The organism is Lentzea albida, from assembly GCF_900111005.1.
In the GTDB taxonomy this organism is placed as follows: domain Bacteria; phylum Actinomycetota; class Actinomycetes; order Mycobacteriales; family Pseudonocardiaceae; genus Lentzea; species Lentzea albida.
In genome coordinates, this window is record NZ_FOFV01000029.1 from 1 (window position 1) to 57,671 (window position 57,671).

Annotated in this window: 48 protein-coding genes, 1 pseudogene and 1 riboswitch (1 of these 50 running past the window's edge); of the genes and pseudogenes, 25 read left to right on the plus strand and 24 right to left on the minus strand. The window is 69.7% G+C overall.

Translation table 11 applies throughout. The features are described from left to right. Positions 1-118 precede the first annotated feature (118 nt). A complete protein-coding gene (locus BMY74_RS41580) occupies positions 119-1,117 on the plus strand; it encodes an IS481 family transposase (RefSeq protein WP_143091745.1) in 999 nt (332 codons plus the stop codon). On the opposite strand, the gene BMY74_RS41585 is transcribed toward BMY74_RS41580, so the two are convergent. The 6 genes from BMY74_RS41585 to BMY74_RS41610 form a co-directional block, all read right to left on the minus strand. After that, positions 1,114-3,840, minus strand: coding sequence for a type 1 periplasmic-binding domain-containing protein (locus BMY74_RS41585; protein WP_089927188.1), 2,727 nt, complete (start codon positions 3,838-3,840; stop codon positions 1,114-1,116). The genes BMY74_RS41580 and BMY74_RS41585 overlap by 4 nt on opposite strands. A 135-nt stretch (positions 3,841-3,975) precedes the next feature. Then, positions 3,976-5,127: an acyl-CoA dehydrogenase family protein gene (locus tag BMY74_RS41590; protein ID WP_089927191.1), complete on the minus strand. Its 1,152-nt coding sequence runs from the start codon at positions 5,125-5,127 to the stop codon at positions 3,976-3,978. Between the two features lie 5 nt (positions 5,128-5,132). Next, positions 5,133-7,046 carry an acetyl/propionyl/methylcrotonyl-CoA carboxylase subunit alpha gene (locus tag BMY74_RS41595; protein WP_089927349.1) on the minus strand — a complete coding sequence of 638 codons (1,914 nt, stop codon included), beginning with the start codon at positions 7,044-7,046 and terminating at the stop codon, positions 5,133-5,135. A 2-nt stretch (positions 7,047-7,048) separates the two neighbouring features. After that, entirely contained in the window at positions 7,049-8,641 is a 1,593-nt protein-coding gene (locus tag BMY74_RS41600; protein ID WP_089927193.1) for a carboxyl transferase domain-containing protein, read from the minus strand. A gap of 138 nt (positions 8,642-8,779) precedes the next feature. Further along, entirely contained in the window at positions 8,780-9,565 is a 786-nt protein-coding gene (locus BMY74_RS41605) for an SGNH/GDSL hydrolase family protein (RefSeq protein ID WP_089927196.1), read from the minus strand. A gap of 219 nt (positions 9,566-9,784) precedes the next feature. Beyond that, on the minus strand, positions 9,785-10,270 hold the full coding sequence (locus tag BMY74_RS41610; RefSeq protein WP_089927199.1) for a hypothetical protein: 486 nt from the start codon (positions 10,268-10,270) through the stop codon (positions 9,785-9,787). A 121-nt stretch (positions 10,271-10,391) separates the two neighbouring features. Here BMY74_RS41610 and BMY74_RS41615 point away from each other — a divergent pair, with 121 nt between their 5' ends. Further along, entirely contained in the window at positions 10,392-10,964 is a 573-nt protein-coding gene (locus tag BMY74_RS41615) for an SACE_7040 family transcriptional regulator (protein ID WP_089927202.1), read from the plus strand. 308 nt (positions 10,965-11,272) lie between these two features. Next, a pseudogene (locus BMY74_RS46930) lies at positions 11,273-11,506 on the plus strand (hypothetical protein); the annotation flags it as partial. A gap of 1,360 nt (positions 11,507-12,866) precedes the next feature. On the opposite strand, the gene BMY74_RS46935 reads toward BMY74_RS46930, so the two are convergent. Genes BMY74_RS46935 through BMY74_RS41640 form a run of 4 tightly spaced genes read right to left on the minus strand, consistent with a single transcriptional unit; the run spans position 12,867 to position 16,453 of the window. Beyond that, positions 12,867-13,928: an acyltransferase family protein gene (locus tag BMY74_RS46935; RefSeq protein WP_089927207.1), complete on the minus strand. Its 1,062-nt coding sequence runs from the start codon at positions 13,926-13,928 to the stop codon at positions 12,867-12,869. Next, positions 13,928-14,632, minus strand: a complete 705-nt coding sequence (locus BMY74_RS41630) for an alpha/beta hydrolase (RefSeq protein WP_089927210.1) — start codon at positions 14,630-14,632, stop codon at positions 13,928-13,930. The genes BMY74_RS46935 and BMY74_RS41630 overlap by 1 nt, the downstream gene beginning before the upstream one ends. A gap of 52 nt (positions 14,633-14,684) precedes the next feature. Further along, positions 14,685-15,338 (minus strand): response regulator, encoded by a 654-nt coding sequence (locus tag BMY74_RS41635; protein ID WP_089927212.1) that lies wholly within the window; start codon positions 15,336-15,338, stop codon positions 14,685-14,687. Beyond that, on the minus strand, positions 15,335-16,453 hold the full coding sequence (locus tag BMY74_RS41640) for a sensor histidine kinase (protein ID WP_089927215.1): 1,119 nt from the start codon (positions 16,451-16,453) through the stop codon (positions 15,335-15,337). The genes BMY74_RS41635 and BMY74_RS41640 overlap by 4 nt, the downstream gene beginning before the upstream one ends. A gap of 120 nt (positions 16,454-16,573) precedes the next feature. Between BMY74_RS41640 and BMY74_RS41645 the strand changes: the two genes are divergently transcribed. Further along, complete coding sequence (locus BMY74_RS41645) at positions 16,574-17,080, plus strand: hypothetical protein (protein ID WP_089927217.1); 507 nt, start codon at positions 16,574-16,576, stop codon at positions 17,078-17,080. Here the strand turns inward: BMY74_RS41645 and BMY74_RS41650 are convergent. Beyond that, on the minus strand, positions 17,052-18,167 hold the full coding sequence (locus BMY74_RS41650; RefSeq protein ID WP_089927219.1) for an erythromycin esterase family protein: 1,116 nt from the start codon (positions 18,165-18,167) through the stop codon (positions 17,052-17,054). The two genes, BMY74_RS41645 and BMY74_RS41650, sit on opposite strands and share 29 nt — an antisense overlap. 79 nt (positions 18,168-18,246) lie before the next feature. Between BMY74_RS41650 and BMY74_RS41655 the strand changes: the two genes are divergently transcribed. Beyond that, on the plus strand, positions 18,247-18,933 hold the full coding sequence (locus BMY74_RS41655; protein ID WP_245786690.1) for a MerR family DNA-binding transcriptional regulator: 687 nt from the start codon (positions 18,247-18,249) through the stop codon (positions 18,931-18,933). Here the strand turns inward: BMY74_RS41655 and metX are convergent. Together metX and BMY74_RS41665 are read right to left on the minus strand one after the other, a co-directional pair. Then, a complete protein-coding gene (metX, locus tag BMY74_RS41660) occupies positions 18,896-19,909 on the minus strand; it encodes a homoserine O-acetyltransferase MetX (protein ID WP_089927224.1) in 1,014 nt (337 codons plus the stop codon). The genes BMY74_RS41655 and metX overlap by 38 nt on opposite strands. Continuing rightward, positions 19,909-21,195, minus strand: a complete 1,287-nt coding sequence (locus BMY74_RS41665; RefSeq protein WP_089927228.1) for a bifunctional o-acetylhomoserine/o-acetylserine sulfhydrylase — start codon at positions 21,193-21,195, stop codon at positions 19,909-19,911. Before BMY74_RS41665 ends, metX begins: the two co-directional genes overlap by 1 nt. Before the next feature lie 196 nt (positions 21,196-21,391). On the opposite strand from BMY74_RS41665, the gene BMY74_RS41670 reads away from it, so the two are divergent. Further along, positions 21,392-22,399 (plus strand): Gfo/Idh/MocA family protein, encoded by a 1,008-nt coding sequence (locus tag BMY74_RS41670; RefSeq protein ID WP_089927231.1) that lies wholly within the window; start codon positions 21,392-21,394, stop codon positions 22,397-22,399. 585 nt (positions 22,400-22,984) lie between these two features. On the opposite strand, the gene BMY74_RS41675 is transcribed toward BMY74_RS41670, so the two are convergent. Beyond that, positions 22,985-23,662, minus strand: a complete 678-nt coding sequence (locus BMY74_RS41675) for an NUDIX hydrolase (RefSeq protein WP_218159942.1) — start codon at positions 23,660-23,662, stop codon at positions 22,985-22,987. Positions 23,663-23,720: 58 nt separating this feature from the next. On the opposite strand from BMY74_RS41675, the gene BMY74_RS41680 reads away from it, so the two are divergent. Together BMY74_RS41680 and BMY74_RS41685 are read left to right on the plus strand one after the other, a co-directional pair. Continuing rightward, entirely contained in the window at positions 23,721-24,668 is a 948-nt protein-coding gene (locus BMY74_RS41680) for an SPFH domain-containing protein (protein ID WP_089927237.1), read from the plus strand. A gap of 23 nt (positions 24,669-24,691) precedes the next feature. Continuing rightward, on the plus strand, positions 24,692-25,516 hold the full coding sequence (locus tag BMY74_RS41685; RefSeq protein ID WP_245786692.1) for a hypothetical protein: 825 nt from the start codon (positions 24,692-24,694) through the stop codon (positions 25,514-25,516). Here the strand turns inward: BMY74_RS41685 and BMY74_RS41690 are convergent. Further along, entirely contained in the window at positions 25,448-26,725 is a 1,278-nt protein-coding gene (locus BMY74_RS41690) for an MFS transporter (RefSeq protein ID WP_089927242.1), read from the minus strand. The genes BMY74_RS41685 and BMY74_RS41690 overlap by 69 nt on opposite strands. An 87-nt stretch (positions 26,726-26,812) precedes the next feature. Here BMY74_RS41690 and BMY74_RS41695 point away from each other — a divergent pair, with 87 nt between their 5' ends. The 3 genes from BMY74_RS41695 (at position 26,813) to BMY74_RS41705 (ending at position 30,134) form a co-directional block, all read left to right on the plus strand. After that, positions 26,813-27,682 (plus strand): SGNH/GDSL hydrolase family protein, encoded by an 870-nt coding sequence (locus BMY74_RS41695; RefSeq protein WP_089927244.1) that lies wholly within the window; start codon positions 26,813-26,815, stop codon positions 27,680-27,682. A gap of 87 nt (positions 27,683-27,769) precedes the next feature. Beyond that, positions 27,770-28,165 (plus strand): SSI family serine proteinase inhibitor, encoded by a 396-nt coding sequence (locus tag BMY74_RS41700; RefSeq protein ID WP_089927247.1) that lies wholly within the window; start codon positions 27,770-27,772, stop codon positions 28,163-28,165. Between the two features lie 91 nt (positions 28,166-28,256). Next, a complete protein-coding gene (locus BMY74_RS41705; protein WP_089927352.1) occupies positions 28,257-30,134 on the plus strand; it encodes an ABC1 kinase family protein in 1,878 nt (625 codons plus the stop codon). Here the strand turns inward: BMY74_RS41705 and BMY74_RS41710 are convergent. Next, a complete protein-coding gene (locus tag BMY74_RS41710) occupies positions 30,131-30,535 on the minus strand; it encodes a hypothetical protein (protein ID WP_143091943.1) in 405 nt (134 codons plus the stop codon). The genes BMY74_RS41705 and BMY74_RS41710 overlap by 4 nt on opposite strands. Positions 30,536-30,605: 70 nt before the next feature. Here BMY74_RS41710 and BMY74_RS41715 point away from each other — a divergent pair, with 70 nt between their 5' ends. The 4 genes from BMY74_RS41715 to BMY74_RS41730 all read left to right on the plus strand — a co-directional run bounded on the left by BMY74_RS41715 (position 30,606) and on the right by BMY74_RS41730 (position 34,423). Further along, the gene (locus BMY74_RS41715) at positions 30,606-31,256 is read left to right on the plus strand and encodes a TVP38/TMEM64 family protein (RefSeq protein ID WP_177230208.1); all 651 of its coding nucleotides are present in this window, start codon (positions 30,606-30,608) and stop codon (positions 31,254-31,256) included. A 489-nt stretch (positions 31,257-31,745) separates the two neighbouring features. After that, positions 31,746-33,335 (plus strand): TROVE domain-containing protein, encoded by a 1,590-nt coding sequence (locus tag BMY74_RS41720; protein ID WP_089927255.1) that lies wholly within the window; start codon positions 31,746-31,748, stop codon positions 33,333-33,335. A gap of 76 nt (positions 33,336-33,411) precedes the next feature. Then, positions 33,412-33,765 (plus strand): winged helix-turn-helix transcriptional regulator, encoded by a 354-nt coding sequence (locus BMY74_RS41725; RefSeq protein WP_089927257.1) that lies wholly within the window; start codon positions 33,412-33,414, stop codon positions 33,763-33,765. Between the two features lie 40 nt (positions 33,766-33,805). Continuing rightward, the gene (locus tag BMY74_RS41730; protein ID WP_089927260.1) at positions 33,806-34,423 is read left to right on the plus strand and encodes a hypothetical protein; all 618 of its coding nucleotides are present in this window, start codon (positions 33,806-33,808) and stop codon (positions 34,421-34,423) included. Here the strand turns inward: BMY74_RS41730 and BMY74_RS41735 are convergent. Both BMY74_RS41735 and gcvH read right to left on the minus strand, forming a co-directional pair. Next, positions 34,410-35,774 (minus strand): L-serine ammonia-lyase, encoded by a 1,365-nt coding sequence (locus tag BMY74_RS41735; protein WP_089927263.1) that lies wholly within the window; start codon positions 35,772-35,774, stop codon positions 34,410-34,412. The genes BMY74_RS41730 and BMY74_RS41735 overlap by 14 nt on opposite strands. A gap of 43 nt (positions 35,775-35,817) precedes the next feature. Continuing rightward, positions 35,818-36,201: a glycine cleavage system protein GcvH gene (gene gcvH / locus BMY74_RS41740; protein ID WP_089927266.1), complete on the minus strand. Its 384-nt coding sequence runs from the start codon at positions 36,199-36,201 to the stop codon at positions 35,818-35,820. A 64-nt stretch (positions 36,202-36,265) separates the two neighbouring features. Beyond that, positions 36,266-36,358, minus strand: a riboswitch (glycine riboswitch). Positions 36,359-36,582: 224 nt separating this feature from the next. On the opposite strand from gcvH, the gene ald reads away from it, so the two are divergent. After that, positions 36,583-37,695, plus strand: coding sequence for an alanine dehydrogenase (ald, locus tag BMY74_RS41745; protein ID WP_089927269.1), 1,113 nt, complete (start codon positions 36,583-36,585; stop codon positions 37,693-37,695). A 55-nt stretch (positions 37,696-37,750) separates the two neighbouring features. Here the strand turns inward: ald and BMY74_RS41750 are convergent, their stop codons facing one another. Both BMY74_RS41750 and BMY74_RS41755 read right to left on the minus strand, forming a co-directional pair. After that, entirely contained in the window at positions 37,751-38,431 is a 681-nt protein-coding gene (locus BMY74_RS41750; RefSeq protein WP_089927273.1) for a TetR/AcrR family transcriptional regulator, read from the minus strand. A gap of 10 nt (positions 38,432-38,441) precedes the next feature. Continuing rightward, a complete protein-coding gene (locus BMY74_RS41755; RefSeq protein ID WP_089927276.1) occupies positions 38,442-39,890 on the minus strand; it encodes an MFS transporter in 1,449 nt (482 codons plus the stop codon). 343 nt (positions 39,891-40,233) lie between these two features. On the opposite strand from BMY74_RS41755, the gene BMY74_RS41760 reads away from it, so the two are divergent. From BMY74_RS41760 to BMY74_RS41795, 8 genes are all read left to right on the plus strand, one after another. Then, positions 40,234-40,416, plus strand: coding sequence for a hypothetical protein (locus BMY74_RS41760; RefSeq protein WP_045312139.1), 183 nt, complete (start codon positions 40,234-40,236; stop codon positions 40,414-40,416). Next, positions 40,416-40,853 carry a hypothetical protein gene (locus BMY74_RS41765; protein WP_245786694.1) on the plus strand — a complete coding sequence of 146 codons (438 nt, stop codon included), beginning with the start codon at positions 40,416-40,418 and terminating at the stop codon, positions 40,851-40,853. Before BMY74_RS41760 ends, BMY74_RS41765 begins: the two co-directional genes overlap by 1 nt. A 22-nt stretch (positions 40,854-40,875) precedes the next feature. Beyond that, the gene (locus BMY74_RS41770; protein ID WP_089927279.1) at positions 40,876-41,832 is read left to right on the plus strand and encodes an ABC transporter ATP-binding protein; all 957 of its coding nucleotides are present in this window, start codon (positions 40,876-40,878) and stop codon (positions 41,830-41,832) included. Next, complete coding sequence (locus BMY74_RS41775; RefSeq protein ID WP_089927355.1) at positions 41,832-42,704, plus strand: ABC transporter permease subunit; 873 nt, start codon at positions 41,832-41,834, stop codon at positions 42,702-42,704. The genes BMY74_RS41770 and BMY74_RS41775 overlap by 1 nt, the downstream gene beginning before the upstream one ends. A gap of 889 nt (positions 42,705-43,593) precedes the next feature. Continuing rightward, positions 43,594-47,334 (plus strand): ABC transporter ATP-binding protein, encoded by a 3,741-nt coding sequence (locus BMY74_RS41780; protein ID WP_089927282.1) that lies wholly within the window; start codon positions 43,594-43,596, stop codon positions 47,332-47,334. Between the two features lie 130 nt (positions 47,335-47,464). Continuing rightward, a complete protein-coding gene (locus BMY74_RS41785) occupies positions 47,465-48,295 on the plus strand; it encodes an ATP-grasp domain-containing protein (protein ID WP_089927286.1) in 831 nt (276 codons plus the stop codon). Between the two features lie 293 nt (positions 48,296-48,588). Then, positions 48,589-52,284 (plus strand): multifunctional oxoglutarate decarboxylase/oxoglutarate dehydrogenase thiamine pyrophosphate-binding subunit/dihydrolipoyllysine-residue succinyltransferase subunit, encoded by a 3,696-nt coding sequence (locus BMY74_RS41790; protein WP_089927289.1) that lies wholly within the window; start codon positions 48,589-48,591, stop codon positions 52,282-52,284. Positions 52,285-52,365: 81 nt separating this feature from the next. After that, positions 52,366-52,545, plus strand: a complete 180-nt coding sequence (locus BMY74_RS41795; protein ID WP_089927292.1) for a DUF6104 family protein — start codon at positions 52,366-52,368, stop codon at positions 52,543-52,545. A gap of 96 nt (positions 52,546-52,641) precedes the next feature. Here the strand turns inward: BMY74_RS41795 and BMY74_RS41800 are convergent, their stop codons facing one another. Then, positions 52,642-53,634 carry an aldo/keto reductase gene (locus BMY74_RS41800; protein ID WP_089927358.1) on the minus strand — a complete coding sequence of 331 codons (993 nt, stop codon included), beginning with the start codon at positions 53,632-53,634 and terminating at the stop codon, positions 52,642-52,644. Positions 53,635-53,686: 52 nt separating this feature from the next. Further along, entirely contained in the window at positions 53,687-54,571 is an 885-nt protein-coding gene (locus BMY74_RS41805) for a hypothetical protein (protein ID WP_089927295.1), read from the minus strand. Positions 54,572-54,749: 178 nt separating this feature from the next. Between BMY74_RS41805 and BMY74_RS41810 the strand changes: the two genes are divergently transcribed. Then, the gene (locus BMY74_RS41810; protein WP_089927297.1) at positions 54,750-55,922 is read left to right on the plus strand and encodes a S8 family peptidase; all 1,173 of its coding nucleotides are present in this window, start codon (positions 54,750-54,752) and stop codon (positions 55,920-55,922) included. Positions 55,923-56,051: 129 nt separating this feature from the next. Here the strand turns inward: BMY74_RS41810 and BMY74_RS41815 are convergent, their stop codons facing one another. After that, on the minus strand, positions 56,052-56,933 hold the full coding sequence (locus BMY74_RS41815; RefSeq protein WP_143091944.1) for a hypothetical protein: 882 nt from the start codon (positions 56,931-56,933) through the stop codon (positions 56,052-56,054). Positions 56,934-56,997: 64 nt separating this feature from the next. Beyond that, positions 56,998-57,671, minus strand: the 3' portion of a protein-coding gene (gene hutI / locus BMY74_RS41820; protein WP_089927360.1) for an imidazolonepropionase. 460 nt of this gene lie beyond the right edge of the window; the window shows 674 of its 1,134 coding nt (coding positions 461-1,134); its start codon lies beyond the right edge, outside the window; it ends in the stop codon at positions 56,998-57,000.

A 57,671-nucleotide genomic window follows, 5' to 3' on the forward strand; every position in this document is an offset into this window, starting at 1 on the left:
CTAGGTGTGATGTCCAGGGACGTTGTTCCGGATGTGATGGCCTGTCGTGAAGACAGGTGAAGGCCTCCGGGTGTGAAGTGGAACTGCTGAGGAACCGCTTCACGGCCTGGAGGCCTTCGTGTCCCACCCTAACGCGACGCTGACCCCACGCACCCGGTTACGACTGGCACGTCTGATCGTCGAACAGAACTGGCGCCCGGCCGAGGCGGCGAAGATGTTCATGGTCGCCGAGAGAACCGCCCGGAAATGGGCCCAGCGCTACCGCGACGAAGGCCCGGCGGGCATGACCGACCGGAGTTCCCGCCCGCACCACAGCCCGGCCCGCACCACCGAACCTGTCGTGCGGCGAATCGTGACCCTGCGATGGAGGCATCGGCTGGGACCGGTCCAGATCGCGGGCCAGCCCGGAATCGCGGCCTCGACCGTGCACGCCGTCCTGGTCCGCTGCCGAATCAACCGCCTGTCCCACATCGACCGCGTCACCGCCGAACCGTTACGCCGCTACGAACACCCGCATCCCGGTTCGCTGATCCACGTCGACGTCACCAAGTTCGGCAACATCCCCGACGGCGGCGGACACCGCTTCGTCGGCCGCCAGCAAGGCAAACGCAACCGCGAGGCCACCGCCACCCGCACCGGCCGGCGCCACGCCCACTACCGGCCCGCCGTCGGCACCGCGGTCCTGCACACCGTGATCGACGACCACTCCCGCGTCGCCTACGCCGAAATCCACACCGACGAAACCGCGGCCACGGCCATCGCGGTCCTAAGACGAGCCGTCGCCTGGTTCACCGACCGCGGAGTGACCGTCGAGCGAGTCCTGTCCGACAACGGCGCCTGCTACAAGTCCCACGCCTGGCGAGACGCCTGCACCGAACTCGGCATCCGGCACAAACGCACGCGTCCTTACCGGCCCCAGACCAACGGCAAGATCGAACGCTTCCACCGCACACTCGCCGACGGCTGGGCCTACGCACGCCACTACACCTCAGAAACCCAACGCCGAACCGCCCTACCCGGCTGGATCCATTTCTACAATCACCACCGAGCCCACTCCGCCCCCGCAGGCCAGCCACCCATCACCCGGCTGACCAACCTCCCCGGACATCACACCTAGGCCGGGCAGCCGTTCGGCAACCTCGGCGAGTCCGGCCCGTACAGGTCACCGGTCAGGAACACGCACGTCGGCTGCTGGTCGAACTGGTAGATGTCGGCGATCTCCAGGATCGTGAAGTTCCGCGTCTCACCGACCCGCGACTCCTTGAAGTTCGTGCGCCCGGTGGCACCGAAGAACTCCAGCTCGCGCAGCTCACCACCGATCGCACCGCGGTGCGGGGTGTGCCCGGCGAGTCTCGCCTGGGCGTTGCGGACGGCGTCGAGGAAGAGCCCGGCCGCGTCGTAGGCGACGGCCATGTGCTCGCCAGGCCACGGCTTGGCGGGCTTGTCCTCCCTCGGCAGCGCGGAGTCCTGGACCTCACCCGCCAGCTTCTTGTACCCGGCGCAGAAGGCGTCGAGGGGCAGGCCGCCGCGCACCTTGTCGTCCGGCTTGCCGTCCACACAGGACTTCCCGGCGAGCACGACGAGCCCGGCCATGCTCACGTACGACACGCGCATGCCGGCCAGCGCGTCGCGCTTGCGGCTGGCCTCCTGCGCGATGAACCGGATGATCGCGTCGTCGGCGAGGATGCGCGGCAGGCGCTTCTTGTCGTAGCAGTTGCGGCCCACCGCCTGCAGGAACTCGCCGAAGTGCTCCTCGCGGCCCGCGAAGAACACCAGTTCGGTGGAGTGGTCCTCGACGCACTGCGACGGCACCTCCTGCGGGCCGCCCGACCACTCCCGCGCCTCGAACGGGACGCCCGACCTCGCGAGCTCCTGCCCCAGCACGGCGACGAGGTTGTCCAGGTAGACGTCGTCCTGCTGTAACTTCGGGTGGTGGATCGTCACCTTGGTCGCGGCGACGTGCTGCGCGTACCGCCGCACGAGGTCGGCCTGCCGGACGTTGCCGGGGATCAGCTGGAAGTACATCGTCGAGAGCTTCGGCAGCGACGCCTCGGTGAGCGTGGTGCCGATGGTCGGCACGCCCAGCGACCCGAGCGAGGTGATGACCATCTTGGTCTGCTCGACGCTGCGGTCGAGCCCGATCACCCCGATGATGCTCGGGTCCTTCTCCAGCAACGGGTTCAGCATGTCCGTCAGCACGTCGTGGGCGCGGATCATCTTCGCGCCGCCGTTGGCGATCACGATCCGCAGCAGCGGTCCCGAGCTCGACCTGTCGTTCTGCTGCCGTTGCTTGAGCAGCATGCCCTCCAGTTCCTCGGCCCGGGAGTGGTCGGCGTCGGGGTTGCTGTCCTTGTGGGTGAGGCTCGAGAAGTAGAGCAGCGACACGAGCGGGCGGGCGGGATCGGCGGCGTAGAGCCGTTCCGCCTCCTCGTTCTGCGCGAACACCGCCTGCTGGGTCCACCGCAGCCGTTCGTTCGAACCGAACACCTGGCTGCTGTTGTCGCTGTAGCCCAGGCACTCGACGTTGCCCTCGACGTCCATCAGCCGCGTCGAGATGCCCGGCGAGATCGCGGAGCCGAGGATCGAGCAGTTCGCCTCGACGTGGTTCTGCGCGGTGACGAACCCCGGGATGAGCAGCACCACGACCACCGCGGCAATGATCGCCTCCAGCCGCCGCGACTTCGCGAGCCAGCGCACCGGTGCCGCGCGGAAGGCGGGCGCCGCCTTCCACTTGTTCTTCACCGGGTCGGGGAACGGCAGCCTGATCATCAGGTAGCGGGCGTCCGGCGCGAGCATCTGCCGTTTGCGCGGCAGCTCCTCGCGCCACGTCGTGAGCGCCTCCGCGGTCTCGTCCGGCGCGACCGGTGTCGTCCCGAGCCGCTGCGAGAGCGCCGGCTGCACCGAGCTGGCGGCGATCACCAGCAACGGGTCCAGCTCCCCTGTCTCGTTGCGGACGTCGTTGATCAGCTCCAGCAGCTCCCAGCCGCCGTTGTCCTTCGTCACGCCGTCCAGCAGCACGGGGATGTACGCGGTGCGCCGCCAGCCCGCCCTGCGCGGCAGGAAGCGCGAGCGCCGCCGGTACGCGATCCGCAGGTCCTCCAGGAACGCGTGCACGAGCAGCAGCTTGACCTGCTCCTCGTTCTCCGACTCGCGCCTGCCCAGCGTGAGCCGCTCGGCGAACCCGAGGAACTCGATGGAGTGGTTGGGCAGCGCGAAGTTCTGCCCGCGCATGAACCACTTCGACTCCCGCGCGAGCCCCGGCACCCGCTTGCCGAGCCACCGGAACCCCGCCTTGCTGCCGACCCAGGCGACCAGCCCGAGCCCCAGCCGCGTCACGAGGTTCGGGATGAACGCGTCGACGGCCCGGTTGAGCTCCTCCCCGCTCCCGCCGGTCTTGCCGGTCCACTGCCGCAGCAGCTCGATGACGCTCGCCCGGTCGTCGCGCCCCGGTTTGCGCGGCAGCCGCTTGCTCGTGAGCCAGTCGACGAGCCGGTAGTGGTCGAACCGGGTGAGCCGCTCGGTGCCGACGTGGACCTCCGCGAGCCGATGGCTCAGCACGTCCAGCAACGGCAGCAGAGGCGGCGTCTCCCGCGCTTCCGGAGGCCATCTCTTGTTGACCTCCGCGCCTACCGCGGAGACGTCGACGTAGGCGTGCGGAATCGCCGGGCGGCCCTCGTCGAGCTTGTGCTCCAGCGCGTGCAGGAACGCCGTCGGACTGGCTTCGCTCTCCAGGTAGAGGATCGGCAGCGGCTGGTCGCCGACCACTTCCTCGGTCTTGCTCCGGTAGAAGAAGCCGGGCCGGTCGCAAAGGCCGTGGATGACCTCGAGCAGAACGTTCAAACCGGGGAAAACGGGCTCTGTCCGGCTACCTGTCATCTGCACCCTCACACTCGTGCGGAAGGCAGACGACGCTAGCCGGACAGACCGTCGGGAACTGGCGGTTTGAAGATTTTCAGCCGGAACGGACCAGTGCTTCTACAGACCCAGCTCGCGGGCGATCAGCATCTTCTGCACCTCGGAGGTGCCCTCGCCGATCTCCAGGATCTTCGCGTCGCGGTAGAACCGGCCGACCGGGTACTCGTTCATGAACCCGTAGCCGCCGAAGATCTGCGTGGCGTCACGGGCGTTGTCCATCGCGGCCTCGGACGACACGAGCTTGGCGATGGCGGCCTGCTTCTTGAACGGCTCGCCGCGCAGCATCCGCGACGCCGCCTCGTAGTAGGCGAGGCGCGCGGTGTGGACGCGGGCCTCCATCTCGGCGATCTTGAACTGGATCGCCTGGTACGTGCCGATCTTCCGGCCGAACGTCTCGCGCTCGTGGGCGTAGCGGACCGACTCGTCCACGCAGCCCTGGGCGAGACCGACCGACAGCGCGGCGATGGCGACGCGACCCTCGTCCAGCGTGCGCAGGAACTGGGCGAAGCCGCGGCCGCGGGTGCCGAGCAGGTTCGCGGCCGGCACGCGGCAGTCGGAGAAGGACAGCTCACGGGTGTCCGAGGCGTTCCAGCCGACCTTCGAGTACTTCTTCGACACCGTGAAGCCCGGGGTGCCGGACGGGACGATGATCGAGGAGATCTCCTTGCGGCCGTCCGGGAGGGTGCCCGTGACGGCGGCGACGGTGACGAGGCCGGTGATGTCCGTGCCGGAGTTCGTGATGAACGCCTTGGTGCCGTTGATGACCCACTCGTCGCCGTCGAGGCGCGCGGTGGTGGTCAGGCCGCCCGCGTCGGAGCCGGAGCCCGGCTCGGTGAGGCCGAACGCACCGAGCTTCTCACCGGAGGTCAGGGAGGGCAGCCACTGCGCCTTCTGCTCGTCGGTGCCGAAGCGGTAGATCGGCATCGCGCCGAGCGAGGTCGCCGCCTCGACCGTGATCGCGACGGACGAGTCGACGCGCGCGAGCTCCTCCAGCGTGACGCACAGGGCGAAGTAGTCGCCGCCCATGCCGCCGTGCTCCTCGGGGAACGGCAGGCCGAGCAGGCCCATCTGCCCCATCTTCGCGACGATCTCGTACGGGAACTCGCACCGCTCGTAGAAGTCGCCGATGACCGGGGCGACCTCGTCGCGGGCGAACTCCTCGACCGTCTTGCGCAGGTCCTCGTACTCGCTCGGGAGCCTGAAGTCCAACATTGCGGTCACTCCTCGTGAGAGACGACGAGGGCCAGCACCTGGTCGAGTGCGACCTGCTGGCCTGCTTGCACGTTCACTTCGGCGAGCACGCCGTCGACCGGTGCGGTCACGGTGTGCTCCATCTTCATGGCCTCGACCACGAACAACGCCTGACCGGCGGTCACCTCGTCGCCCTGCTGGGCGCGCACCACGAGCACGGTGCCGGGCATCGGCGACTTCACCGGGCCACCGGAAGCGGCGCCGCCGTCGGCCGCGCCCACCAGGAACTCGGCCTCGACCAGCGCCCAGGAGGCGCCGTCGTGGCCCAGCCACAGCACGTCCCCGTCGCGGGCCATCGCGTACCGGCGGGAGCCGACGAGCAGGTCGGCGCCTTCCCTGCGGGCGTGCGCCCTGACCGGTTCTCCCGCGCCCACAACGACTTCCTCGCCGCGCACGCGCACGTCGACGTCGTTGATCCGCCACGTCGTCCACGCGTGCTCGCCGACGCGCCAGCCGGAGAGCTGGTCCCACGGGTCGTCGCCGTGCGGCTGCAACGAACGTTCCAGACCGGCCGCCACGTACACGTCGTCCGGGATCTCGGCGGACGTCAGCGCGTCCAGCTTCCGTTCGACCAGACCGGTGTCCAGAGCGCCCGAACGCACGTCCTCGTCGCGCAGGAGCGCGCGCAGGAACGGGATGTTCGTCGTGACGCCGAGCAGCACCATCTTGCCGAGCGCGTGGTCGAGGCGGCGCAACGCTTCTTCGCGGGTGCGGCCGTGCGCGATCACCTTGGCGAGCATGGGGTCGTAGTCCGAACCGACGACGAGTCCCTCGTACAGACCGGAGTCCACGCGGACGTCCGCCGGCTCGCTGAGCGCCAGCACCCGCCCGCCGGTCGGCAGGAAGCCGCGTGCCGGGTCCTCGGCGTAGACGCGGGCCTCGACCGAGTGGCCGGTCAGCTCGACGTCGAGGTCCAGGGCCTCCCCGGACGCCACGCGGAGCTGCCACTCGACGAGGTCGACGCCCGTGACCATCTCGGTCACCGGGTGCTCGACCTGCAGCCGGGTGTTCATCTCCATGAAGAAGTAGTCGCCGGAGGCACCGTCCACGATGAACTCGACGGTGCCCGCACCGACGTAGCCGACGGACTTCGCCGCGTCGACGGCGGCCGACCCCATGGCCTCGCGCACCTCCGGGGTGAGGAACGGCGACGGCGCTTCCTCGATGATCTTCTGGTGGCGCCGCTGGAGGCTGCACTCGCGCTCACCGAGGTGGATCACGGTGCCGTGCGCGTCACCCAGGACCTGGATCTCGATGTGGCGCGGGTTCGTGATGAACCGCTCGATCAGCAGCGTGTCGTCACCGAACGAGCCGCGCGCCTCACGCCGCGCCGACTCGATGGCCTCGCGCAGCGCCGATTCCTCGTGCACCAGGCGCATGCCCTTGCCGCCACCGCCCGCGGAAGGCTTGAGCAGCACCGGGAAACCGATCTCCAGTGCGGCCTCGACGATCTCGTCGTCCGTCATGCCCGAGCGGGTGCGGCCCGGCACGACCGGGACACCCGCCGCCGACACCGTCAGCTTTGCGCGGATCTTGTCGCCCATCGCGTCGATCGCCGACGCGGGCGGGCCGACGAACACGATCCCGGCCTCGTCGCAGGCCGCAGCGAACGCCGTGTTCTCCGCGAGGAAGCCGTACCCGGGGTGGATCGCCTGCGCACCGGTGGACACGGCAGCCGCGACGATCTTTTCAATGGACAGGTAGCTCTCGCGGGCGGCCGCAGGGCCGATCCGCACGGCCTCGTCGGCCAGCTTGACGTGCAACGCCTCGGCGTCCGCGTCGGAGTACACGGCGACGGAACGGATCCCGAGCGACCGCAGCGCGCGGATCACCCTGACCGCGATCTCCCCGCGGTTCGCCACCAGAACGCTGTCGAACATGATCACATCCGGAAGACGCCGTAGGAAACATCGTCGATGGGGGCGTTCGCCGCGCTGGACAACGCGAGGCCGAGCACCGTGCGCGTGTCACGCGGGTCGATCACGCCGTCGTCCCACAGCCGCGCGGTCGAGTAGTACGGGTTGCCCTGGTCCTCGTACTGCTGGCGGATCGGCGCCTTGAACGCCTCCTCGTCCTCTGTGGACCACTCGTCGCCGAGCTGGTCGCGGCGCACCGTCGCCAGCACGGACGCGGCCTGCTCGCCGCCCATCACGGAGATGCGGGCGTTGGGCCACATCCACAGGAACCGCGGCGAGTACGCCCGGCCGCACATCGAGTAGTTGCCGGCGCCGAACGAGCCACCGATGATCACGGTGAACTTCGGGACGCGCGCGCACGCCACCGCCGTCACCATCTTGGCGCCGTGCTTGGCGATGCCGCCCGCCTCGTACTCGCGGCCGACCATGAAGCCGGTGATGTTCTGCAGGAACACCAGCGGGATGGACCGCTTGTCGCACAGCTGGATGAAGTGCGCGCCCTTCACGGCGGACTCGCCGAACAGGATGCCGTTGTTCGCGACGATGCCGACCGGGTGACCGTGGATGCGCGCGAAGCCCGTGACGAGCGTCTGCCCGTACTCCTTCTTGAACTCCTGGAACTTCGAGCCGTCGACGACCCGCGCGATCACCTCGCGCACGTCGTAGGGCGTCCGGGAGTCCGTGGGCACGACGCCGTAGAGGTCGTCGGGGTCGACCTTCGGCGCCTCTGGAGTCGTGACGTCCCAAGGCCTCTGCGCGCGTGGGCCGAGCGTGGAGATGATCGAGCGGACCATCCTGAGCGCGTGGGCGTCGTTCTCCGCCAGGTGGTCGGTCACGCCGGACGTGCGCGAGTGCAGGTCGCCGCCACCGAGGTCCTCCGCGCTGACGACCTCACCGGTCGCGGCCTTCACCAGCGGCGGGCCGCCGAGGAAGATCGTGCCCTGGTTGCGGACGATGATCGCCTCGTCGGACATCGCCGGCACGTACGCGCCACCCGCGGTGCACGAGCCCAGCACGGCGGCGATCTGCGGGATGCCCTTCGCGGACATGGTGGCCTGGTTGTAGAAGATCCGGCCGAAGTGCTCGCGGTCCGGGAACACGTCGTCCTGCTTCGGCAGGAACGCGCCGCCGCTGTCCACCAGGTAGATGCACGGCAAGTTGTTCTGCAGCGCCACTTCCTGCGCGCGCAGGTGCTTCTTGACCGTGATCGGGTAGTAGGTGCCGCCCTTGACCGTGGCGTCGTTCGCGACGATCACGCACTCACGGCCGGACACCCGCCCGACGCCGGTTATGATGCCCGCGGCCGGCGCGTCGTCGCCGTACATGCCGTTGGCGGCCAACGGTGACAGTTCGAGGAACGGCGAACCGGGGTCGACCAGCGTGTCGACGCGCTCGCGCGGCAGCAGCTTGCCGCGGTCGACGTGGCGCTGGCGTGCCTTCTCGGGACCGCCGCGCGCGGCGACGGCGAGCTTGCTCCGCAGCTCGTCGACGAGCGCGGCGTGCTCCTTGGCGTAGCGGTCCGACGGCTCGGCGGCGCTGCGCAGGACAGGTGCGTCCATGCTCCCCAGACCTCAGGTTAGCGGGCGTTAACAGAGCCATGTTAGCGCCCGCTAACCCAGCGGTCCACCAGAGCGGCTCGAGAGTGACCCGAACGCAGGTCAAGGCACCTTTCGAGCACTCTCACGTTCCGGAAAACGTCAGCCGATCACCGACCGCAGGGCGGGCAGGTAACCGCTGGCGTGACCGGCGCGGTTCGGGTGGTACGACTCCTCGACCGGCCAGCTCAGGCTGTTGAGCCACCAGCTGGACGAGCAGATCTCGTGCCCGGTGAACGCCCCGCGCACGTCGACGTACCCGAACCCGGCCGCCGCCGCCCGCGCGGCGATGGTGGTGTGCAGCGCGTCGCTGCCCGAGTTGATCGCGGCCCGCTTGGTGTCGCTCAGGCCGACGTTGCAGGAGCCCGGCACCTTGTAGATGCGCGGGTAGCCGAGCACGACGACGCGCGCCGACGGGGCCTTCGACTTGATCGCCGCGTAGACGTTGTTGAGCAGCCCGGGAAGCGTGTTCGCGGCGTAGGCCTTGGCCGTGTTCACCCGGTTGGTGCAGTCCTGGTCGGACCCGAACGTGCAGGTGGTGATGACGTCGGTGAAGCCGGCGTCGTTGCCGCCGACCTGCACGGTGACCAGGTTCGTGGCCGCGGTCAGGTTGCCGGTCTGCGTGATGACGTCGCCTGTTCGCGCACCGGAGCAGGCGACGGACTTGAAGCTCGCGGGCGCTGTCGCCGCCGCATACAGGGCCGGGTACGCGAGCGGTCCGCGCTTGCAGCTCCCGCTCGACCCGTCGTAGCTGCCGGTGCCGAGCCCGGAGGCGTACGAGTCGCCGAGCGCGACGTAGTTGATCGGGGCCGCGCTCGCGGGGTTGGCGAGGGCGATGACGGCCGCGGCGGCGGTGACCACCGAGGCGAGGAAGTGAGCAGGACGCATCGAAGACTCCCGAAGGGGCCGCAGGGTGTGATGCAAGGCACGCCAATCGTTACTCACGGGTAAGGCTCGTGTGAAGTATTGGTCAATAGTCAACATTTGGGCCCCGTACCTGCGGAAATTCCACCCATCGGAGGATCGCGCGGGCAGACCGGTTTGAGGCATGAAAAAAGCAGGAGCCCCCGGAGGGGACCCCTGCTTCGTCGTTCGCCGGCGAACCGGTCAGGTGCTGGTGTCGTTCTTGTAATGCACGCCTTCGTGCGACGCCTCGTAGTCGCCCGTCGTGGCGTAGACGTCGATCGAGTCGACGATGTACTGCTGGTTCGGGTCGGCGCGGGAGTACAACTCCGGCCACGCCTCACCCGGCACGACGAGATCGGGGTGGTGACAGTCGATTCCACCCTCGGTGTCCTCGCACGTCCAGCCGTCGCCCCACGACTGGACGTCCAGTTCGTCCGGCACGGAGAGGAACACGGTCACGCCCTGCTCGTCCTCGTCTCCCACATCGGTGAGCAGCACCGTGAAGTCGAACGCCGTCCTGCTGACCCAGTACGTCCTGCCCTCGAAGACGTGCGCGACGCCCTGGGACCCGTCCACCGACATCCGGATGTCGATCGGCGCCGGCTCGCCCTCGGCGGCGTTCGCGGCGGATCCGCCCGCGCAGGCGACCACCGCGGCGACAGCGGTGCACAGCAAAGCCTTGATCATGGAACTCCCCCAGAGTCCGGCATGGTCCAACCACTCTCAGGACGCCTGGCGGTCCACCGGGTTGCCCAAGCCCCCGATTCGCGGGACACGACGCCAGGTAAACGCCTGCTAACCTCCTTCCGTGGTCGACAAACCCTCACGTCGGGACCAGATCCTCAACGCCGCGGCGGAGCTCTTCGCGCGCCACGGCTTCCACGGCGTGGGCATCGACGACATCGGCGCCGCGGTCGGCATCTCGGGCCCCGCGCTCTACCGGCACTTCCGCAGCAAGGACGCGATGCTCGGCGAGATGCTGACGTCGATCTCCGAACGCCTGCTCGACGGCGGCCAGTCCCGCGTCGACGCCGCCTCGAACGCCGACGAGGCCCTGCGCGAACTGATCGGCTGGCACGTCGACTTCGCGCTGGACGACCCGGCGCTCATCACCGTGCAGATGCGCAACCTGGCCAACCTCACCGACCCGGACCGCAGGCGCGTGCGCGCTTTGCAACGGCGGTACGTCGAGGTGTGGGTCGAGACGATCCGGCGGACCGTGCCGGACTTCGACGAACCGACCGCGCGTGCCGCGGCGCACGCGGTGTTCGGGCTGATCAACTCGACGCCGCACAGCGCGCACCTGGACCGGGACCAGATGGCGGCGCTGCTGTCGCGCATGGCGCTGGCGTCGCTGACCCCCGCCGTCGTCGTCTCCTGACCGGCCGGAACCGCCTGCGGCGTGCGGCTGACCTGGCGAACTGGCGATCAGCCGAGACCCTTCCGTAACCTGACGCGACAATGGGCGCGCGCAAACTCCTCCTCCGGCTGCCGGCCTGGTTCCGGTTCACGGTCATCACGCTCGCGGTGTTCGTGTGCGGCGTGATCGCCTCCAGACCGGCCACCGGTGACAACGGAGTCCCACCGAGCGCCGACGTGGTCGCCGCGGCGAACGCCGTCACCGCGTTCGTGGAGCCGTCCGCGACGCACGACCCGTACTTCAACCTGCCGTCGGACTTCGCGCGCGAGATGGGCCGCGATCCCAAGACCGTGACGGCGCCGGACGGGACGCTGCGGGTGGTCGACGCGGGTGGCGGGTGCTCGGGGCCGGCCGGCGACACGGAGTGGGACTTCAGCACCGCGTGCCGCGCGCACGACCTCGGCTACGACCTGTTGCGCTACGCCGACCACAAGGGCGACCCGCTCGGACCGCAGGCGCGCAAGGCGTTGGACGACAGGCTCACGACCGACCTGCACACCCAGTGCCGGCTGAACCCGCGCGGCGCCGAGCAGACCTGTCACGCCGTGGCCGAGACCTACGCGCTGGGCCTGAAGTTCAACTCGTGGCGGCAGCGGTGGAGCGCGCCGGGCCACGAACCCGTCGTCGCGTGGGCGTTCGGCAGCGCGGTCGTGGTGTTCCTGCTGCTGGCACGGCTGCACGGGCGCCGCCGCGAGGACCCGTCCGCGAACTCGCTGCCGCTGGTGCTGGCCCACGCCGAACAGGACAGGTACGCGACGTTCCTGCGGCTCTTCAGCCTCGCGCTGCTCGTGGTCGGCGAGACCGTGGCGATGCTCGCGCACCTCAGGGGGTTCGGCACGTCGTGGTTGTGGGCGCTGCAGGCGGTGCCGTTGTTCTTCTTCGCCGGTGGGCACGCGAACCTGCGCAGCTGGCAGGCGCACCAGGGCGGCTTCGGGTGCTGGGTGTCGAGCCGCACGTCGTGGCTGCTGCGGCCGGTGCTCGCGTTCGTGCTGCTGTGGGTGGTGCTGTTCGCGGCGCTGAACCTGCTGGACGTGGAGGTCGACGCGTACAGCCGGCTGATCACGCACCCGTTGTGGTTCCTCGGGGTGTACCTGCTGGCGGTGGCCGCGACTCCGGCGGCCGCGTGGCTGCACGAGCACTTCCGCCGCACCGCGCCGTTCGTGCTGGTGCTGGTGACGCTGGGCGTGGAGGTCGCGCGCACGTCGACGGACTGGAAGACCGGCGGGTACGTGAACCTGATCGTCGGCGCGTTGCTGATGCAGCAGATCGGGTTCTTCTACGCGGACGGCACGCTGGCGACCCTCTCCCGCAGGCTGCTGGCCGCGCTCGGCGCCGTCACGCTGCCCGCGCTGGTGTTCTTCAGCAGCTACCCGCGGTCGATGATGGTGCTCGGCGTCGCGCAGATCTGCCTGGCGCTGCTGGCCCGCGGCCGGCTCACGGCGTGGCTCGACGGCCGGTTCTGGCACGTCGTGGACTTCACCCGGCGTTCGCCGATGACGGTGTACCTCGCGTACCTCGCCGGGGTCGGCGCGCTGGGCGGGCTGCTCGGGCTGACGCAGGCGCCGATCTGGCTGGTGCTCGGGCTGGTGCCGCTGATCCTGCTGTTCCACCGGTTCGAGCGGCGCCTGGTCAAGTCCACGAAGCTCGCGCACGAGTCGCACCGCACGCGGCTCGCGACGGCGATGGGCGTGTCGTTCGGGACGCTCGGCGTGCTCGGGTTCGTGGTCAGCGGGTTCCTCGGTGACGGGGTGCTGGTGCTGCTTCCGGTCGACCCGCTGCAGAACCTCATCCACCTGCTGCTCGGCTGGTACCTGATCCACACCGCCCGCCACGGCAGCTGCGACACCCGCTTGCCGTGGCTGCTCACGGCGTTGGCGTGCGTTCCGCCGATGCTGGCGCTGGACCCGACTCCCCCGGTGGTGGTGCTGCACGCCGTGGCGATCGGCCTTGCAGTGCTCGGAGCCATCCCCAGGTCACGACCGCGCACACCGGCAGCCACAGCAGGCGCTGCCACACCCAGTCCGGATGATCTGGTGGCTGCTGGAGCCCCGGCAACGGCCCCCACGCGCTGAACGCCAGCGTCACGGTCACGAGCGCGCTCTGGTGCGCGAGGAAGATCCCCAGCGCGCGCTTGTTCAGCCACACCACGGGTTTCGCCGTGCCGAGCCTGCTCAGCAACGGTGCGACCGTGAGCACCAGCCCGATCTGGGCGAACGCCAGCGCGAGCGTGGCGTAGTTCGGCGGATTGAGGTTCGAGACCGCCTCACCCGGAATGCCCACCGCCGACACCGGATACCCGCCGACCGTCGTCAGCAACGCGTACCCGAGCACGCCCGCGACCAGCAGCGGCGGGCCGGGGATCCGCCTGCGCGCCAGCGAGTGCCCGAGCTGCCAGGCGGCCCACCACACCGCGTACGGCAGCACCAGCACCAGCACGACCGGGACCAGCACACCCCACGAGTGCTCGTCCAGCCTGCGCACCAACGGTTTCATCGCCAGCAGCACCAGGTAGACGCCGAAGAACCACAGCGGTGTCGTGACCAGGAACCCGATGTTCCAGGCCGTCCCCTGGTCGACGCCGCGCAGCACCAGTCCGAACAGGACGGCCGCCCAGCAGCCGAGCATCAGCAGTGTGGGCACGGCGAGTTGCTTGAGCCGCAGAAGGAACGGCGTCTGCGAGTGAGCCGCCGCGTAGCCGCCGACGAAGAAGAAGAGGCCGAGTGTTTGCAGCACCCACGAGACCGGGGTGAGCGAGGTCAGGTGCTTGAGCGGGCTGTCGATGTACATGCCGGTCGGGGTGTCGACCAACGCGGTGACCAGCCAATGGCCGAGGACGACGGTGACCACGGCGAGCGCGCGCACGGCGTCGATGAACGGGTTCCTGGGCACCGCTGCATTCCCGGCGACGTCCACCCCGGCGCCCATCACGCCTGGTCCCCGTCCGCGATGCGGGCGAGGGCGGCCAGCGTGGCCGTGCCCGGCTCGTAGTAGCTGTCGTGCTTCCCGCCCTCGAACCGCAGCACCGTCGCCCCGAACCCCTCGCTCGCCGGGTCGGTCCCGTGCCCGAGGTCGAACAACCGCGCGTTCGGCACGAACCGCATCCAGTCCCCGCCGGACCGCAACGCCCACACGCGCGCCCGAGTCCCCAGCTCGGCCACCGATCCCGCCCGCACCCCGGGACTCCCGGTGAAGACGATGTCGTCCACGTCCAGCGAAGGTGCGGCCAGCCCGACCACCACCGACCCGTAGCTGTGGCCGAAGACGTGGACGCGTCCGGGCGTCCGCAACGCCCGCACGAAGTCGACCAGCGCGGCGGCGCCCTGACGGGCGAGCGACCCGGTCATCGCGTCCACCCCGAGCCCCTGCGGGGTCCGGTACCCGAGCCACGCCACCACGGCGAGGTCGTCGCGGTGCGCCTGCTCGTAGAGGTTGGACGCCATCCGCCCGAGCGTGCGGTCGAACCGGTCGACGTCCACGTCGGAACCGGGCACCACGACCACCACGTCACGGGCGGTCGCGAGGTCACCGACGACCGCGACCCGGCGGGCGACGTCGGAGCGCCATTGCGCGATCGACGGCGCGACCAACGGCAGGGCGATCAGCAGGAGGAACAGGACGGCTCGGCGCATGTCCCCGAAGCTAGGAAGACGACGGGCCCCGGATCGTCACCCCGCAGCGCCATTACCCCGGTACCACGAGCCCGCTCTCGTAGGCGGCGATGACGGCCTGCGCGCGGTCGCGGAGGCCGAGTTTCATGAGCACGCGGCTCACATGCGTCTTGACGGTCTGCTCGGCCAGCACCAGGTGCGCGGCGATCTCAGCGTTCGACATGCCCTGCGCGATCAGCACGAGGATCTCGGTCTCGCGCTCGGTGAGGACGCCCAGCTGCGCGGGCCTGACCCGTTCGGAACGGCGTGACCGCACGAAGTCCTCGATCAGGCGCTTGGTGATCGACGGCGCGAGCAACGCCTCGCCGGCCGCCACCACGCGCACGGCGTTGAGCAGCTCACGGGCGGGCGCGTGCTTCAGCAGGAACCCGCTCGCACCGGCCTGCAGCGCCTCGTAGACGTAGTCGTCGAGGTCGAACGTCGTCAGCACCAGCACCTTCGGGCCGTCGGTGCCGTCGAGCAGCAGCCGGGTGGCGGTGAGCCCGTCCATCTCCGGCATGCGGATGTCCATCAGCACGACGTCCGGTCTGACCGTACGCGCCAGCGCGACGCCCTGCACGCCGTTGCCCGCCGCGCCGACGACCTCGATGTCGTCCTGCGCGTCGAGCAGCGCGGAGAAGCCCTCGCGCACCATCTCCTGGTCGTCGACCACGACCACCCTGATCACTTGTCCCCCAACGGAATCCTCGCCCGCACCACGAAGCCGCCGTCCTCGGTCGACTTCACGGTCAGCGTGCCACCGTGCACCGCGACCCGTTCGCGCATTCCCACAAGACCCTGGCCGCTGCCCCCGCCCCGGGACGGTCCACCGGCGGTGTTGCGCACCAGCACGTCCAGCCGGTCGCCGTCGCGGCGCACGTGGACGGACGCCTTCGAGCCGGGCGCGTGCCTGGTGGCGTTCGTGAGCGCCTCCTGCACGATCCGGTACGCGGTGAGGCCGACCGCCTCCGGCACGTCGTCCACGTCGATCTCGGCGGAGTCCCCCGGCCTCGTCAGCTCCGGGATGCGGCTGATGCCGGGCTGCGGTTCGCGTTGCGGGGTCTCGCCGTTGGTCCGCAGCACGCCCAGCAGGCGTTGCATGTCGGTGATCGCCTCCCGCGCCGCCTCACCGACCTCCGCGAACTCCTTCTCCGCCTCCTCGTTGAGGCCTTTGAGGCGGTAGGGCGCGGTTTCGCACCTCACGACCACCAACGACATGTGGTGCGCCACGACGTCGTGCATCTCGCGCGCGATGCGAGCCCGTTCCTCGAGCGCGGCCTTGGCGTCCCGCTCGTGCTCGAGCTCCCGTTCCGCCCTGCCGCGGGCACCGAGCAGGTAGACCACCGCGCTCACGATCGGCACGAACAGCGCCAGGTCCGCGGCCTGCGGTTCGGAGGCGATGACCAGCGCCATGGTGATCAACGTCGCCGTGATGACGATCGCACGCGAGTAGAACGCGACGACCACGACGAACAGCGGCGCGGCGGTCCAGTACTGCATGGCCGCGGCGCCTTCGCCCGCTATGAGGATGCTCACGACGTAGAACCCCGGCACGGCCAGCCGCCAGGCGTAGAGCGGCGACCGGATCAGCAGGACGTACGGCCCGACCGTGGCCAGGAAGATGACGACCCACCAGCCGTCCGAGTCCGCCTGGCGCACGTAGCCGGCGCTCGCGACGATCCCCCACACCAGCGCGTAGATGATCAGCGCGGCGTGCACCGGGACGCGCAGGCGACCGAGCGGCCTCACGAGCACTCGGGTGCGGTCGGGGCCGAGAACGGTTCGGTACAACGCGCGGAACACCAGCCGATGCTAGGTGGATTCGCTCATCCGCACATTGACCTGCGGAGTGAGGTACCGAGGTATGACTCTGATCAAGATGGGGCATTGCGAATGCGTGACGCCGCGCGGTAGGCAGTACCTGTGAAACCACCACAGGATCCAGATCGCTGGTCGCGGCTCACCGCCGTGGCCGGTGAGGCGCTGGCTGCCGCCAGGGCCGGGGAAGACGCTGTGGCGGTGGACCTCGTGACCGGGTACCTCAGCGGGTCGCCCGAGGGCAACGAGGAGATCCGTGAGCTGGTGCTGCTGCTGTTCGCCGAGTGCAGCAGCATGGTCAGCGCGCTCGGGTCCGGCGGCGCCACGCCGGTGAAGATGCAGGTCTTCGACGAGGACGGCAACGAGGTCCAGATCGACGACGCGGACCCGCCCGTCCGCACCGCGATCCGCGCGTTGCTGGCCGAGGTGCACGGCGACCAGGACGCGGCGTCGGAGCAGATCGAGATCGCCCTGGCCAACGGCCAGCCGCAGGAGCTCGCGACCGTGGTCCTGCAAGCCCTGCGGTGGACGTTGAAGCTGGCCATAGAGTGCGAGACGCGCGATCTGCCCGTCGCGCCGTGGATCACCGCGTCACTGGACGACCAGCCCTGACGTGCAGCAGTGCGTCCACACCGTCCATGAGGTGCTGGTCGAGCGGGAAGTACCCCATCTCGAGCCGGGTGTCGGTGCGGGACGGTCCCCGCGGCTTGTCCTTCGTGATGCCCCAGGTCGTGAACCGGCTCTGCAGCTGCCCTTCCGGAGTCGCCCTGTCCGGTTCACCCAGTCCGAACGAGTCGTTGCGGCCGAGCGTGCCGCCGATGACGGTGTAGCGGTCACCGAGGATCGGGGCCACCAGCGCGCCCGCGGAGAACCACTCGACCCGTTCGCCGCCCATCTCCATCGAGGAGTTGGTGCGCTGCAGGTGGGCGTTGTGCGCGAACACGAACGTCGGGCCGTTCGCCGTCTCGGCGCGCCGGATCTCCAGCAGGTTCCGCGCCATCACGCCGTCGCGCATCTGGCACAGGCGGTTGAGGCGCACGCCCAGCGGGTTCGGCTCCGCGCACTCCCGGTGGTACTGGAGCAGGCTGAGGCCCGCCTGGAGGTGCGTCTCCGCGCGGGCCCACGCCTCGTCGGTGCCGCGGCGCTCGTAGAGCCGCCTGAGCATGCCCGTGCCGATCTCCCGGAGCCGGACGGCCTCCTCGGACCGCCCCGGTGACTGCTCGGCGTGCAGGACCGCCTCGTCGCGGCTCCAGGTCTCGTCGTCGATCGTGAGGTCCACGTCCTCGCCCAGGTGGTCGCGGGCGTGTTCGAGGTACGGGCGAGGACTGGGCGCGCTGGTCGTCTCGGTCTGGAAGTCGAAGCCGTGGAACGACAAGCGGTTCCGCGGCGCTCGGTCCGCGTTGTACTCGCGCATCCACTGCACGAGTTCGCGGTTGGCGGGCCAGTGCTCGCCGAACGAGTGGGAGAAGCCCTCCTTCACCACCACGTCCAGGTCGCCGGGGCCGCCGTGCACGTAGTCGTTGACGAGGAGCCCCCTGATCCGGCAGGTCTCCAGGGCGATCGAGCGGTAGCCCAGGCCCGCCAGCTGCTCGAACAGCTCGTTGCGGATCCAGGTGTGGGCGTGTTCGAGGTGGGTCGGCTCCCCGAACGCCAAGAGCTCGGTGAAGGGGCTGATGAACTCGCGGATGTCCTGGCTCATGTGGTTCAACCGTAACATTGAAAGCTCGCTTGAGACTTGGACGCGATCGCTGCTGATGAAGGTCGCTAAAGTCTCAACCGTGCGACCAGCTGACCTCGCCCGTGAACACGGCCTCTCGGCCCAGGCCGTGCGCAACTACGAGGAGGCCGGGTTCCTCCCGCCCGCCGGGCGCACGCCGTCCGGCTACCGCGTCTTCACCGAGGTCCACGCCGCCGCGCTGCGCACGTTCCTCGCGCTGGTCCCGGCCTTCGGGCACGCCCGCGCCGGCCAGATCATGAACGCGGTCCACGCCGGATCGCTCGACGACGCGCTGGAGTGGATCGACCGCGGCCACGAGCAGCTGCTGCGCGACCGCTCGACGCTCGACTCGGTCAGCCGCGCGGTGCAGGACCTGACCGACGTCGAGCCGGTGCTGGGGCCGCGCACGATCGGTGAGCTGGCCCGCCGCCTCGGCGTGACGCCGGCGACGCTGCGCGCGTGGGAGGAGGCCGGAATCCTCGTACCGGCAAGGGAGAGGACCGGCTACCGCGTGTTCCGGGCGGAGGACGTCCGCGACGCCGAGCTGGCGCACCTGCTGCGCCGCGGCGGCTATCCGTTGGCGCACATAGCCCTGGTGGTGGACCAGGTCCGCACGGCGGGCGGCACCGACACGCTGGGTGCCGCCCTCGCCGACTGGCGCCGCCGCCTCACCGCGCAGGGCCTCGCGATGCTGGCCGCGGCCGCACGGCTCAACGAGTACCTGAACGCACGGGCACCAGTTCCGTGACGAGCGCGCCGACCTGCTCGCTCTCGATCAGGAACGCGTCGTGCCCGTACGGCGACTCGATCACCCGCAGCCGGTCCGCTCCGGGGATGCCTGCCGCGAGTTCTTCCTGCTGTGCCAACGGGTACAGCCGGTCGGAGTCGACGCCCGCCACGATGGTGCGCGCGGTGACCTTCCGCAACGCGGCCCTGATCCCGCCGCGCTGGTGGCCGACGTCGTGCGAGTTCATCGCCTCGGTCAGCGTGACGTAGCTGGCAGCGTCGAACCTCCGCGTCAGCTTCGCCGCGTGGTGGTCCAGATAGGACTCCACCTCGAACCGCCCGTCGTCCTGGAGGTTCCTCCCGAACCGGGCCTGCAGCTCCTGCTCACTGCGGTAGCTGATGTGCGCGATCCGCCGCGCGATCCCCAGTCCCTCCACGGGATCGGCCCTGATCGCGTGCAGCTGCGCGGACGCCAGCGCGATCTGCTCGGCGGACGCCGCGGCCGTCGTCGCAAGCAGCAGCAACGATTCCACGCGTCCGGGCTCGCTCACCGCCCACTCGACGGCGCGCATACCGCCCATGGACCCGCCGAGCACCGCGGCCCACCGCTCGATCCCGAGGTGGTCCGCGAGGTGCACCTCGGCCGCGACCTGGTCCCGGATGGTGATCGCGGGGAAACCGGGGTGCTGCCAGGGACCGGTGCTGCCCTGGCAGCCGCCCAGCACGTTCGGCGCCACCACGAAGAACCCGTCGAGCGGCTTTCCCTTGCCCACCAGGGAGTCCCACCAGCCCGGCGTGGGGTGGCCCGGCTCCACGCCCCCGGCGACATGGCTGTCCCCGGTGAGGGCGTGGAGCACGAGCACCGCGTTGGAGGCCTCCGCGTTCAAGGTCCCCCACGTCTCGTACGCGAGCTGGAAACCCGGCAGTTCCCCGAACGGTGCGGCGTGGCTGAACCACTGCCGCCGCCCGTTCGGATCGCCGAACCGCCAGCCGCCCACTACAACTCGGACTTCGCCGCGGTGAAGCCCGCCTCGAGGTCCGCCTTGAGGTCCTCGAGGCCTTCGAGGCCGACCGACAGCCGCACCAGGCCGGGCGCGACGCCCGTGACGAGCTGCTCCTCTGGCGTGAGCTGGCTGTGCGTGGTCGAGGCGGGGTGCACGATCAGCGACCGCACGTCACCGATGTTCACCAGCTGGCTGAACAGGCTCGTGCCGTCGACGAACGCCCGTCCGGCCTCGACACCGCCGCGCAGCTCGAAGCTCACGACCGCGCCGGCGCCCTTGGGCAGGTACTTCTGCGCGTTGGCGTGGAACGGCGACGACGGCAGGCCCGCGTAGTGGACCTTCTCGACCTCGTCGCGCTGCTCCAGCCACTCGGCCAGCGCCTGCGCGTTCTGCACGTGCCGCTCGATGCGCAGCGACAACGTCTCGATGCCCTGGATCACCAGGAAGCTCGTCAGCGGCGCGATGGACGCACCCGTGTCCCGCAGCCCCTGCACGCGCAGCTTCGCCGCGAACGCCCCGTGCCCGAGCACCGGCCAGTACTGCAGGCCGTTGTAGCTGGGGTCGGGCTCGTGGAAGTCGGGGAACTTCTCGGCGCCGTACTCGAACTTGCCGCCGTCCACGACCACACCGGCGATGGCCGTGCCGTGACCGCCGAGGTACTTCGTCGCGGAGTGGATGACGATGTCCGCGCCGTGCTCCAACGGCCGCAGCAGGTACGGCGTGGGCACCGTGTTGTCGACGAGCAGCGGCACGTCGTTGGCGTGCGCGACGCCGGCAACACCCTCGATGTCGAGCACGTGCGACCGCGGGTTGGCCAGCGTCTCCGCGAAGAACAGCTTGGTGTTGGGCCGCACCGCCGCCTGCCACGCGTCGAGGTCGTCGGGGTCGTCCACGAAGGACACCTCGATGCCGAGCTTCGGCAGCGTGTAGTGGAACAGGTTGTACGTGCCGCCGTAGAGCGACGCGCTCGAGACCAGGTGGTCACCGGACCGCGCGAGGTTCAGGATCGCGGCCGTCTCCGCCGCGGACCCGGACGCGAAGGCGACGGCGGCGATGCCCCCTTCGAGAGCGGCGACGCGCTGCTCCAGCACGTCCTGCGTGGGGTTGTTGATGCGGGTGTAGATGTTCCCGGGCTCGGCCAGCGAGAACAGGTCCGCACCGTGCTGCGTGTCCCGGAAGACGTAGGAGGTGGTCTGGTAGATCGGCGTGGCGCGAGCGCCGGTGGCCGGGTCGGGCGCGGCACCCGCGTGGATCTGAGCAGTCTCGAAGGACCAGGACATGGCTGTGCTCCAGAACGTTCGTTGATGCGAGAGGGGGTTTGGGATCAACGAGAGCAACGACAGGCCATGCTGGTGACGCGCACGTAATCGACGTGGCGTCGGCTAACCAGCGGCATGGTCATAGTCGACGAATGTAAGGGGCCACACGGTCCCCTGGACACCCCGTCCAACAGGTGAGACCGCATAGGCTGATCGCATGCGCACAGCTCTGGTCGGCTACGGACTAGGTGGGGCGGCCTTCCACGCCCCGTTCATCGAGGCAACCCCGGGCCTGGACCTCTCCGCCGTGGTCACCTCGAACCCGAAGCGCCAGGCAGAGGTGGCCGAACGCTACCCGGCAGCCCGCCTGCTGTCCTCTCTGGACGAAGTCTGGGCAGGCGACTTCGACCTGGTCGTCATCACCACCCCGAACCGCTTCCACGCGACCCACGCCCGCCAGGTCCTGGAACACGGCCTCGACGTCGTCGTCGACAAACCCTTCGCGGGCTCCGCCATGGAAGCGAGGGCCCTGGCCTCCATCGCCTCCTCCCGAGGCCTCAGGCTCGTCCCGTTCCACAACCGCCGCTGGGACGGCGACTTCCTCACCGTCCAGCGCCTCCTGGCCTCGAACGCCCTGGGCAAGGTCCACAGGTTCGAGTCCCGCTTCGAGCGCTACCGCCCCGAGATCAAGTCGTCGTGGAAGGAATCAGGCGACCCGGCAGACCTCGGCAGCATCCTGTTCGACCTCGGCACACACCTCATTGACCAGTCGGTGGCCCTCTTCGGCCGCCCGGTGACGGTGCACGCCGAGATCGCCACAGTCCGCCCCGGCGCCCGAGCGGACGACGACGTCTTCCTCTCCCTGACCCACGAGGACGGCGTCCGCTCCCACCTCTGGATGAGCGCGCTGGCAGCAGACCTGGGCCCGCGCTTCCGCGTGCTGGGCCACGACGCCGCGTACGTGAAGCACGGCATGGACCCGCAGGAGGACCGCCTCAAGGCAGGCGACACCCCGGCGGGCCCGGGCTGGGGCGAGGACCCCGAACCCGCCTGGGGCACCCTCGGCGGCAAGCCCCTGCGCACCGAGCCGGGCGCCTACCAGGACTTCTACGCGGCGGTGGCCGCAGGCGAGGTGCCGGTGTCGCCGCAGGACGCGGTGACGGGCCTGGAGGTGATCGAGGCGGCGAAGCAGTCGGCCGCGACGGGAGGCGCGGTCCGCCTCTGACCGCACGGCAGCGCGGGGTGAGGCGGGGGCGGGCAGAACGGCAGGGCAGGCGGGGCGGCGGACGCGAGGGCGGGCACGCTTGATCGTCCGCGATGCCGAAGGCGAGCCGCGCGATCGGTGCGACGCCGCAGGCGAGCCGTGCGATCGGTGCGACGCCGCAGGCGAGCCGCGCGATCGGTGCGACGCCGCAGGCGAGCCGCGCGATCGGTGCGACGCCGCAGGCGAGCCGTCCTGAACAAAGAGGTACCGGCGGTGGGGTCCCATCACGAGTCGCGCCACAGCACTTGCTGCATGCCTGAGGGGGTGTCAACTCGACACGCTTTTCGTCGAGTTGACACCCCCTCAGGCATGTGGCCCGCTCCTGGTGCGGCTCGTGATGGGACCCCACCGCCAACGCGCCCAAACCAAGCAACCGGCAGCCGCCCTAAGCAGCAGGCGTGCCATCAGCCCACAGGCGGCGCTACCCCCTGATCAGATTGCCGGGGTCTGGGGCAGAGCCCCAGGGGAAGCACGCAAGGCGACCAGGCCGCCCGCAAAAGCAGCCACGCAAAAGCAGCCACCCGCAGAAGCCGCAAAGCCACACCCCTACGGCCGCACCAACGGCGGATACAACACCTCAGCCTCCCCCCGCCGAAACAAGGCAGCCGGCCGCCCCCCATCCCGCGAAGTAGTCCCCCCGGTAGCCACCAACAACCCATCCACCCCCGTGACCTTCCGGTGAAAGTTCCGGGGATCCAGCGAAACCCCCCAAACGATCTCGTAAACCCGCCTCAACTCGGCCACCGTGAACTCAGGACCACAAAACGCGGTCCCCAAAGCCGAGTACTCCAACTTGGCCCGAGCCCGCTCCACCCCGTCCCCCAAGATCCGCGCGTGGTCGAAGGCCAGCGAAGAAGCCTCCCCCACCGGCACCCAAGAAGCGGCGGCGGCATCGGTCCCGGCAACAGGCACCGGCAGATCAGGCGCCAACGCCAGATAGGCAACGGACACGACCCGCATCCGAGGGTCCCGCCGCGGCTCCCCGTACGTCCCCAACTGCTCGAGGTGCAGCCCGGACACCCCGGTCTCCTCGGCCAGTTCCCGCACGGCCGCGGCATCCACCGACTCGGTGACCTGCACGAACCCACCAGGCAACGCCCACCGCCCCCGATAGGGCGCCTCCCCGCGACGAACCAGCAGCGCGCACAGCGCATCGCCTCGCACGGTCAGCACCACGAGGTCGACCGTGACCGCGAAGGGAGGGAAATCACTTGGCGAGTACACCACCGAAGCATAGGCTTATCGTCAGATCGACGACAAGCCACCGAAGGAGCGTGCCCCCATGGCCGACATCAGCACCTACCCCGGACTCCGCCACCTCCGCGGAGCCCCGACCGTCCACGTCCGACACGTCAAGAACGGCAAGATCGCCCACGAGGGCACCGGCCTGAGCTTCTGGTTCCGCCCCAGAACCGCGGTCCTGAGCGAAGTCCCGGTGGACGACCGGGAGCTCCCGATGCTCTTCCACGCGAGAACGCAGGACTACCAGGACGTCACGGTCCAGCTCACGGTCACCTACCGCTGCACCAACCCGGAGACGGCGACGACCAGGATCGACTTCTCGATCGACCCCGACACCGGCACCTGGCGCCAGGACCCGCTGAGCCAGATCGCGAACACCCTCACCGAGAGCACCCAGCAGCACGCCCTCAAGATCCTCGGCACCCTCGACCTGGAGACCGCCATCCGGACCGGAGTCGAGAAGGTCAAGACCGCGGTCGCGACCAACCTCAAGGCCGACCACATCGGCCTGGAGATCATCGACGTGAGGGTCGTCGCGATCCGCCCGGACGCCGACATGGAGAAGGCCCTCCAGACCACCATCCGCGAGAAGGTCCAGCAGGAGGCCGACAAGGCGACCTACGAACGCCGTGCCATCGCGGTCGAGCGCGAGCGCGCGATCAGCGAGAACGAGCTGCAGAACCAGATCGAGCTCGCCAAACGAGAAGAGCTCCTGGTCGTGCAGCGCGGCGCGAACGCCCTCAAGAAGGCCGAGGACCACGCGAGGGCCAGCCGGGTCGCCGACGACGCCAAGGCCGAGGGCATCCGCAAGCTCGCGGAAGCCGAGGCCGCCGGCGAGAAGGCGCGACTGGACGCCTACAAGGAGGTCCCGCAGGCGACGCTGCTCGCCCTGGCGGCGAAGGAACTCGCCGGCAACCTCCCGGAGATCGGCAGCATCACGCTCACGCCGGACGTCATCCAGCCGATCCTGCAGCGGCTCGCGCGATGAGCCTCGCACCGAGAATCGTGCTGGTGCACAGGCGCACCGAGCTGACAGAGTTGTTGGCACGACACGGGACGAGGGGTCAGGTCGAGTTCTTCCTCAAGTCCCGCAACCGAACCCTGGACGAGGTGGTGGACCGTGACCAGCAGACCCGCAAAGCGCTGGGAGACGTCGGCGCCGCGATCCCGCTCGACTGGCGCCGCGGCGTCGTCGAGCGGGAAGACCTGTCGCGGTTCCTGTTCGCGCCCGAGGACGTAGTCGTCATCGTCGGGCAGGACGGGCTGGTCGCCAACGTCGCCAAGTACCTCGACGGCCAGCCCGTGATCGGCATCAACCCGGAACGGGGCGTGCTCGCCCGGCACGCCCCGCAGGACGCCGCGGAACTCCTGCACAGCACGAACGACACCGAGGACCGCACGATGGTCGAGGCCAGGGCGGACGACGGCCAGACCCTCTGCGCGCTCAACGAGATCTACGTCGGCCACCCGAGCCACCAGACCAGCCGCTACCGCATCGCGGACGAGCGCCAGGCGTCGTCCGGCGTCCTCGTCGGCAGCGGCACGGGAGCGACGGGCTGGTGCAATTCGGCCCACCGCGAGCGGAAGAGCCTTCTCACCCTCCCCACCCCGACCGAACGCAGGCTCGTCTGGTTCGTCCGGGAGGCCTGGCCGTCGCCGAGCACCGGCATCGAGCACACCGAGGGCGAGATCACCGGCGAAGCGCTGCAGATCGACGTCGAGTCGGACGGCCTCGTGGCGTTCGGCGACGGCATCGAGAGCGACGCGCTACGGCTGGGCTGGGGCCAGCGGCTGAGCATCGGACTCGCCGCCCGCAGACTCCGCCTCGTGCGCTGACCCGATCACGAGCAGACACACGCCGGACAGCACCGCGCCGGCGATCAGGTACAGCGCGATGGCCCAGGTCCCGGTGCGCAGCAACGACTGCGCGACCAGCGGGGCGAGCCCGCCGCCCAGCACCGCGCCCAACTGGAAGCTCAACGCCACCCCGCTGTACCGCACGCGGGTCCGGAACAGCTCGGCGAAGTAGGCGGCCGACGGGCCGAACAACGCGGCCGAGCCGACGAAGCCGAGCACCATCGCGAACGTGAACCAGCCCGAGTCCGTCAGCCAGAACAGCGGGAACGCGAACGCGGCCTGGAAGATCGCGCCGCCGAACATCACCGGCAACCGGCCGACGCGGTCCGACAGGAGCCCGAAGGCGGGCACCGCAACGACCTGCGCCAGCGATCCGACGACGGTCGCGACCAGCAGGTCGTCCGCGGAGATCTTCAGCGCCGTGCGCCCGTAGCCGATCATGAACACGCTCAGCACGTAGATGAAGATCGTGAACCCGAGGTTCACGCCGGCGCCCAGCAGCACCACGCGCCACCGGTCGCGCAGCACCTCCGCGATCGGCAGCCGCGCCTTCTCGACCCGCGCGAACTGCGGCGACTCCGACACGCGCAGCCGGATGTAGAGGCCGATGCCGACCAGCACGACCGAGAACAGGAACGGCAACCGCCAGCCCCAGCTCAGGAAGTCCGGCCCGGACGCGCGCGACGACACGTACATCGCGAGGTTCGCGAGCACGAGTCCGACCGGCGACCCGATGAACACCCAGCTGCCGTACCAGCCCCACCGCCCCGGCGGCGCGTGCTCGACGGCCATCAGCGACGCGCCGCCCTGCTCTCCGCCCATGAAGAAGCCCTGGACGAGCCGCAGCAACACGAGCGACAACGGCGCGAGGATCCCGACGTGGGCGTAGGTCGGCAGCAGACCGATCAACGCCGTCGACGCGCCCGTCACCGAAAGGGTGATCACGAGCATCGGCCGCCGCCCGATCCGGTCACCGAGGTGCCCGATGACCGCGCCGCCCAGCGGCCGGGCGAAGAAACCCGCGCCGAACGTGGCGAACGCGAGCAGCACGCCGACGCGCGAGTCGAACTGCGGGAAGAAGATCTTGTCGAACACGAGCGCCGACGCCGTGCCGTAGAGCAGGAAGTCGTACAACTCGATCGTGTTACCGACCGCTGAAGCCGTCGCTACTTTGCGTGCCCCCGTCATCGTTCCAGCCTGGTGGAGGGATTGACACTGCGCAATGGTCCGGTCACCCTTCGTCCTACGTTCCTACTCTTCAGTAACGAGGTAGCAATGACGCGCCGAGTGACTGTCGTTTCCCTGCTCACAGCCCTGTTCGCGGCCTTGCTGGCACCGCACGCCGCCGCCGCACCGACCTACCGGAACTACGTCTCGCTCGGAGATTCGTTCGTCTCGGGACCGTTCATCCCCCTGCAGCGGCTCGACCCGCTGAGCTGCTTCAAGTCCACGCAGAACTACCCGTCCGTGCTCGCGCGGAAGCTCGGCATCGCCAACTTCACCGACATCTCCTGCGGTGGCGCGCAGACCAAGGACATGGCGGGCGTCCAGTCCGGCGTCCCCGGCCAGTCGGTGCCGCAGTTCTCCGCCCTCAAAGCCGATACCGACCTCGTCACGGTGTCCATCGGCGGCAACGACATCGGCTTCTCCGACATCATCCTGACCTGCGCCGGCAAGAGCATCACCGATCCGAACGGCGCTCCCTGCAAGGCGAACTACGGCGACTCGCTCGGTCAGCGCGTCGACGCCACCGCCGCCAAGGTGGCCGCCGTCCTGCAGGGCATCAAGCAGCGCAGCCCGAAGGCGAAGGTCGTCGTGGTCGGCTACCTGCGGATCCTGCCGCCGTCCGGCGGCTGCTGGCCCGTCGTGCCGATCTCCAAGGGCGACGTGCCGTACCTCGACAACGTGCAGCAGCAGCTGAACGGAATGCTGGGCGCACAGGCGAAAGCGGCCGGTGCCACGTTCGTGAACCCCTACGACATCAGCCTCGGTCGCGACACGTGCGCGGCGCCGTGGGACAAGTGGGTCGAGGGCATCATCCCGACGAGCCTCGCGTTCCCCGTTCACCCGAACGCCAAGGGCATGGCTGCGGTGGGTGACCAGGTGGCGAAGGCGCTCGCCAGGACGGAGTCCACGCGCGTCTAGTTGCACGCAGTCAGGGCGGATTACACGATCTGGTGTTACCGCCCGGTTGAATGGAATCTCGGGTCTTTGCCGCGCCAGAGTGTTGGCATGGCAAGGACCCGACTTCTGTTTGCCTGTCTCGCGCTCGCCGCACCGCTCGTCCCCGCGACGGCCCAGGCGGCCCCCCTGACAGAGGCCCTCTTCCCCGCAGCCGGCGTGACGCTGTCGGTGCAGCCGGAGATGGGCACGCTCAGCACCACGCAGCTGACCTGCGAACCCACGGGTGGACTGCACCGCAACGCCCAGCAGGCGTGCGACCAGCTCACGCCCGTCGAGGGCGACTTCCGCAGACTGGACGCGGCGGAGGTGATGTGCACGATGGAGCTGAACCCGACCAAGGCGACGTTGCGCGGCAAGTGGCGCAACAAGAAGATCGATTTCCAGCAGGTGTACTCGAACCCGTGCGTGCTGCGCGCGCACACGGGCAAGGTCTTCGACTTCTGATCCCCTGATCGCGCCACCGGTTGTTCCAGCACACCGCCGTCGTGCTGGAACAACCGGTGGCCTTCAGCTCGCACGGCCTAGCATGCCGGGCATGGGGGACTTCCTGGTCTACACGATCGGCTTCCCGATCACGTTCCTGCTGCTCGTGCTGGGCATGGCCCTGGCCGCGCGGCGAATCCTCGGCCTGCGCATCGGCCTGATCCGCACCGCGCTGGCGTGCGCGCTGGCGATGTCGGTCGCACAAAGCACTTTCGGCGAGACGACAGCCGAACCGTCCGCGGGTCTCGTGACGCTCCAACTCGGACTGTCCATCCTCGCCGTGATCGCGGTGCTGGCGCTCGCGGAGATCATCGTCCCGACCGGCTCGATCCCGCCGCCCACCGAGTGGTGGGGCATGGCGCGGCGCCGGATCGCGCGGACCCGGCGGTACTCGCGGATCACCGCGATCGCGTTCCGCCACGGCCTGGGGCCCTACCTGCGCGGCCGCGAACGCACCTCCACCGGCCTCTCGCGGTCGCTGCGGCTCGCGTTGCAGGACGCGGGCGTGACGTTCGTGAAACTCGGGCAGGTGCTGTCGACGCGCGCCGACCTGCTGCCGCAGGACTTCGTCGACGAGCTGAGCCTGTTGCAGGACAAGGTGCCCGCGGCGAAGTGGGACCAGGTGCGCGAGGTGCTCGACGCCGAGGTCGGGCTCGACGCCTTCCGCGAGGTGGACCCCGAACCACTCGCGGCGGCCTCGATCGCGCAGGTGCACCGAGCCGTGCTGCGCTCCGGCGCCGAGGTCGTCGTGAAGGTGCAACGGCCAGACGTGCGGGCAACGGCCGAGGGGGATCTCGACATCGTCTCGCGCCTCGCCGAGACGCTGCAGCGCACCCGCTGGGGCTCCGCGCTGGGCATCCGGGACCTCGCGGCCGGGTTCGCGGCGGCGTTGCGCGAGGAACTCGACTTCAGGATCGAGGCGCGCAACATCACGGCCGTGGCGGCGGCGTCGGACTCGTCGGTCGGCCTGCCGCACGTCCACCTGTCGACCGCACGCGTCCTCGTCATGGACCGGCTCGACGGCGTGCCGCTGCGGGGCGCGTCCGAGGACGAGGGGCTCGCACGGACGTTGCTGCGGTTCGTGCTGCGTCAGGTCATGCTCGACGGCGTCTTCCACGCGGACCCGCACCCCGGCAACGTGCTGCTGCTGACGGACGGCCGCCTCGGCCTGCTCGACTTCGGCTCGGTCGGGCGGATCGACTCCGCGCTGCGCTCGGCGCTGCAACGGCTGCTCCTCGCGATCGACCGCAGCGACCCGGCGGGCCTCACCGACGCGCTGCTGGAGCTGACGTCCCATCCCGAGGACATCGACGAGCAACGGCTGGAGCGTGCCCTCGGCCAGTTCATGGCCCGCCACCTCGGCGCGGGCATGCGGCCGGACGTGGAGATGTTCGGCGACCTGTTCCTGATCGTGTCCCGGTTCGGCCTGAGCATCCCGCCGGAGGTCGCGGCGGTGTTCCGGGCCCTGGCGACGCTGGAGGGCACGCTCGCGGAGCTGGCGCCGGGCTTCAACATCGTGGTCGAGTCGCGGGCCTTCGCCGCCGAGCAGATCTCCGAACGGCTCACGGCCGAGTCGGTGAAACGCACGATGGCCGAGGAACTGCAGGCCGTGCTACCCATGCTGCGCCGGCTGCCGCGGCGGATCGACCGGATCACCGGGGCGGTGGAGCAGGGCCGCCTGAGCATGTCGGTGCGGCTGTTCGCGGACGAACGCGACAGGTCGTTCGTCACGGGCCTGCTGCACCAGGTGATGCTGACGGCCCTGGGCGCCACGGCGGGCGTGATGTCGGTCCTGCTGCTCGGCTCGTCCGGCGGGCCGCGGATCTCGCCGGACGTGGGTCTGCACCAGGTGTTCGGCTACAACCTGATGATCATCTCGGTGCTGCTGGGCCTGCGGGTCGTCGTCGCGGTGTTCCGGCCGCGCTCCTAGAACTGCCTGCGGTACACCGAAACGTCGTCGCGCCACACGCCGAACTGGTCCGGCGCCGACTGGACGACCGTCATCTCGTTGAGGTGGCCGAGCACCCGCCACGCCCGCGCAACCGCTTGCGCACCCGCGTAGGCGATGGTGCAGAACCGGCGCGGCTCGACGACCGTGCGCACGCGGTCGACGTGGCCGACGCTCATCGGCGTGTCCTGCCAGAGGTCCAATGTGTACCCGGTGCGGATGGGGTCGCCGGACCCGAGGACGCCCTCGATGCTGACCACCAGCCGGTCGTTCTCGAGCCTCAGGTCGTAGTGGCCGCTGCGCGGAGGGGTGCCGCCGGTGTATGCGGAGCGTGCCGGGTCGAGCACCCAGTGCCCCAGAAAAGGCACGAGATCGTCACTCATGTGTGTCCCTTCGCGGAACCTGCGCCACTGGCGGATTGTCCGGCGGATCGACGTGGGCGACCATCACCCGATGAGTTATGAGACGGGCGTCCGGTGGAAGTGGATACCGGCCGTCGTGCTCGGCTTCGTGTTGCTGAGCTGGATCGTGTTCGAGGCACTCGACCTCATCGACTTCGACGGTGTCGTGACGTGGGTGCGCGGCATCGACCCGGTGTGGGCGGCGGCGGCGATCTTCGCCCTGCTCGTCGTGGACGTGCTGCTGCCCGTGCCGTCCACGCCGCTCATCGTGCTGGCGGGAACGGCACTCGGCCTGCCCCTCGGGCTGGCACTCGCGGTCGTCGGATCCCTGGGTTCCTCTGCCGCAGGGTACGCCCTGGGGCGGTTCGCGGGCCCGGTCCTGGTGCGGCGGGTGGTGACCATCGAGGAGTTGACCGAGATGCGGCGCTGGGGCCGCCAGTTCGGGCCGTGGTTCTTCGGCGTGGCCCGCGGCATCCCGATGATGGCGGAGACCGTGTCCGTGTCCGCCGGGGTGTCCAGGGTGTCGTTCCGGACCTTCATGTCGTACACGCTCATCGGAACCCTGCCGATCTGCGCCGCCTACGTGTTCGCCGGGTCGAAGGCCGAGACCGTCGAGCAGATCGTGATGATCAGCGCGGCCGGATTCCTGTTGACGGTCGGCCTCTTCTACCTCCTGCGCCGGCTCGTGAAGGCGGCGCCTTAGAAAAACCCTTTGCGCGGCGTGGTTGTATGAATGAGCGCCCGGTGCGCAGCGGAGGGTTACTTCCGGTGATTCTCAGGTTCGATTCCTGAGGCCGGCTCCGGCCGGTCTCTGCTCACCTCGGTGAGCACGTCACCTTCCGTGATCTGATCTCGGGCGTCCAAACTCCACATCGGCTTCGAATTAATTCGCTGGCGCGGTGTGGTTGCATGTAAATAGCACCCGGTGCGAAAGTCCGCGGTTACTTCATTGGAGATGAAAACCCAACCGCGGGCGTGTTTGATCTCGGGAGCGCACAACTCCACACGTGTCCGGTGCGAAGCAGAGGGTTACTTCCACTCCTAATGGGCGGGTTGCGGGTTCGAGTCCCGTCAGTCGTTCGGCGGCTGTAGCTCAACTGGCAGAGCAGCACGTACCTTCCGCGACCTCGACCTCGGACACGTGTGGAGTTCGTGAGCTCCCTTTTGTCTGCCCAAAAGGGGGAAAGAGCCGATGGCGAAGTTCAACATCTTCCGCGCGCGTCCGGCGGGCACCAGCCCTGTCGCCACGGCGCCGGAACCGACGGGCCGCACCCACGAGCGCGGCGACGGCTACGCGCGCGACACGAAGTCCGAGCTGTTCCTGCTCGCCGTGTCGAACATGGGCGGCGAGGACACGTTCTACGAGTCCGGCCGCAAGCGCGACAACCGCTTCGCAGCGCTCGTGCACGCCGCGGCACTCGCGGATCCCGAATGGACCGCGCGCCTGCTCAAGTGGCTGCGCAGCGAGGCGAACATGCGCACCGCGTCGTTGGTCGGCGCGGCGGAGTTCGTGCTCGCCCGCCTGGTCGCCGAGTCCGACGCGGGCGTCACCAACCGCGCCGTCGTCGACTCCGTCCTCCAGCGGGCGGACGAGCCGGGCGAACTCCTCGCCTACTGGACCGCCCAGAACGGCCGGCGCGTCCCGAAGCCGATCAAGCGCGGCATCTCCGACGCCGTCCGGCGGCTGTACGACGAGCGCGCGGTCCTCAAGTGGGACAGCGACGCCCGCGGCTACCGGATGGCCGACGTGCTGAACCTCGCCCACCCGTCGCCCGCAGCACCGTGGCAGGGCGAGCTCTTCCAGTACGTGCTGGACCGCCGCCGCTCCCCCGACACCGAGGTGCCGGAGGCGCTGCGCGTGGTCGCGGCACGGTGTGAGCTGATGGCGTGGCCGCTGGAACAGCGCCGTGCGCTCTTCTCGCGTCCCGACGCGGCCGACGTGCTGCAGCGGGCCGGGATGACGTGGGAGGCCGTGGCGGGATGGCTGCAGGGACCGCTCACCCGCGAGGTGTGGGAGGCGCTGGCGCCGTCGATGGGGTACATGGCCCAGTTGAGGAACCTCAGGAACTTCGACGAGGCCGGCCTGTCCGACGAGGCGGCGGCGCTGGTCGCGGCACGTCTGGCCGACCCCGGCCAGGTCGCGCGCTCGCGCCAGTTCCCGTTCCGCTTCCTGTCCGCGTACGAGGCGGCGCCGAGCCTGCGCTGGGGCCACGCCCTGGACCAGGCGCTGCAGGCGTCGCTGGCGAACCTGCCCGCACTGCCGGGCCGGTCGCTCGTCCTCATCGACACCTCGGCGTCGATGTCGGGCGGCGCGATCTCGGCCCGTTCGAAGGTCACCCCGGCCAAGGCCGCGGCGGTCTTCGGCGTCGCGCTCGGCGCGAAGGGCGAGCAGGTCGACGTGGTCGGGTTCGCGGACGGCACGTTCCGCCACGACGTCCCACGAGGGGCGTCGGTGATCCGCGAGGTGGACCGGTTCCTCCGGCGGATCGGCGAGGTCGGGCACGGCACCGACATCGTCGGGTCGCTGCGGCGCTCGTACCGGCGGCACGACCGCGTGTTCATCATCTCGGACATGCAGACGATGTCCGGGTACTACGGCAAGGGCGTCTCGGACGTCGTGCCGGCGCACGTGCCGATCTACGGGTTCAACCTGGGCGGGTACGAGCACGCGGCGTACGCGACCGGCAAGGCCAACAGGCACGAATTCGGCGGCCTTACGGACGCAACATTTCGCATGGTCCCGTTGCTCGAGGCAGGTCAGAACGCCACCTGGCCGTTCTGACGGTGTGAGGGTTCTCTGACGCGGAGAACCCTCACACTTACTATCAGTTAGCGTTCTCACCAGCTATGATGCTGACATGGAGTACAACGTGTTCGCGAAGGCGTGCCCGTCACGTCCCTTGCTGGAGCACGTCACCGGCAGGTGGGGCGGCCTGACGATGGGCGTGCTCGTGGACGGCCCGCTGCGGTTCAACGAACTGCGCCGCCGCGTCGACGGGGTCAGCGAGAAGATGCTGTCCCAGACGTTGCAGGCGCTGGAGCGCGACGGGCTCGTGCACCGCGACGCGCAGCCCACGAACCCGCCGCGCGTCGACTACAGCCTCACGCCGCTGGGGCGCGAGACGGCGGAGCGGCTGCTCTCGTTGATCCACCTGCTGGAAGCGCGGATGCCCGAGGTGCTGGACGCGCAGAAGGCGTACGACGCCCGCTGACCTGGTGAATCCGCTTGGTGTGGCTGATTGGGCTGATCGTGTGAACGGATGCGGACGGTGCTGGCGGCAGGACGAGCTGGATCTGCTCGACGGGGATCCCGAGCTGCTGTCCGACAAGCTCGTGCACAAGTTCGCCTGGGAGAGCACGGACCACTTCGAGCGCGACGAGTACGAGCCTGCGTGGCGCCGGCTCGGGTACCGGGTGGTCGGGGTGCTGGAGAACGATCCGGACGGCAAGCTCACCGCGGGGCTGGCGTGGGCCCGGTTCGAGAGCTGGCCGGAGAGCGAGCAAGCCGCGCTGCGCGCGCTGGTCACCGATGTCGTCGTGCGTGCGGCGGCGGACCCGGAGCGCTGGTGGCGACTGGACGAACTGCTCCACGCGGCCGCTCAGCTGGACCGGGACATGGCTCCCTGGCTGCGGCTCGTCGACACCTTCGAGGACGACGTCGTCGCCCATGTCGCGCACGACTACTCGTGGCACTACGGACGCGACAACGGCCCGTTGCTCACCTGGATGTTGTGGGACGACCCCGGAAAGCCGATCCGCGACTGGCTGCACTCCCCCGCGCTGCGCGCCCGGCTGTCCAGGATCGACAGCCGGGACGCTCGTCAAGCGCTGGAGAACGTCGACCTGATGGCCGAGTTCAGCATTCGATGACGTTCACGGCGAGGCCGCCGCGTGCCGTCTCCTTGTACTTCACGGACATGTCCTTGCCGGTGTCCCGCATGGTCTTGATGACCTTGTCGAGCGACACGAAGTGCGAGCCGTCGCCCCGCAACGCCATGCGCACGGCCGTGATGGCCTTGATGGACGCGACGGCGTTGCGTTCGATGCAGGGAATCTGCACGAGGCCGCCGATCGGGTCGCAGGTCAGCCCCAGGTTGTGCTCCATCGCGATCTCGGCGGCGTTCTCGACCTGTTCGGGAGTGCCCCCGAGCACCTCGGCGAGCCCGCCCGCGGCCATCGAGCAGGCCGAGCCGACCTCGCCCTGGCAGCCGACCTCGGCGCCGGAGATCGACGCGTTCTCCTTGAACAGCACGCCGATCGCGCCCGCGGTCAGCAGGAAGCGGACGACGCCGTCGTCGGAGGCTCCCGGCACGAACTTCGTGTAGTAGTGCAGGACCGCCGGAACGATGCCGGCCGCGCCGTTGGTCGGTGCGGTGACGACGCGGCCGCCCGCCGCGTTCTCCTCGTTGACGGCGAGCGCGAAGAGCGTCACCCAGTCCATGACCCGCAGCGGGTCGGTGACGAAGTGCTCGCCCTCCAGGCGTTTGCGCATCTCGGCGGCGCGGCGGCGGACCTTCAGGCCGCCGGGCAGGACGCCGTGTTCGGTGCAGCCTCGTTCGACGCACTCCTGCATGACGTGCCAGATGTGCAGGAGTCCTTCGCGGACTTCGGTTTCCGTGCGCCACGACAGCTCGTTGGCCATCATGATCTCGCTGATCGACAGGCCGGTCTCGCGGCAGCGCGCGAGGAGTTGGTCGCCGGTCAGGAACGGGTGCGGCAACGGCGTGGTGTCCGGCTTGATCCGGTCGGTGCCGCTCGCGTTCTCGTCGACGACGAAGCCGCCGCCGATCGAGTAGTAGACGGCGTGCTCGACCGACTTGCCGTCCGCGAAGGCCTCGAAGCTCATCCCGTTGGGGTGCAACGGGAGTGACTTGCGGCGGTGCATGACGAGGTCGCGGTCGTGCACGAAGCCGATCTCGTGCGTGCCGCCGAGCTTGAGCCGTCCGCCGGAGATGATCTCCTCGACGCGGCCGGCCGCGACCGCGGGGTCGACCTCCTCGGGGAGGTTGCCCTCGAGGCCGAGGAACACGGCCTTCGGGCTGCCGTGGCCGTGCCCGGTCGCGCCGAGCGAGCCGAACAGCTCGACGTGCACGCGGTCCACTGTGGACGCGCGCTCGCCGAGCTTGTCGACGAACATGGCCGCCGCGCGCATCGGGCCGACCGTGTGGGAGCTGGACGGGCCGATGCCGACGGAGAACAGGTCGAAAACGCTGATCGCCACTGATCAGTCCTTCGTGGTGGTGGAGCGGTCAGTCAGGCCCATGTCAGTCGGTCTTGGTGAGCTCGGCGTACTTCGCCGCCGTGAGCAGGTTCTCGGCCGACTCGACGCGGACCTTGAACAGCCAGCCGGCGCCGTACGGGTCGTTGTTCACGATGGCCGGGTCTTCGACGACGGCGCTGTTGACCTCGATGACCTCGCCGGTGACGGGCGAGAACAGGTCGCTGACGGACTTGGTGGACTCGAGCTCACCGCAGACCTCGTTGGTGACGACCTTCGCGCCGACCTCGGGGAGCTGCACGTAGACGATGTCGCCCAGCGCGTCGGCCGCGTACTCGGTGATTCCGCAGGTCAGCGGGTCCTGGGTGCCCGGCGTCCAGTCGACCCACTCGTGCTCGACGGTGTAGAGCAGGTTCTCGGGGAACTCCACGGCGCGACTCCTCTGGCTGTGACGGGTCAGGACTGCTTGCGCCCCCTCCGCCGTGCAGAGTTGCCTACCCCGAGCGGTCTTGCTGCCTGAGAGTGTGCGGGAGCTTGCCCCTTCGGCGCCCCGACTCGGTCGTCGAGGTCTCTCCCACTCGGGTTGTGGCGCTTGCGCGCCGCGGCCGGTGTTCAGTTCTCGGCGCGCACGCTATGTGCGGTCCCGGTCGAGTGTCAACGCGGGGACGTCGACTGGAACGCGAGTCATGTTCAGGTCGCTCTGTCCCAAGTGAACAATCCAGCAGGTGCCGGATAGTGCGATCTGCACAGTGACATGACCTTGCGAGTGGCTCACATTGTGAGATGTCGGCCACCGAACGGAGGAGTCATCGTGCGGATCGCAGTTCCCCGCGAGATCAAGAACCACGAGTACCGCGTCGCTCTCACCCCTGCCGGTGCGCACGAGCTGACGAGCCGCGGGCACGACGTGTTCGTCGAGCAGGGCGCCGGTCTGGGCTCCGCGATCACCGACGAGGAGTACCTCGCCGCCGGTGCCAAGGTCCTCGCGACCGCCGACGACGTCTGGTCCGAGGGCGACCTGGTCCTGAAGGTCAAGGAGCCCATCGCCGAGGAGTACCCGCGCCTGCGCGCCGGCCAGACCCTCTTCACGTACCTGCACCTCGCCGCCGACAAGCCGCTGACCGAGGCGCTGCTGGCGTCCGGCACCACGGCCATCGCCTACGAGACCGTGCAGCTGCCGAACCGCGCGCTGCCGCTGCTCGCCCCGATGTCCGAGGTCGCGGGCCGGCTGGCCCCGCAGGTCGGCGCGTTCAGCCTGATGAAGCCCTCCGGCGGCCGCGGCGTGCTGCCCGGTGGCGTCCCCGGTGTCGCCCCGGCTCGCGTGGTCGTGATCGGCGGTGGTGTGGCCGGCATCAACGCCGCCACGATCGCCGTGGGCATGGGCGCGGACGTGCAGATCCTCGACACCAACGTCGACCGCCTGCGCCAGATCGACGCCCAGTTCCAGGGCCGCCTGCGCACGCTCGCCTCGAACTCGTTCGCCATCGAGCAGGCCGTCCGCGAGGCCGACCTGGTCATCGGCGCCGTGCTGGTCCCCGGTGCGGCCGCGCCGAAGCTCGTGTCGAACGCGCTGGTCGCCGACATGAAGCCGGGTTCGGTGCTCGTCGACATCGCCATCGACCAGGGCGGCTGCTTCGAGGACTCGCGCGCCACCACGCACGCCGAGCCGACCTACGAGGTCCACAACTCGGTGTTCTACTGCGTCGCGAACATGCCGGGCGCCGTCCCGCGCACCTCGACCTACGCGCTGACCAACGTGACGCTGCCGTACGCGGTCGCGCTGGCCGACAAGGGCTGGGAGAAGGCGCTGAAGGACGACCGTTCGCTGGCTCTGGGCCTGAACGCCCACGCCGGCAAGCTGACCAACGGCCCGGTGGCCGAGGCGACCGGCCTGCCGCACACGGCGCTGGAGAGCGTCGTCTGACGACCAACTGAATGAAAGAGGCCCCCGCACGCGTGAATCGCTGCGGGGGTTTCGCCTACCGGAGGGCGGCGACGCGCGCCTTGATGCCGTCGATCACGCAGTCCAGCCCGAACTCGAACTGGCCCTCGAGCGACCAGATCTCCGGCTGGTCCAGCATGGTGACGTAGGTCGGGTGCTGCTCCCGGTACATGTCGGCGATCTTCGCGAGGTCCGGCGGCGGTGAGTCCATCCCGCCGCGGGCGACGAAGTTGACCTCGGCGATCGCGTACCCGACCGCGAAGCTGGAGATCGTCGAGATCGACCGTGCCGCCCCGCCCAGCGACAGCCCTGCCCGCAGCATGGGTGCCAGCATCGCGTCGCTCATGGCGACGGCCTTCGGGCCGATGCTGTTGAACTCGCCGATGCCGCGGATCCACCACGGGTGTTTGTGCGCGAGACGACGCATCGAGTGCATCATCTCGCGCACGGCCGGCTCCCAGTCGTCGTCCGGTTCCGGCAACGGGAACTCACCGTAGATCTCGTCGAGGCACAGCTCGATCAGCGCGTCCTTCGTCGGCACGTGCCAGTAGAGCGACATGGGGGCCGCGCCGAGTTCGGCGGCGAGCTTGCGCATGGACAGCTTCTGCAGGCCGTGTTCGTCCAGCATCTCCATCGCCTTGCGGACGATGGCTTCCCGGCTCAGGCCGAGGGGCTGGTTGCTGCTCGGCCTGGGCTTGCTGAACCACACGCTCTCCACGTGGACGATCCTAAGCACGCCGCAGCAACACGCTGGCCACAACACCTCCCAGGAACACGGCGATCGCGCCGATCACGAGACTCACGCTCATGCCGTTGGAGAACGCCTCGCGCACGACGGTGATGTCCGCGCCGCTGTGCAACGCCTCGCTCAGCGAACGGCCCGGCACCCCGTCCGGCAGCGACGCGAGGAACCGCGCCGACAGCAACGCGCCCAGCACCGCGATGCCGAAGGAGGAGCCCAGCTCCGACAACGTGCCCGACAGCCCGGAGGCGACACCGGCGCGTTCCGGTGGGATCGACCCCATCAGCGCGTTGACCGCGACCGGTTGCGACACACCGACTCCGACGCCAATGAGGACCAGCCCGGCCAGTGTCGGCGGGTAGGTGGTGCCGATCGACAGCAGGGCCACGCCGGCCGCAACGATCGTCATGCCGAGCAGCATCGCCCGGCCCGCGCCGAGCCTGATCACGAGCTGTCCCAACGTGTTGCTGGTGACGAGCAGCGCGATCGCCATCGGCGCCACGCGCACGCCGGCCTCCAGCGGGCTGTAGCCGAGCACGCCCTGGAGGTGTTGCGTCAGCAGGAAGAGCGAGCCCGCCATGCCGAACGCCGCCAGCACGCCGGACGCCACGGCACCGGTGAAGCGGCGGTTCTTGAAGAATGTCAGGTCGAGCATCGGGTCGGTGGTGTGCCGTTCCCATAGGGCGAATCCGGCCATGGTCACGAGGCCGACCGCGATCGGCACGCCGAACTCCGCGGAGCCGAACCCGTGCTCCGGCACCTCGATCACCGCGTACACGACCGACACCATGCCGACGATCGACAGGATCGAGCCGATCACGTCCGGCCTGCGCACGGTCGGGTCCTTGGACTCCGGAACCAGGAACGCGACGGCCGCGAGCGCGAGGACCGCGACCGGCACGTTGATCAGGAACACCGAACCCCACCAGAAGTGCTTGATCAGCGCGCCACCGATCACCGGTCCGGCCGCGAAGCCGAGGCTCGTGACAGCGGCCCAGATGCCGATGGCCTTCGGGCGTTCCCTGTCGTCGAACAACTGCGTGAGCACGGCGAGCGTGCCCGGCATCAGCACGGCGGCACCGACGCCCATGAAGCCGCGTGCGGCGATCAACGCCTCGGACGTGCTCGCGTAGGCGGCGACCGCGCTTCCCGTGCCGAACAGGACGAGCCCCGTGAGCAGTGCGCGCTTGCGGCCGAACCTGTCGCTCAGCGAACCGGTCGTGAGCAGCAGGCCCGCCAGTGCGAGCGAGTAGGCGTTGATCATCCACTGGATGTCCGCGGTGCTCGCGCCGAGGCTCGTCGAGATCGACGGGATGGCCACGTTGAGCACGGTGTTGTCCAGCACCACCACCATCACGGACAGGCACAGCACGCCGAGCACGGCCCAGCGCTGCGGGTGCGGGCGCACCCCAACCTCTTCGGTCGTCGAAGTCATCTCCGGTCCCCCTTACGGTGTACGAGGACCTTACAGCGTACGAGAGCGCTGGGCGCAACAGATTTCTGGACAGGACGTGCCGGAAAAGTGGGAAAAATAAAGGGCGGCCGCGCTCAACCAGCCTGGGGGTCACTGGGAGCGGGGCCGCCGTCACCAAATATAGCGGGCTCTGTGGCAGCGCGCCCAGCACCCCCGCCGAAACGCGACCCGAAAGTTTCCCCGAGTGGACCACTGCACGTGTCCGGCCGGTCCAGCAAACGAGTGAATTCCCCGGTTCGCGGTGCGGCGAGCAGGGGGTTCGGCCGATGAAGACCAAGTCGGGTGTCCCTCGAAGGGAGATTCCATGGCTGAACCACAGGGATGGATCCACTGCCACGACCCGTTCGGTCGCGACAGGTCGATGACCGTTCTGGTGGAGAACGACCGCGTCCTGCTGGTCACGCCTCCTGGCGAGACCGCTGTGATGTCCGCCACCCAGACGCGCAGGCTGGGCTCGCTGCTCGACCAGGCCACGGCGAAGATGTGATGGACGCGAGCCTGCGCGACGCGGTGCTGCAACGCCTGGCACTGCTGGACAAGGTGGCCGAGCACGGAGAGGCCGAGGCGCTGGTTCCGTTGGCCCGCGCGGAGATCCACCGCCTCGCGGACGGCTGGCGCCTGCTGCTGACGGTGCACCAGCCGGACGAGGACGGCCGGTGCCGGGCGTGTCCCGGATGGCTGCGCCGGCGCCGGTGGCCCTGCCAGGTCTGGAACATGGCGCACCAGCACCTCATCGGAGAAGGGCTGCCGCACCGCGAACGGCGCAGGCCGTTGCGCAACCCCTTCACTCGATCAGGTGTTATCGAGATGCCGGAGGAAACCCCGGCCGAGATGACCACCGAGCTGCCGGTCCTGACCGACGAACCACCGGTGGTGCACCGCGCGCCCGTCGTGTCTCGTCCCAAGCACGCCTTGCCGGAGTGACCTTTCAGGCAGGATGGGCCGCATGCATGACGGCAGCGGCCTCATCGCGGTCCAGAACCTGACCAAGCAGTTCGGTCCGGTGACCGCGGTGCAGAACCTGAGCTTCACCGTGTCACCCGGCAGCGTGACGGGCTTCCTCGGTCCGAACGGCGCGGGCAAGACGACGACCCTGCGGATGTTGCTGGGCCTCGTCAAACCCACGGGCGGCACGGCGACGATCAACGGACGACCGTTCCACCAACTCGGCCAGCCCGGCCGCGTGGTGGGCGCGGTGCTGGAGGCGCAGGGGTTCCACCCCGCCCGCTCCGCCCGCAACCACCTGCGCGTGTACGCGTCGGCCATCGGCGTGCCGGACGCGCAGGCCGACCAGGTCCTCGGCCTGGTCGGCCTGGGCAGCGCCGCCGACCGCAAGGTGGGCGGGTTCTCGCTCGGCATGAAGCAAAGACTCGCGCTCGCCACCGCGTTGCTCGGCGACCCCCAGGTGCTCGTGCTGGACGAGCCGGCGAACGGCCTCGACCCGGAGGGCATCGCCTGGCTGCGCACGTTCCTGCAGTCGTACGCGCGCATGGGCCGCACGGTGCTGATCTCCAGCCACCTGCTGGCCGAGGTCGAGCAGACCGTCGACCAGGTCGTGATCATCTCGCGCGGCCAGACGATGTTCTACGGACCGCTGGACCAGTTGCGGCAGTCGCAGCAGCGGCGCGTTCTCGTGCAGCCGTCGGACATCAACGCCCTCGCGAACGCCCTGCGCGCCGCCGGCGTGCAGATGATCGAGCAGCTGCCGGACGGCAGGCTCGCGGTGTCCGGTGTGGACTCGCGGCAGGTCGCCGACCTCGCGCTGCAGGCCGGTGTGTCGATCTACGGCATCCAGGAGGAGCAGATCGACCTCGAGCGGCTGTTCTTCCAGCTCACCAGTGGCCAGTACGCCGGGTACGCGCCCGCGCAGGCCCCGTTCAAGCAGCAGGGTGGGTGGGCCTGATGGGCAACCTCGTAGGAGCGGAGCTCCGCAAGACCACGACGACCGGCCTGTGGTGGGGCCTGCTGATCCCGACCGCGGTGCTGGCGCTCGGCTGGGGCCTCGCGACCGGTCTGCTGGGCCAGTTCTTCGTGGACTTCGCGTCGAGCGGTGACGTCGACGAGGTGTCGGACTTCCTCGGGGTCACGCCGGACCAGTGGAAGGTCTCGCTGTTCGGCATGGCCCGGGCGATCAACATCTCGACGATCTTCCCGATGATCTTCGGCGCGATGGCGATCTCCGGCGAGATCAGCCGGCGCACGATCACCACGACGTTCCTGACGGCGCCGTCGCGGATGCACGCCCTGCTGGCGAAGATGCTGGTGTACGTGCTGTGGGGCGCGATCTACGGCCTCGCGATCATGCTGTTCCTCGGCATCGGCGTGGTCATCACCAGCGACTCGGGCCAGCTCCCGGACGCCGGCGGCTGGGCGATGCTGACGCTGGTCTGCGTGCTGTCGTCGATCCTGATGACGATGTTCGGCGTCGGCGTCGGCGCGCTGGTCCCGAACGTGGCCGGGGCGATCGTGCTCCTGCTGATCTACTTCGTGGTGATCGAGAACGTGGTGCACGGCGTGCTCGCGTACCTCCAGGTGCCGGCGGTGATCGGCTTCCTGCCGAACGGCTCGATCAACGGGCTCACCGGGTCGGTCGCGGTCGACCTGTTCCTGTCGTCGGCGGGTGTCGTGCCGACGGAGATCGAGGACGTGCTGCGGGCGATCGCGGGTGCGGCCGGGGCGCAGGACTGGTGGCTGTCGGGGATCGTGTTCCTCGGGTGGGCCGGGGTCGTGTTCGCGGGCGGATGGGCGGTCACGCAGTCCAAGGACATCACCTGATTCCTGCGGTGGTCGCGCTCCTGGGTTTGGCCGCGTTCCAGTGAGGTCGGTCGCGTTCCAGCGGGGTTGGTCGCGTTTGCTTGATTCGGTCGCCTTGCGAGGGTGGTCTCGCGGGTCTTGACGGACTTTGCGGGTTGCAATCGGGGCTTGACCTCGAGCCTCCGGCGGGGTGCTGTGACGGCCGGAAAAGGCCGGGCTGAAAAGCGCCCGGCCGTGCCCGAAGGGGTAGCACCCCGCCCCTCAAGGTCAAGCCCCGATCGCCGTGTACGGGCCCGAACCGCCTCCGAGAGCCCCACAGTTCAGACGGCTCGCTGCGCATCGCCACGCCAGGCTGCGTGCGTGGGTCGGCCTTGTGCGGGTGGGCGCCGGTTGGCACCGCGCGCCAGGCCAACGTGCGTGGTGCAGCGCGTGCGCGAATGCGGTCGGCACCGCGCGCCAGGCCAGCGTGCGTGGTCGCAGCGCGTGCGCGAATGCGGTCGGCACCGCGCGCCGGGCCAGCGTGCGTGGTCGCAGCGCGTGCGCGAGTGCGGTCGGCACCACTCGCCGGGCCAGCGTGCGTGGTCGCAGCGGGCGGGCGAGCGCGGTTGGCACCGCGCGCCAGGCCAGCGTGCGTGGTGCAGCGCGTGCGCGAGTGCGGTCGGCACCACGCGCCAGGCAGCGTGCGTGGCTGTAGCGCGAGTGCGGTTGCCACCGCGTGCCAGGCCTGCGTGCGCGGTCAGCTCGCGACGGCGACGTGCGCTCGGTACCACTCGCCAGGCCTGCGCGTGGCCGCCCCCAGGCCCGGCTGCGCGACCGGCACCGCCCGCCGGACCTGCGGGCCGATCGCCCCGCATTCGCGTGCGCGGCCCACACCACCCGCCTGACCTGGCGTTTCTGACGTCACACTTTTATGTCGGACCCCGAACGTACTGTGGGTCCCGTGACGAAGGGCTGGATCCGCCGACTTGCCGCGGCGTGCTGGCAGCACCCCCGCCTGGTGGTGCTGTCGGTGCTCGCCGCCGTCGTCGGCGTGGGGCTGCAGGCGGCGGGCCCGTTGCTGCTCAAGACCGCGATCGACGACTCGACGGGCGGCCGCACCGACAGGTTGTGGCCGCTCATGGTGGCGTTGGTCGTGCTCGAGCTGCTGACGTTCGGGTCGGCCTTCTTGCGCCGCTACCTGGGCGGGCGGCTGGCGCTGGGGGTGCAGCACGACCTGCGGCTCGGCGTGTTCTCGGCGGTGCAGCGGCTCGACGGCGCGAAGCAGGACGAGCTGCGGACCGGGCAGATCGTGTCGCGTTCGATCACCGACCTGCAGCTCGTGCAGTCGTTGCTGATGATGGCGCCGCTGGCCATCGGCACGGTGGTGTTCGCGCTGGCCGCGCTGGCCGCGATGATCTACCTGTCGGTGCCACTGACGATCATCGCGGTGATCGTGCTGCCGCTGGTGGCGTGGCTCGCCGGGCGCACCCGGCTGACGCTGTTCCCGGCCACGTGGTCGGCGCAGCAGCGGGCGGCCGACCTGGCGCAGCACGTCGAGGAGACCGTCACCGGCGTCCGCGTGGTGAAGGGCTTCGGTCAGGAGGCGCGTGAGGTCGCCCGGCTGGAGAAGCACGCCCGGTCGTTGTTCGCGGAACGGATGCGGGCGGCGCGGTTGTCGTCCAAGCCGCTCGCGACGGTGACGGCGCTGCCGTTGCTCGGGCAGGTCGCGGTGCTGGGGCTGGGCGGCTGGCTCGCGCTGCACGGACAGGTCACGCTGGGCACGTTCCTGGCGTTCACGACGTACGTGGCGAACCTCGTGGGGCCGACGCGGCTGCTGTCGAGCCTGATGGTGTCCGCCCAGCTGGCGCGCGCCGGTGTGGAGCGGGTCTACGAGCTGATCGACTCGCAGCCGGACGTGACGGACGGCCCCGGTGAGGTGCCGGACGGGCCGCTCGGGGTCTCGTTCTCCGGCGTGACGTTCGGGTACGCCCGCAGCGAGCCCGTCCTGAAGGACTTCTCGATCTCCGTCGAGCCGGGCGAGACGCTGGCGCTGGTGGGCACCGCGGGCTCCGGCAAGTCGACGGTGTCGTTGCTGCTGCCCCGGTTCTACGACGTGCACGAGGGCTCGGTCCGGGTCGGCGGTGCCGACGTGCGGACGGTGAAGCTCGAGTCGTTGCGCGGTTCGGTGGGCGTGGTGTTCGAGGAGGCGTTCCTCTTCTCCGACACGGTGTTCTCGAACATCGCGTACGGGCGTCCCGACGCCTCGCGCGAGGAGGTCGAGCGCGCCGCGAAGGCCGCCGAGGCCCACGACTTCATCAACGCGCTGCCGCTCGGCTACGACACGGTGGTCGGCGAGCGCGGCCTCACCCTGTCCGGCGGTCAGCGCCAGCGCGTGGCGCTGGCCCGCGCGCTGCTCTCCGACCCGCGGATCCTGGTGCTCGACGACGCGACGTCCGCCGTCGACAACGCGACCGAGGCCGCCATCCACGCGACGCTGGCGTCGGTCACGGCCCACCGCACCACTCTCCTGGTGGCGCACCGGCGGTCCACGCTGTCGCTGGCCGACCGCATCGCCGTCCTGGACGCGGGCCGAGTGGTCGACGTCGGCACGCACGCCGAGCTGATGTCCCGCTGCGCCCTCTACCGCGACCTGCTGGCGGGTCCCGGCGAGGCGATCGAGTCCGCCGCGCCCGTCCGGACCGGCGAGCTGTGGCCAAAGCTGTCGCAGGAGGCCCTGGACGAGCGCCTGATCGCCGAGGCCAAGCCCTCGGCGCCCGCCGCGTCCAGCAGGCGCGGAGGAGGGGGCGGAGGCCCCGGTGGCGGCAGCATGGCGGCCCTGGCGGGTGGCCCGCCCACCCCCGAGCTGCTGGCCCAGGTCCGTTCCCTCCCACCCGCCACCGAGGTCCCGGTCCTGCACGGGGAAGACCCGCGCGCGCCCGACCCGGCCTTCCGCCTGGCCCGTCTCCTGCGCCCGGTCCGCTGGGCCCTGGGCGGCGTGGCGGCCCTGGTGGTGCTCGACGCGCTGGTGGGCGTGGGCATGCCCTCGCTGGTGCGCCTGGGCATCGACGGCGGTGTGGTCGGCGGCGCCGAGTCGTCGCTGTGGCGGGCCGTGGGCCTGGGCGTCGGCCTGGTCGTGATCGGCTGGCTGACGACGGCGGGCAGCACCGTCTTCGCGGCCCGCCTGGGCGAGCGCCTGCTCTACCTGCTGCGCGTCCGCAGCTACGCCCACCTGCAACGCCTCGGCCTCGACTACTACGAGCGCGAGATGGCCGGCCGCATCATGACGAGGATGACGACGGACGTCGACGCCCTGTCGACGTTCTTGCAGACAGGCCTGGTCACCGCTGTGATCAGCCTGGTCACCGTCGTCGGCATCACCGCGGCCCTGGTCGTCACCGACACCTCGCTGGCGCTGATCGCCCTCTCGGTGCTCCCGGTCCTGATCGCGGCGACGGTGGTCTTCCAACGCCTCTCCTCCACCGCCTACGCGGAAGCCAGGGAACGGGTCAGCGCGGTCAACGCCGACCTCCAGGAGAACGTCTCGGGCCTGCGCACCTCCCAGGCCTACACGAGGGAACGCCGCTCGGCCGAGGCCTTCGCGGAACGCAGCGACGCCTACCGGCGCACCCGCCTGCGGGCCCAGCGCTACATCGCCACGTACTTCCCGTTCGTGGCCATGCTCTCCGGCGTGGCCCAAGCGGTGGTCCTCGCCGTGGGCGCCCACCGGGTGGCGACGGGAAGCCTGACTCCAGGCGTCCTGCTGGCGTTCCTGTTGTACCTGGGCCTGTTCTTCAGCCCGATCCAGCAACTCTCCGGCGTCTTCGACGGCTACCAGCAGGCGAGGGTCGGCCTCCGCCGCATCGGCGACCTGCTCCGCACCCCGAGCACCGTCGAACCCCCGGCCGAGCCCGTCCCGGTCCCGCCCCGCCTCCGCGGCGAGGTGGAGCTCCGCAACGTCACCTTCACCTACACGGGCGCGGAAACCCCGGCCCTGGACGACGTGAGCCTCCACGTGTCCCCGGGCGAAACAGTCGCGCTGGTAGGCGAAACGGGCGCGGGCAAGTCCACCCTCGTCAAACTGGTGGCCCGCTTCTACGACGCCACCGAGGGCACGGTCCTGGTGGACGGCACGGACATCCGCACCTACGAACTCTCCCAGTACCGCCAACGCCTCGGCGTGGTCCCCCAGGAAGCCCACCTCTTCGGTGGCGACATAGCCAGCAACGTCGCCTATGGCCGCCCGGAAGCCACACAAGACGAGATCGAGAAGGCGACGGCAGCGGTAGGCGCCCTCCCCACGATCGCCACCCTCCACAACGGCTTCCGCCAACCGGTGGGCGAACGGGGCAACAACCTCTCCGCCGGCCAGCGCCAACTGGTGGCCCTGGCCAGAGCGGAACTGGTCAACCCCGACCTGTTGCTCCTCGACGAGGCCACAGCCGCCCTCGACCCGGCCACGGAATCAGCGGTCCTGGCGGCGAGCGACCACCTGACCGGCGCCAGGACCACCTTCGTCGTGGCCCACCGCCTGGCCACAGCGGCAAAAGCAGATCGAATAGTCGTCCTGGCCAACGGCCGAATAATCGAACAGGGCACCCACGCCGACCTCTTAGGGGCCAACGGCACCTATGCCCGCCTGTGGCGTCACGGCGACACCCCGGAAGCCGCCTGAGAACAGCGGAAGGCACGGCGGCGAGCAGCGAGCTCGGCGCCGGTCCACCCGTGCCCGCCCACCGGTGCGCCAGGGGCGAGCAGCCCGGCCACAACCCGACTCCCCCGAACCGGAACCCCAGAGGAGCCCCATGCCGCCCCGCCCCTCGGTCCTCTACGTCTCCGACCTCTCCTACCAGGCCAGGGGGCGCCGCTACTGCGACGAGGACATCTACCTGACCTCACAGCTCAGACAGTCCTTCGACCTGGCCGTCTGCCACCCGCAGGACGTCACCGCCCTGATGGCGGGCTTCGACGCGGTCGTCGTCCGCAACAGCGGCCCGGTGATCGAGTACCCCACCGCCTACGCCCGTTTCCGCGAACAGGCCGCAGCCACGAACCAGCGCGTCTACAACCCGCTGACCGGCAAGGCCGACATGGCCGGCAAGCAGTACCTGATCGACCTGACCGCCCTCGGCTACCCGGTCATCCCGACGGCCGACCGGAACGACCTGGCCGGACTCCCCCAGGCCGACACCTACGTCGTGAAGCCCAAAGCCGGCGCCGATTCACACGGCCTGGAGTTCGTCGAAGCAGGCGATCTCCAGAACCACCTCGCGCGGAAAGCCGGAACCGAGGTCCTGGTCCAGCCGAAGATCGATTTTCGGTACGAGGTGTCGTTCTACTTCGTGGACCACGACTTCCAGTACGCGTTGAACGCGCCGGACCCGGCCCGGCGCTGGGAGCTCGCGAATTACACGCCGAGTCGCGAAGACCTGGAGTTCGCGCGGAGGTTCGTCGAGTGGAACGACCTCGGCCACGGCGTCCAGCGCGTCGACGCGTGCCGCACGCGGAGCGGTGAGCTGCTGCTCGTCGAACTGGAGGACCTGAACCCGTACCTCTCGCTGGACCGGACGAGCGACGACACCAGGGCCCGCTTCGTCGAGGCGATGACGGCCTCGATCCGCGGTTCACTGACCTGAACAAGATCAATCCACGAAGCGGCCTGCTTGTACCTATCGTGAACTGATCACTGCACTCGGTGCGTATGCCCGTCCAACGGCATAGCGCGCAATACCCGAAAGGAGGTGACGTGGTGAGACGCACCTCAAGAATTGCTCAACTGCGGGTGACGGCAGGCCCGTCCTGATCGATCCTGTGACAGAGCACTCCTTGCCAGGTGCCTCCAGCGTGTGAAGGCCCTCGCTGGGGGGACTAACCTGACTACCGCATGAGTCACCACCAAGAGCGAGATGGATAGAGGCGAGCGCCAGCCGTGTCCAGCAGCAGTCCTGCGTCACAATTCGGGCCGAACGAGTGGCTCGTCGAGGAGATGTACGAGCAGTTCCTCGCGGACCCGTCATCCGTAGACCCGGCATGGCATGACTTCTTTGCCGACTACAAGCGTGCGGGCGGCAACGGCAGTGCCGCCACGGCCAGCGCGGGTGGCTCCACGGCCACCACGACCGCGACCGTGACGCCGCCGGCTGCCGAGAGCAAGCCCGCGCCCGCCGCCGCACCCAAGCCTGCCGCGCAGCCGCAGCCGAAGCCGGCGGCCTCGTCGCTGCCCTCCACCGGCAAGCCCGCGCCGCAGCAGGCCGCCAAGGCCAAGCCGGTCACGCAGAGCGCGCAGCCCGAGCAGAAGCAGCTGCGCGGTGCTTCCGCCGCGATCGCGAAGAACATGGAGCTGTCGCTCACCGTTCCGACCGCGACCAGCGTGCGCGCCGTGCCCGCCAAGCTGCTGGCCGACAACCGCATCGTCATCAACAACCACCTGAAGCGGACGCGCGGCGGGAAGGTCTCCTTCACGCACGTCATCGGCTACGCGGTCGTCCGGGCGCTGCAGGCGTACCCGAACATGAACCGCCACTACGCCGAGGTCGACGGCAAGCCGTTCGTCGTCACGCCGGAGCACGTGAACTTCGGCCTCGCGATCGACCTGCCCGGCAAGGACGGCAGCCGCACGCTGGTCGTCGCGTCGGTCAAGGGCTGCGAGAACATGACGTTCACGCAGTTCTGGCAGGCCTACGAGGACCTGATCCGCAAGGCCCGCGCCGGGTCGCTGACGGCAGACGACTTCTCCGGCACCACGATCTCGCTGACCAACCCGGGCACGATCGGCACCAACCACTCGGTGCCGCGCCTGCAGGCCGGTCAGGGCGCGATCATCGGCGTCGGCGCGATGGAGTACCCCGCGCACTTCCAGGGCACCAGCGAGCAGGCGCTCACCGACATGGGCGTCAGCAAGATCATCACGCTGACCAGCACGTACGACCACCGCATCATCCAGGGTGCGGAGTCGGGCGAGTTCCTCAAGCGCGTGCACCAGCTGCTGCTCGGCGAGGACGGCTTCTACGACGAGATCTTCGCGTCGCTGCGCCTGCCCTACGAGCCGATCCGCTGGGTCGCCGACATCCCCGAGGGCGCCGTCGACAAGACGGCCCGCGTCATCGAGCTGATCGACGCGTTCCGCACCCGCGGCCACCTGATGGCCGACACGGACCCGCTGAACTACCGCCAGCGCTCCCACGCCGACCTGGACGTGCTGAGCCACGGCCTGACGCTGTGGGACCTGGACCGCGAGTTCCCGGTCGGCGGTTTCGCCGGCAAGGAGCGGATGAAGCTCCGCGACATCCTGGGCGTGCTGCGCAACTCGTACTGCCGCACCGTCGGCGTCGAGTACATGCACATCCTCGAGCCTGAAGAGCGCCAGTGGATCCAGGAGCGCGTCGAGGTCCCGCACGAGAAGCCGCCGGCCACCGTGCAGAAGTACATCCTCAGCAAGCTCAACGCGGCTGAGGCGTTCGAGACGTTCCTGCAGACGAAGTACGTCGGCCAGAAGCGCTTCTCGCTCGAGGGCGGCGAGACCGTCATCCCGCTGCTCGACGCGGTGCTCGACAAGGCCGCCGAGCACGAGCTCGACGAGGTCGTCATCGGCATGCCGCACCGCGGCCGCCTGAACGTGCTCGCGAACATCGTCGGCAAGCCGATCTCGCAGATCTTCCGCGAGTTCGAGGGCAACCTCGACCCAGGCCAGGCGCACGGCTCCGGCGACGTGAAGTACCACCTCGGCGCCGAGGGCAAGTACTTCCGCATGTTCGGCGACGGCGAGACCAAGGTGTCGCTGACCGCCAACCCGTCGCACCTCGAAGCGGTCGACCCGGTGCTCGAGGGCATCGTGCGCGCCAAGCAGGACCTGCTCGACAAGGGCGGCGACTTCTTCCCGGTGCTGCCGGTCGCCATGCACGGTGACGCGGCGTTCGCCGGTCAGGGTGTCGTCGCCGAGACGCTGAACCTGGCGCTCGTGCGCGGTTACCGCACCGGTGGCACGGTCCACATCGTCGTGAACAACCAGGTCGGCTTCACCACCGCGCCGGAGAACTCGCGGTCCTCGAAGTACTCGACCGACGTCGCGAAGATGATCGGCTCGCCGGTCTTCCACGTGAACGGCGACGACCCCGAGGCCTGCTACTGGGTCGCGAAGCTGGCCGTCGAGTACCGCCAGGCGTTCGCCAAGGACGTCGTGATCGACATGGTGTGCTACCGCCGCCGCGGCCACAACGAGGGCGACGACCCCTCGATGACGCAGCCGGCGATGTACGACGTGATCGACCAGAAGCGCTCGGTGCGCAAGACCTACACCGAGTCCCTGATCGGCCGCGGCGACATCACGGTCGAAGAGGCCGAGAAGGCGCTGCAGGACTTCTCGAGCCAGCTGGAGCACGTCTTCAACGAGGTGCGCGAGCTCGAGAAGCACCCGGTGAAGGCCAGCCCGTCCGTCGAGGCCGAGCAGCAGATCCCGGCGAAGCTGCCCACGGGCATCAGCCGCGAGACGCTGGAGCACATCGCGGACGCCCACGTGAACCTGCCGGAGGGCTTCACGCCGCACGCGCGCGTCAAGCCGGTGCTCGACCGCCGCGCCAAGATGGCGCGCGAGGGCGGCATCGACTGGGCGTTCGCCGAGCTGCTCGCCTTCGGTTCGCTCGCGCTGGAGGGCCGCAACGTCCGCCTGGCGGGCCAGGACTCGCGTCGTGGCACGTTCGTGCAGCGCCACGCGACCCTGATCGACCGCAAGACGGGCGACGACTACACGCCGCTGCAGAACCTGTCGCCGGACCAGGGCAAGTTCATGGTCTACGACTCGGTGCTGTCGGAGTTCGCCGCGCTCGGCTTCGAGTACGGCTACTCGGTCGCGAACCCGCAGGCACTGGTCCTGTGGGAGGCGCAGTTCGGTGACTTCGTCAACGGCGCGCAGCCGATCATCGACGAGTTCATCTCGTCCGGTGAGGCGAAGTGGGGTCAGCGTTCCGACGTCGTGATCCTGCTGCCGCACGGCCACGAGGGCCAGGGCCCCGACCACACGTCGGGCCGCATCGAGCGCTGGCTCCAGCTGTGCGCCGAGGGCTCCATGACCGTCGCGGTCCCGTCGACCCCGGCGAACTACTTCCACCTGCTGCGCCGCCACGCCCTCGACGGCGTCGACCGGCCGCTCGTGGTGTTCACGCCGAAGTCGATGCTGCGTCTCAAGGCCGCCGTGTCCGGCACGGACGAGTTCATCAACGACCGCTTCCACTCGGTGATGGACGACCCGACCATCAAGGACCCGAACGCGGTCACGAAGGTCCTGCTGTGCAGCGGCAAGATCTCCTACGAGCTGCACGCCGAGCGCGAGAAGCGCGGCGGCGGCGACGTGGCGATCGTGCGCGTCGAGCAGCTCTACCCGGTCCCGGCCCGCAAGCTGACCGAGACCCTGGAGCGCTACCCGAACGCGAAGGACGTCCGCTGGGTCCAGGAGGAGCCGGCGAACCAGGGTGCCTGGCCGTTCTACGGCCTCGCCCTCCCGGAGCTCCTGCCGGAGCACCTGGGCACCGTCCGCCGCGTGTCGCGCCGCCCGATGGCCGCCCCGTCGGCCGGTTCGAGCAAGGTGCACGAGGTCGAGCAGCGCGAGATCATCACCCGCGCGTTCGAGTAAGCCGGTACCGCAACGATCGAGCCGCCGGATCCCCCAGGGGTCCGGCGGCTCGTTTTTCAAGCCACCACAGGAGTTCTGCGCATGTACCACACCGATCGAGGCATCGAAGAGCTCGAGAAGCGGCGCGGCGAGGAGGAGGTCACCTTCGCGTGGCTCGCCGACAAGCTGCGTGAGTTCGTCGACGCCAACCCCGAGTTCGAGACGTCGATCGAGCGCTTCGCCACCTTCCTGGCGCGCGACGACGACGACTTCGAGGACTGACCTCCCCCGCTGTTCTGACCGCACGCCAGGGGGCACTTCGTGCCTTGTGTGCACACGAGAGGTCCCCGGCGTGCGACCAAGAAGGCGGGGAACGGCCTACCAGGCGTAGGCCTCCGGCGCGGGCTTCGACCCGTTCGGAGCCGGTGCCGGGAACAGCTCGTCGAGCTTGGCCAGCACGTCCGAGTCGAGCTTCAGCTCCGCCGCCCGCAACGAGTTGTCGAGCTGCTCGCCGGTACGCGGCCCGATGATCGGCGCGGTGACCCCGTCCTGGTGCAGCAACCAGGCGAGACCGACGTTGGCCGGGTCCTCGCCGATCTCCGCGCACAGCTTCTCGTACGCCTCGATCTGGTCGCGGCTCTTCTCCAGCGCATCGGCGGAACGCCCGGACGCGGACCGGGAAACCCCGCCCTCGCGCTGCTTGCGCAACACGCCGCCGAGCAATCCGCCGTGCAACGGCGACCACGGGATCACGCCGAGCCCGTAGTGCCTGGCGGCCGGCAGGACCTCCAGCTCGATCCACCTGGTCATCAGGTTGTAGATCGACTGCTCCGACACCAGCCCGAGGAAGCCGCGGGTGCGCGCGGCCTCGGCGGCCTGGGCGATGTGCCAGCCTGCGAAGTTCGACGAGCCGAAGTAGATGACCTTGCCCTGCTGGCGCAGGACGGAGAAGGCCTCCCAGATCTCGTCCCACGGCGTCAGGCGGTCCACGTGGTGCATCTGGTAGAGGTCGATGTAGTCGGTCTGCAGGCGCCGCAACGACTCGTCGCACGCGCGGCGGATGTTGAGGGCGGAGAGCTTGGTCTCGTTCGGCCAGTCACCCATGCTGCCGTAGAGCTTGGTGGCGATGACCGTCTTCTCGCGGCGCGTGCCGCCCTGGGCGAACCAGTTGCCGATGATGTTCTCGGTGACGCCCTCGCCCTTCTTCCAGCCGTAGACGTTGGCCGTGTCGAAGAAGTTCAGGCCGTGTTCGTGGGCGCGGTCCATGATCGCGTGGCTGTCGGCCTCGGAGGTCTCGGGACCGAAGTTCATCGTGCCGAGGCACAGGCGGGAGACGGACAGGCCGCTGCGACCGAGCTGGGTGTACTCCATGCCGTTCACCCTGCCCCCTAAGGACGTCGTGTGCCACGTGGAGCTGCTCCAGCTACTCCCACTCCCACCTGATGCCGTACACGTGGCCTGCCATGGCCTCGTGCACGACGATGTGCGCTGAGGCTGTTGTGCCGATCCAGAGTTCTCCGGTGTCCACGGCGGGGGCGTCGGGGGCGACGCGGTAGAAGCTGTTGCAGCGCACGGGAACCGCGTCGGGGTGGAATTCCACCTCCAGCACGTGCTCCCGCAACGCGCGGACGAACGTGCGGTCGGCGGACGAGCTGTCGGCGCCGGGGTCGGCGATCATGCGCAGGTCCACCAGAGCGGTGTCGCCGGCGCGCAGCACGCGGTCGAGGATCACCTCGGCGACGATCAGCTTGTTCACCTCGTCGCGGCGCACGCGGCCGATGCGGCACGACTTCGAGGCGACGATCTCGCCCGCCGAGCGGTCCGTCTCGTCGGCGGTCTTCGAGACGAGGATCCTGTCGACGCCGTCGTCGAACGCCTCGATCACCGCGCTCGACCGCATCTCGACCTCGCGGCGGTCCGGTCCGATGATCGCCAGGTCTCGCACGGCCAGGTACTTCGCGGGCGCGGCGGTCAGCCGGTCGACCCTGGCGATGGCGCGACCCAGGTCGAGGGCGGCCTCCTGCCAGATGCCCTCCAGGGCCGCGACGCGCTCGACCCACCTGCCGCGCGGGCGCTTGTCGCCCAGCTGACCGGTCAGCGTGCCGGGCGCGAGCCGCAGGACCTCTTCCAGCACCGCGACGGCGTGCAGCGACTCCGGGCGTTCGGGACGGCTGCGGCCGCGGCGCCAGTACGACAGCGTCGACAGGCTCACCTGCACGCCGCGCGCCTCCAGGTGGTGCTGGACCCGCTCCAGGCTGAGGCCGCTCGCCTCCACGGCCCGCGTCAACGCGTCAGCGAATCCCGCCACTCCCCGATGCTACGGCCAGTGATCGAATTCGGCCCGCCCGACCACGACGAGTGCCCGAAAACGGTTTACAACACAGTTTTGACAGTATTGAGGACCGAAGTTTCGAACCTGTTATCCGAAGCACATGCCGCGTTAGTTTCTTCGTGTTCCCCAGTTCATTCCCTGCCAGGAGGAACTCATGGCACTTCGGCGTCATGTCGCCATCGCGGCGGCATTGGGCATCGCTTCCACGGCGATGTGGACGCCCACCGCGATCGCCGAGGGAGCGGTGCTGCCCGGCGCGGGCGCCCAGGCGGTCGAGGGCAGCTACATCGTGGTCCTGAAGGACGGAGCGCGCACCCCTGCCAGCGCGTTGGCGTCCCGCTACCAGGGCAACGTCAAGCACACCTACAGCAGCGCGCTGAACGGGTTCTCGGTCACCGGGATGTCCGAACGACAGGCGCGGCGACTCGCGGCCGACCCCGACGTGGAATTCGTCGAGCGGAACACGTTCGCGACGATCCAGGCCACCCAGACGAACCCGGTGTGGGGCCTCGACCGGATCGACCAGGCGAACCTCCCGCTCAGCAACTCCTACACCTACCCGAACACCGCGTCGAACGTGACGGCGTACGTTCTCGACACCGGAATCAGGAAAACCCATTCCGAATTCGAGGGCCGCGCGACCGACGGTTACGACTTCATCGACAACGACTCCGTCGCGCAGGACTGCCAGGGCCACGGCACGCACGTCGCCGGCACGGTCGGCGGCAGGACCTACGGCGTCGCGAAGAAGGCCAAGCTCGTCGCCGTCCGCGTGCTCGACTGCAACGGCAGCGGCCCGTGGGACGGCATCATCCGCGGCATCGACTGGGTGACGGCCAACGGCAAGAAGCCCGCCGTCGTCAACATGAGCCTCGGTGGCAGCGGCACGAACGCCTCGCTGGAGAACGCCGTCCGGCGCTCGATCAACGCGGGCTTCACCTACGTGCTCGCGGGCGGCAACAGCGGCCAGGACGCCTGCAACTTCACCCCGGCCCGCACGGCGGAGGCGATCACCGTGGGCGCGTCCGACCGCAACGACAGGCGGTCGATCTGGAGCGCCGGCTCGTCGAACTGGGGCAGGTGCCTCGACATCTGGGCGCCGGGCAGCGACATCGTGTCCGCGTCGCACAGCAGCGACACCGGCACGCGGTCGATGGGCGGCACGTCGATGGCCTCCCCGCACGTCGCCGGAGCGGCCGCGCTCTACCTGAGCGCGAACCCGTCCGCGACGCCCGCCCAGGTGCGCAACGCCCTGGTCGGCGCCGCCACGCCGAACAAGCTGACCGACGTCAAGACGGGTTCTCCGAACCTGCTGCTGAAGGTCTAGGGACTTGCCGTCGCCGCCTCCCTGCGGCGGCGACGGCCATCCTGAGCGCCCTCGATGAGCAGGCCGATTGCGGCTCGGCCGGGCACATCGATCGACTGGGGGCGCTTGCGGTGGGAGTGGGAGTAGCGGCTACTCCCACTCCCACCGCACTCCATAGATCCCGGGCTTCGAGTTCCGCACGTGGATGTGCGTCGAGGCCGTGGTCCCGATCCACAGGTCGTTCAGAGCGGTCTCCGGCTCGTGCAGCGACGGCCGGGCGAACTGGAAGCACCGCGCGGGCACGGCGTCCGGGTGGAAGCCGATCTGCAGCGTGTAGTCGTTCACGGGGCGCAGGAACCGGCGGTCGCAGACCTCGCTGTCCGCGCCGGGCCTCATCCGGACCGTGTAGTCGACGAGAGCGGTCTCCCCCGCCCGCAGCATCCGGTCGAAGAGGATCTCCGCGACGAGGAACCCCGTCGAGTCCTCGCTGCGCACCCGCCCGAGCCGGCACGGCGGCCCCGCCTCGATGGACGGCACGCCGAGGTCCGTGGCGTCGGCCAGCTGGATCGCGAGGAACCGGTCGACACCGTCCTCCAGCGCCTGGATCACGCCGGTGCAGTGGTTCGACACCTCACGGCGGTCCGGCCCGATCACCTGCCGGTCCTGCACGCTCAGGTACGTCGTCGCCGTCGGCTGCAGCCGGTCGATCCGCGACATGACCTCACCGAGGTCGGTGGCCCGCGAGTCCCACATGTCCTCCAGGGACAGCGACTGGTCCACCCAGCGCCCGCGCGGCCGCTTGTCGCCCAGCCGGTCGGTCAGGAAGCCCTCGCCGAGCTCGAGCAGTTCCTCCAGCGCGGCGACGACCTTCAACGACTCGGGGCGCTCCGGGCGGCTGCGGCCGCGGCGCCAGTAGCTGAGCGTCGAGATGCTCACCTGCATGCCGCGGGCGGCGAGGTGGTGCTGGATGCGCTCGAGACTCAGGCCGCTGTTGTCGACGGCTTTCGTCAGCGCCTCCGCGAAATCCACCACGGGGACACCGTACGGCCCCGCACCTTCCGCCAACAGGCCCACACGAAGGGTGCCGAGGTCTGTCTCAATTGGCTCGCAGGCCTCGGCGCCACACCTGGTGCGTCAACGGGACACCCGGCCGGTACGCCAGGTGCGTGATCGACGGTGCGTCCAGAACGTGCAGGTCAGCCCATGCGCCAGGCCTGATGACGCCGACGTCGTCCCGGCGCAGCGCCTGGGCCCCGCCGGCCGTCGCCGCCCACACCGCCTCCTCGACGGTCATCCTCATCTGCAGGACGGCCGTCGTCACGCAGAACGCCATCGACGAGGTGTAGGACGAGCCCGGGTTGCAGTTGCTGGCCAGCGCGACCGTCGCCCCGGCGTCGAGGAGGGCGCGGGCGGGCGGCAGCGACTGGCGGGTCGAGAGGTCGCAGGCCGGGAGCAGCGTGGCGACGGTGTCCGACGACGCCAGTGCGTCGACGTCGTCCGCGGACAGGTACGTGCAGTGGTCGACGGACGCGGCGCCGAGCTCGACCGCCAGCCGCACGCCGGGGCCCTCGCCGAGCTGGTTGCCGTGGACGCGCAGGCCCAGGCCCTTCGCCTTGGCCGCCTCCAGCACCGCCTTCGACTGGTCGTAGTCGAAGGCGCCCTTCTCGCAGAACACGTCCGCCCAGCGCACGAGCGGCGCGACGGCGTCGAGCATCTCGCCGCGGACCAGGTCGACGTAGGTGTCCGCGTCCTCACCGGGCGGCACGAGGT

Excerpts from the sequence above, each read along its gene's own strand:
- BMY74_RS41760 (WP_045312139.1), top strand. The coding sequence starts at position 40,234 with ATGGCTGAACCACAGGGATGGATCCACTGCCACGACCCGTTCGGTCGC.
- BMY74_RS41670 (WP_089927231.1), top strand. The coding sequence starts at position 21,392 with ATGCGCACAGCTCTGGTCGGCTACGGACTAGGTGGGGCGGCCTTCCAC.
- BMY74_RS41710 (WP_143091943.1), bottom strand. The coding sequence starts at position 30,535 with ATGAGTGACGATCTCGTGCCTTTTCTGGGGCACTGGGTGCTCGACCCG.
- BMY74_RS41785 (WP_089927286.1), top strand. The coding sequence starts at position 47,465 with ATGCCGCCCCGCCCCTCGGTCCTCTACGTCTCCGACCTCTCCTACCAG.
- BMY74_RS41590 (WP_089927191.1), bottom strand. The coding sequence starts at position 5,127 with ATGTTGGACTTCAGGCTCCCGAGCGAGTACGAGGACCTGCGCAAGACG.
- BMY74_RS41765 (WP_245786694.1), top strand. The coding sequence starts at position 40,416 with ATGGACGCGAGCCTGCGCGACGCGGTGCTGCAACGCCTGGCACTGCTG.
- BMY74_RS46935 (WP_089927207.1), bottom strand. The coding sequence starts at position 13,928 with ATGGGCGCCGGGGTGGACGTCGCCGGGAATGCAGCGGTGCCCAGGAAC.
- BMY74_RS41725 (WP_089927257.1), top strand. The coding sequence starts at position 33,412 with ATGGAGTACAACGTGTTCGCGAAGGCGTGCCCGTCACGTCCCTTGCTG.
- BMY74_RS41600 (WP_089927193.1), bottom strand. The coding sequence starts at position 8,641 with ATGGACGCACCTGTCCTGCGCAGCGCCGCCGAGCCGTCGGACCGCTAC.
- BMY74_RS41690 (WP_089927242.1), bottom strand. The coding sequence starts at position 26,725 with ATGACGGGGGCACGCAAAGTAGCGACGGCTTCAGCGGTCGGTAACACG.
- BMY74_RS41700 (WP_089927247.1), top strand. The coding sequence starts at position 27,770 with ATGGCAAGGACCCGACTTCTGTTTGCCTGTCTCGCGCTCGCCGCACCG.
- BMY74_RS41705 (WP_089927352.1), top strand. The coding sequence starts at position 28,257 with ATGGGGGACTTCCTGGTCTACACGATCGGCTTCCCGATCACGTTCCTG.
- BMY74_RS41810 (WP_089927297.1), top strand. The coding sequence starts at position 54,750 with ATGGCACTTCGGCGTCATGTCGCCATCGCGGCGGCATTGGGCATCGCT.
- BMY74_RS41800 (WP_089927358.1), bottom strand. The coding sequence starts at position 53,634 with ATGGAGTACACCCAGCTCGGTCGCAGCGGCCTGTCCGTCTCCCGCCTG.
- BMY74_RS41595 (WP_089927349.1), bottom strand. The coding sequence starts at position 7,046 with ATGTTCGACAGCGTTCTGGTGGCGAACCGCGGGGAGATCGCGGTCAGG.
- BMY74_RS41605 (WP_089927196.1), bottom strand. The coding sequence starts at position 9,565 with ATGCGTCCTGCTCACTTCCTCGCCTCGGTGGTCACCGCCGCCGCGGCC.
- BMY74_RS41755 (WP_089927276.1), bottom strand. The coding sequence starts at position 39,890 with ATGACTTCGACGACCGAAGAGGTTGGGGTGCGCCCGCACCCGCAGCGC.
- BMY74_RS41720 (WP_089927255.1), top strand. The coding sequence starts at position 31,746 with ATGGCGAAGTTCAACATCTTCCGCGCGCGTCCGGCGGGCACCAGCCCT.
- BMY74_RS41795 (WP_089927292.1), top strand. The coding sequence starts at position 52,366 with ATGTACCACACCGATCGAGGCATCGAAGAGCTCGAGAAGCGGCGCGGC.
- BMY74_RS41695 (WP_089927244.1), top strand. The coding sequence starts at position 26,813 with ATGACGCGCCGAGTGACTGTCGTTTCCCTGCTCACAGCCCTGTTCGCG.
- BMY74_RS41610 (WP_089927199.1), bottom strand. The coding sequence starts at position 10,270 with ATGATCAAGGCTTTGCTGTGCACCGCTGTCGCCGCGGTGGTCGCCTGC.
- BMY74_RS41650 (WP_089927219.1), bottom strand. The coding sequence starts at position 18,167 with ATGAGCCAGGACATCCGCGAGTTCATCAGCCCCTTCACCGAGCTCTTG.
- BMY74_RS41770 (WP_089927279.1), top strand. The coding sequence starts at position 40,876 with ATGCATGACGGCAGCGGCCTCATCGCGGTCCAGAACCTGACCAAGCAG.
- BMY74_RS41715 (WP_177230208.1), top strand. The coding sequence starts at position 30,606 with ATGAGTTATGAGACGGGCGTCCGGTGGAAGTGGATACCGGCCGTCGTG.
- BMY74_RS41780 (WP_089927282.1), top strand. The coding sequence starts at position 43,594 with ATGTCGGACCCCGAACGTACTGTGGGTCCCGTGACGAAGGGCTGGATC.
- BMY74_RS41665 (WP_089927228.1), bottom strand. The coding sequence starts at position 21,195 with ATGTCCTGGTCCTTCGAGACTGCTCAGATCCACGCGGGTGCCGCGCCC.
- BMY74_RS41680 (WP_089927237.1), top strand. The coding sequence starts at position 23,721 with ATGGCCGACATCAGCACCTACCCCGGACTCCGCCACCTCCGCGGAGCC.
- BMY74_RS41775 (WP_089927355.1), top strand. The coding sequence starts at position 41,832 with ATGGGCAACCTCGTAGGAGCGGAGCTCCGCAAGACCACGACGACCGGC.
- BMY74_RS41630 (WP_089927210.1), bottom strand. The coding sequence starts at position 14,632 with ATGCGCCGAGCCGTCCTGTTCCTCCTGCTGATCGCCCTGCCGTTGGTC.